At 74.5% G+C, this 53,405-nt stretch carries 41 protein-coding genes and 1 pseudogene; 33 read left to right on the plus strand and 9 right to left on the minus strand.

All coding sequences use genetic code 11. The features are described 5' to 3' along the window. Positions 1-254 precede the first annotated feature (254 nt). The 9 genes from ACZ407_RS11605 (at position 255) to ACZ407_RS11645 (ending at position 10,900) form a co-directional block, all read left to right on the plus strand. Positions 255-1,199, plus strand: coding sequence for a TIGR03619 family F420-dependent LLM class oxidoreductase (locus ACZ407_RS11605; RefSeq protein ID WP_468127610.1), 945 nt, complete (start codon positions 255-257; stop codon positions 1,197-1,199). A 28-nt stretch (positions 1,200-1,227) separates the two neighbouring features. Then, on the plus strand, positions 1,228-2,025 hold the full coding sequence (locus ACZ407_RS11610) for an SDR family NAD(P)-dependent oxidoreductase (RefSeq protein ID WP_468127611.1): 798 nt from the start codon (positions 1,228-1,230) through the stop codon (positions 2,023-2,025). A gap of 148 nt (positions 2,026-2,173) precedes the next feature. Then, positions 2,174-3,301 (plus strand): LLM class flavin-dependent oxidoreductase, encoded by a 1,128-nt coding sequence (locus ACZ407_RS11615; protein WP_468128026.1) that lies wholly within the window; start codon positions 2,174-2,176, stop codon positions 3,299-3,301. A gap of 255 nt (positions 3,302-3,556) precedes the next feature. Beyond that, positions 3,557-5,296, plus strand: coding sequence for an N-acyl-D-amino-acid deacylase family protein (locus ACZ407_RS11620; RefSeq protein WP_468127612.1), 1,740 nt, complete (start codon positions 3,557-3,559; stop codon positions 5,294-5,296). Further along, complete coding sequence (locus ACZ407_RS11625) at positions 5,293-6,768, plus strand: aldehyde dehydrogenase family protein (RefSeq protein WP_468127613.1); 1,476 nt, start codon at positions 5,293-5,295, stop codon at positions 6,766-6,768. Before ACZ407_RS11620 ends, ACZ407_RS11625 begins: the two co-directional genes overlap by 4 nt. Positions 6,769-7,004: 236 nt before the next feature. Further along, positions 7,005-8,567: an APC family permease gene (locus tag ACZ407_RS11630; RefSeq protein WP_468127615.1), complete on the plus strand. Its 1,563-nt coding sequence runs from the start codon at positions 7,005-7,007 to the stop codon at positions 8,565-8,567. A gap of 151 nt (positions 8,568-8,718) precedes the next feature. Then, a complete protein-coding gene (locus tag ACZ407_RS11635; RefSeq protein WP_468127617.1) occupies positions 8,719-9,009 on the plus strand; it encodes a hypothetical protein in 291 nt (96 codons plus the stop codon). A 36-nt stretch (positions 9,010-9,045) separates the two neighbouring features. Next, complete coding sequence (locus ACZ407_RS11640) at positions 9,046-9,849, plus strand: bestrophin-like domain (protein WP_468127619.1); 804 nt, start codon at positions 9,046-9,048, stop codon at positions 9,847-9,849. A gap of 127 nt (positions 9,850-9,976) precedes the next feature. Then, the gene (locus ACZ407_RS11645; protein ID WP_468127621.1) at positions 9,977-10,900 is read left to right on the plus strand and encodes an FG-GAP repeat domain-containing protein; all 924 of its coding nucleotides are present in this window, start codon (positions 9,977-9,979) and stop codon (positions 10,898-10,900) included. 271 nt (positions 10,901-11,171) lie between these two features. On the opposite strand, the gene ACZ407_RS11650 is transcribed toward ACZ407_RS11645, so the two are convergent. Beyond that, a complete protein-coding gene (locus ACZ407_RS11650) occupies positions 11,172-11,438 on the minus strand; it encodes a hypothetical protein (RefSeq protein WP_468127623.1) in 267 nt (88 codons plus the stop codon). A 223-nt stretch (positions 11,439-11,661) separates the two neighbouring features. On the opposite strand from ACZ407_RS11650, the gene ACZ407_RS11655 reads away from it, so the two are divergent. Next, positions 11,662-12,117 carry a hypothetical protein gene (locus ACZ407_RS11655; protein ID WP_468127624.1) on the plus strand — a complete coding sequence of 152 codons (456 nt, stop codon included), beginning with the start codon at positions 11,662-11,664 and terminating at the stop codon, positions 12,115-12,117. A 28-nt stretch (positions 12,118-12,145) separates the two neighbouring features. Here ACZ407_RS11655 and ACZ407_RS11660 read toward each other — a convergent pair whose 3' ends face one another. Next, positions 12,146-12,451, minus strand: a complete 306-nt coding sequence (locus ACZ407_RS11660; RefSeq protein WP_468127626.1) for a DUF397 domain-containing protein — start codon at positions 12,449-12,451, stop codon at positions 12,146-12,148. Next, on the minus strand, positions 12,448-13,284 hold the full coding sequence (locus ACZ407_RS11665) for a helix-turn-helix domain-containing protein (RefSeq protein WP_468127628.1): 837 nt from the start codon (positions 13,282-13,284) through the stop codon (positions 12,448-12,450). The genes ACZ407_RS11660 and ACZ407_RS11665 overlap by 4 nt, the downstream gene beginning before the upstream one ends. A gap of 130 nt (positions 13,285-13,414) precedes the next feature. Between ACZ407_RS11665 and ACZ407_RS11670 the strand changes: the two genes are divergently transcribed. Further along, positions 13,415-13,855 carry an ATP-binding protein gene (locus ACZ407_RS11670; protein ID WP_468127630.1) on the plus strand — a complete coding sequence of 147 codons (441 nt, stop codon included), beginning with the start codon at positions 13,415-13,417 and terminating at the stop codon, positions 13,853-13,855. Here the strand turns inward: ACZ407_RS11670 and ACZ407_RS11675 are convergent. Then, on the minus strand, positions 13,836-15,143 hold the full coding sequence (locus tag ACZ407_RS11675; RefSeq protein ID WP_468127632.1) for a COG1470 family protein: 1,308 nt from the start codon (positions 15,141-15,143) through the stop codon (positions 13,836-13,838). The two genes, ACZ407_RS11670 and ACZ407_RS11675, sit on opposite strands and share 20 nt — an antisense overlap. 173 nt (positions 15,144-15,316) lie before the next feature. On the opposite strand from ACZ407_RS11675, the gene ACZ407_RS11680 reads away from it, so the two are divergent. From ACZ407_RS11680 to ACZ407_RS11775, 20 genes and pseudogenes are all read left to right on the plus strand, one after another. After that, positions 15,317-15,976 carry a response regulator transcription factor gene (locus ACZ407_RS11680; protein WP_468127634.1) on the plus strand — a complete coding sequence of 220 codons (660 nt, stop codon included), beginning with the start codon at positions 15,317-15,319 and terminating at the stop codon, positions 15,974-15,976. Positions 15,977-16,374: 398 nt separating this feature from the next. Further along, on the plus strand, positions 16,375-20,559 hold the full coding sequence (locus ACZ407_RS11685) for a CARDB domain-containing protein (protein WP_468127636.1): 4,185 nt from the start codon (positions 16,375-16,377) through the stop codon (positions 20,557-20,559). Positions 20,560-20,569: 10 nt separating this feature from the next. Continuing rightward, positions 20,570-21,334 carry a Pvc16 family protein gene (locus ACZ407_RS11690; RefSeq protein ID WP_468127638.1) on the plus strand — a complete coding sequence of 255 codons (765 nt, stop codon included), beginning with the start codon at positions 20,570-20,572 and terminating at the stop codon, positions 21,332-21,334. Continuing rightward, complete coding sequence (locus tag ACZ407_RS11695) at positions 21,334-23,490, plus strand: ATP-binding protein (RefSeq protein ID WP_468127639.1); 2,157 nt, start codon at positions 21,334-21,336, stop codon at positions 23,488-23,490. The genes ACZ407_RS11690 and ACZ407_RS11695 overlap by 1 nt, the downstream gene beginning before the upstream one ends. A gap of 259 nt (positions 23,491-23,749) precedes the next feature. Further along, positions 23,750-24,490, plus strand: coding sequence for an eCIS core domain-containing protein (locus tag ACZ407_RS11700; protein WP_468127640.1), 741 nt, complete (start codon positions 23,750-23,752; stop codon positions 24,488-24,490). 31 nt (positions 24,491-24,521) lie between these two features. Further along, on the plus strand, positions 24,522-28,211 hold the full coding sequence (locus tag ACZ407_RS11705; RefSeq protein WP_468127642.1) for a phage tail protein: 3,690 nt from the start codon (positions 24,522-24,524) through the stop codon (positions 28,209-28,211). A gap of 251 nt (positions 28,212-28,462) precedes the next feature. Continuing rightward, positions 28,463-29,356 carry a squalene/phytoene synthase family protein gene (locus ACZ407_RS11710; protein WP_468127643.1) on the plus strand — a complete coding sequence of 298 codons (894 nt, stop codon included), beginning with the start codon at positions 28,463-28,465 and terminating at the stop codon, positions 29,354-29,356. A gap of 97 nt (positions 29,357-29,453) precedes the next feature. After that, a pseudogene (locus ACZ407_RS11715) lies at positions 29,454-29,648 on the plus strand (VapC toxin family PIN domain ribonuclease); the annotation flags it as partial. 137 nt (positions 29,649-29,785) lie between these two features. Next, positions 29,786-31,399: a phage tail sheath family protein gene (locus ACZ407_RS11720; protein ID WP_468127645.1), complete on the plus strand. Its 1,614-nt coding sequence runs from the start codon at positions 29,786-29,788 to the stop codon at positions 31,397-31,399. Positions 31,400-31,472: 73 nt separating this feature from the next. Continuing rightward, positions 31,473-31,916 (plus strand): phage tail protein, encoded by a 444-nt coding sequence (locus ACZ407_RS11725; protein WP_468127646.1) that lies wholly within the window; start codon positions 31,473-31,475, stop codon positions 31,914-31,916. Positions 31,917-32,061: 145 nt separating this feature from the next. Next, complete coding sequence (locus ACZ407_RS11730) at positions 32,062-32,439, plus strand: hypothetical protein (protein ID WP_468128028.1); 378 nt, start codon at positions 32,062-32,064, stop codon at positions 32,437-32,439. Further along, on the plus strand, positions 32,436-32,618 hold the full coding sequence (locus ACZ407_RS11735) for a DUF6760 family protein (RefSeq protein WP_468127648.1): 183 nt from the start codon (positions 32,436-32,438) through the stop codon (positions 32,616-32,618). The genes ACZ407_RS11730 and ACZ407_RS11735 overlap by 4 nt, the downstream gene beginning before the upstream one ends. 1,812 nt (positions 32,619-34,430) lie before the next feature. Then, positions 34,431-35,825, plus strand: coding sequence for a hypothetical protein (locus tag ACZ407_RS11740; protein WP_468127650.1), 1,395 nt, complete (start codon positions 34,431-34,433; stop codon positions 35,823-35,825). Between the two features lie 134 nt (positions 35,826-35,959). After that, complete coding sequence (locus tag ACZ407_RS11745; RefSeq protein ID WP_468127651.1) at positions 35,960-36,400, plus strand: phage tail protein; 441 nt, start codon at positions 35,960-35,962, stop codon at positions 36,398-36,400. Positions 36,401-36,406: 6 nt separating this feature from the next. Next, a complete protein-coding gene (locus ACZ407_RS11750; protein ID WP_468127653.1) occupies positions 36,407-37,219 on the plus strand; it encodes a CIS tube protein in 813 nt (270 codons plus the stop codon). After that, positions 37,209-39,080 (plus strand): VgrG-related protein, encoded by a 1,872-nt coding sequence (locus ACZ407_RS11755; RefSeq protein ID WP_468127655.1) that lies wholly within the window; start codon positions 37,209-37,211, stop codon positions 39,078-39,080. The genes ACZ407_RS11750 and ACZ407_RS11755 overlap by 11 nt, the downstream gene beginning before the upstream one ends. Positions 39,081-39,106: 26 nt before the next feature. Next, positions 39,107-39,388 (plus strand): PAAR domain-containing protein, encoded by a 282-nt coding sequence (locus ACZ407_RS11760; RefSeq protein WP_468127657.1) that lies wholly within the window; start codon positions 39,107-39,109, stop codon positions 39,386-39,388. Positions 39,389-39,393: 5 nt separating this feature from the next. Then, the gene (locus ACZ407_RS11765; protein WP_468127659.1) at positions 39,394-39,840 is read left to right on the plus strand and encodes a GPW/gp25 family protein; all 447 of its coding nucleotides are present in this window, start codon (positions 39,394-39,396) and stop codon (positions 39,838-39,840) included. Continuing rightward, positions 39,840-41,885, plus strand: a complete 2,046-nt coding sequence (locus ACZ407_RS11770) for a putative baseplate assembly protein (protein WP_468127661.1) — start codon at positions 39,840-39,842, stop codon at positions 41,883-41,885. Before ACZ407_RS11765 ends, ACZ407_RS11770 begins: the two co-directional genes overlap by 1 nt. Next, positions 41,882-42,409, plus strand: a complete 528-nt coding sequence (locus tag ACZ407_RS11775) for a phage tail protein (protein ID WP_468127663.1) — start codon at positions 41,882-41,884, stop codon at positions 42,407-42,409. Before ACZ407_RS11770 ends, ACZ407_RS11775 begins: the two co-directional genes overlap by 4 nt. Before the next feature lie 116 nt (positions 42,410-42,525). Here the strand turns inward: ACZ407_RS11775 and ACZ407_RS11780 are convergent, their stop codons facing one another. After that, positions 42,526-43,386, minus strand: coding sequence for a TIGR03619 family F420-dependent LLM class oxidoreductase (locus ACZ407_RS11780; protein WP_468127665.1), 861 nt, complete (start codon positions 43,384-43,386; stop codon positions 42,526-42,528). 211 nt (positions 43,387-43,597) lie between these two features. On the opposite strand from ACZ407_RS11780, the gene ACZ407_RS11785 reads away from it, so the two are divergent. After that, complete coding sequence (locus ACZ407_RS11785) at positions 43,598-45,277, plus strand: AfsR/SARP family transcriptional regulator (protein ID WP_468127667.1); 1,680 nt, start codon at positions 43,598-43,600, stop codon at positions 45,275-45,277. A gap of 108 nt (positions 45,278-45,385) precedes the next feature. Here the strand turns inward: ACZ407_RS11785 and ACZ407_RS11790 are convergent, their stop codons facing one another. Beyond that, a complete protein-coding gene (locus ACZ407_RS11790; RefSeq protein WP_468127669.1) occupies positions 45,386-46,138 on the minus strand; it encodes an NADase-type glycan-binding domain-containing protein in 753 nt (250 codons plus the stop codon). An 860-nt stretch (positions 46,139-46,998) separates the two neighbouring features. After that, positions 46,999-48,111: an ADP-ribosylglycohydrolase family protein gene (locus ACZ407_RS11795; RefSeq protein WP_468128029.1), complete on the minus strand. Its 1,113-nt coding sequence runs from the start codon at positions 48,109-48,111 to the stop codon at positions 46,999-47,001. A 370-nt stretch (positions 48,112-48,481) separates the two neighbouring features. Here ACZ407_RS11795 and ACZ407_RS11800 point away from each other — a divergent pair, with 370 nt between their 5' ends. Continuing rightward, positions 48,482-49,012, plus strand: a complete 531-nt coding sequence (locus ACZ407_RS11800) for a lamin tail domain-containing protein (protein ID WP_468127670.1) — start codon at positions 48,482-48,484, stop codon at positions 49,010-49,012. Between the two features lie 80 nt (positions 49,013-49,092). Here the strand turns inward: ACZ407_RS11800 and ACZ407_RS11805 are convergent, their stop codons facing one another. Further along, on the minus strand, positions 49,093-51,678 hold the full coding sequence (locus tag ACZ407_RS11805; protein ID WP_468127672.1) for a bifunctional FO biosynthesis protein CofGH: 2,586 nt from the start codon (positions 51,676-51,678) through the stop codon (positions 49,093-49,095). Between the two features lie 171 nt (positions 51,679-51,849). Further along, positions 51,850-52,632 (minus strand): SDR family oxidoreductase, encoded by a 783-nt coding sequence (locus ACZ407_RS11810; protein WP_468127674.1) that lies wholly within the window; start codon positions 52,630-52,632, stop codon positions 51,850-51,852. Positions 52,633-53,405: the final 773 nt, after the last annotated feature.

Consider the following 53,405-nt stretch of genomic DNA (forward strand, 5'->3'; position numbering starts at 1 on the left):
CCCCCCCCCCCCCCCCCGGCAACCCGGCTGGCGCCGGGCACCGGGCTCCGCCCGGACCCGCTCCTCAATCGCCGGAGGGGCTGGACTTTGCCGGGCCGCATCCAGCCGCCCAGGCAGCCCAGCGGGGCGAACCCAGCCTCGCCGGCGTTTGAGGCGCCCCCGCCCCGGGGGGCGGAGGGGTTGTCTGGTGGGGAGTCAGGTTCGAGGATGGGGGTCCGGACATGACTGGTCGTCAGATTACGGTGGTGGGTGGTATGCGCACGTTCCCCGAGGGGCACCTCGTCTACGGGATGCAACTCCCGGTCCAATCGCAGAGTTCGATCTACGCCGAGCCGTGGGAGGCCACCGCCACCCCCGCCGACCTCGTCGAGATAGCCAAGGCCGCCGACGAGGCCCGCTTCGCCTACCTCGCCTCCTGCGACCACGTCGCCATCCCCCGCCGCCTCGCGGCAGCGATGAGCACGACCTGGTACGACCCCGTCGCCACCCTCGCCTACCTCGCCGCCGCAACCACCCGCATCCGCCTCCTCAGCCACGTCGCCATCGTCGCGCTCCGCCACCCCCTCGTCAGCGCCAAGCAGTACGCCACCCTCGACCACCTCAGCGGCGGCCGCCTGATCCTCGGCGTGGGCGCCGGGCACGTACAGGAGGAGTTCGAGGTGCTCGGCGTGGACTTCGAGCGCCGCGGGGCGCTCCTCGACGAGTGCCTCGACGCCCTCCGCGCGGCCCTCGGCCCGGAGGAGTTCCCGGAGTTCGACGGCCCCCGGTTCCCCTTCCGGGACCTCGGCCAGCTGCCCCGCCCCGCCCAGCGCCGGGTCCCCGTGTGGGTGGGCGGGTCCTCGCCCGCCGCCGTGCGCCGGGCGGCCGTGCGCGGGGACGGCTGGCTCCCGCAGGGGGACCCGCGGGACAAGCTGCCCGCGCAGATCGACCGGATCCGCCGGCTGCGCGCCGAGGCGGGCATCGAGGAGCCGTTCGAGGTCGGGGCCATCACGGAGGCCCTGTACGTCGGGGAGCCCGGCTGGGACACCGGCCGCCGCACCCTCACCGGCAAGCCGGAACGCCTCGCGGACTCCCTGCGCGGCTACGCCGCCCTCGGCGTGGACCAGGTCCAGGTCCGCTTCCGCAGCCGCGACCGGGCCGAACTGGTCGACCAGATCACCGCGTTCGGGGCCGAGGTGGCCCCTCTCCTCAACGACTGAGAAGGACGACGACCGAGAAGGAGGCGACATGGGCAAGCTGGACGGCCGTGTCTTCGTGATCACCGGTGCCGCCCGCGGCCAGGGCGAGCAGGAGGCCCGGCTCTTCGCCGCCGAGGGCGCACAGGTGCTGCTCGGGGACGTGCTCGACGAACAGGGCGCGCAGGTGGCCGAGGCCATCGCCAAGGACCACGGCGCCGACCGGGCCCGGTACGTGCACCTCGACGTGGGCAGCGAGGCGGACTGGGCGGCCGCCGTGGCCGCCGCGAAGGAGTCCTTCGGCCGGATCGACGGCCTGGTCAACAACGCCGGCATCCTCCGCTTCAACGAGCTGGTGTCCACCCCGCTCGCCGAGTTCGAGCAGGTCGTCCGGGTCAACCAGGTCGGCGCCTTCCTCGGCATCAAGACGGTGGCCCCGGAGATCGAGGCGGCGGGCGGCGGCACCATCGTCAACACCTCCTCCTACACCGGCCTGACCGGCATGGCCTTCGTGGGCGCGTACGCGGCGACCAAGGCGGCCGTCGTCGGCCTGACCCGGGTGGCCGCGCTGGAGCTCGCCGCGAAGGGGATCCGGGTGAACGCCATGTGCCCGGGCGCGGTGGACACCCCGATGGCGAACCCGGCGCTGCTCGACCCCGACGGCCCCTCCCCGGAGGCCGCCGAGGCGATGGCGGAGCTGTACCGGCGGGTGGTGCCGCTGGGGCGGGCCGGGGAGCCGGCCGAGGTGGCCCGCCTGGCGCTGTTCCTGAGCAGCGCGGACTCCTCGTACATCACGGGGCAGCCGTTCGTCATCGACGGCGGCTGGATGGCGGGCGTCAGCGTCCTCTGAGCCCCGACCGGCCCCGCGCCCCGCGCCCCGCCCCGCCCCGCCCGAGCATTTCTGATGGAGCGTCAGCTATTGACGACTTCCGCGCCCGGTGGAACAGTCGGGCACATCGATCTGACGAACAGTCAGAAACTTAAGGACGGTGAACCCCTTGGAATTCGGGCTCTTCGTGCAGGGATACGTGCCTGAGGCGCGGTCCAAGGTCGACCCCCAGGCGGAGCACAAGGCGCTGGTCGAGGAGACCGAGTACGTCATCCAGGCCGACAAGTCCGGCTTCAAGTACGCCTGGGCCTCCGAGCACCACTTCCTGGAGGAGTACTCGCACCTGTCGGCGAACGAGGTCTTCCTCGCCTACCTCGCCCACGCCACGGAGCGCATCCACCTCGGCTCGGGCATCTTCAACCCGCTCGCCCCGGTCAACCACCCCGTCAAGGTGGCCGAGAAGGTCACCATGCTCGACCACCTCTCCAAGGGCCGCTTCGAGTTCGGCACCGGCCGCGGCGCGGGCAGCCACGAGATCCTCGGCTTCCTCCCCGGCATCACCGACATGAACCACACCAAGGAGATCTGGGAGGAGACCATCGCGGAGTTCCCCAAGATGTTCCTCCAGGAGGAGTACGAGGGGTTCCAGGGCAAGCACTGGTCGCTGCCGCCGCGGAAGGTCTTCCCCAAGCCGTACGGGAAGGCCCACCCGGCCATGTGGTACGCGGCCGGGTCCCCGTCCTCGTACGCCATGGCGGCCCGGAAGGGGCTCGGGGTGCTGGGCTTCAGCGTCCAGAAGGTCTCCGACATGGAGTGGGTGCTGGAGCAGTACAAGACGGCCATCCAGGAGGCGAAGGCCATCGGGGCCTTCGTGAACGACAACGTCATGGTCACCTCGACCGCGATCTGCGCCGAGACCCACGACAAGGCGGTCGAGATCGCGGTCAACGCGAACATGAACCGCTTCCAGTCGCTGGTGTTCCGCTACCACGACACGTTCCCGCGGCCCGAGGCGATTCCGCAGTGGCCGGAGATCCTGCCGGAGTACAACGCGGAGATCATCGAACTGCTGATCGCGGAGGAGCTGCTGATCTGCGGGGACCCGTCGGAGGTCCTGGCGCAGTGCAGGCGGTGGGAGCGGGCGGGGGCGGACCAGCTGTCCTTCGGCCTGCCGACCGGGGTGTCGTACGAGGACACGATGACGACGATCAAGCTGATCGGGGAGCACGTGATTCCGGAGATCGACACGGATCCGGTACACCGCACGACCCGCTTCCGCGAAGCCGCAGGCGCGTAGCGCCACTTCCGCACCGGGGCGGCGCCCCACCTGGGCCGACTGCCCACCGGGCGGGGCGAAATCCAGCCCCTCCGGCGATTGAGGAGCGGGGTTCGGGGCGGAGCCCCGAGGCATCCCGGCCGGCGCCGGGCACCGGGCTCCGCCCGGACCCGCGCTCCCAGCCCCCTGGGGCTGGGGAGTTCGAGAGCGGGGTTCGGGGCGGAGCCCCGAGAGCGTCCCGGGGTGGAGCCCCGGCTTCGAGGAGGAAGGGAAGCGATGCTTGACCATGTGATCCGGGGGGCCACGCTCGTGGACGGCACCGGCACCCCCGCCCGCGTCGCAGACATCGGCCTGCGCGCCGGCCGCATAGCCGTGATCGCCGATCCGGGAGGGATCACGGAGGACGCCCGGTCCTCCGAGGACGCCACCGGCCTGGTCCTCTGCCCCGGCTTCGTGGACCCCCACACCCACTACGACGCCCAGCTCTTCTGGGACCCGTACGCCACCCCGTCCATGAACCACGGCGTCACCACCGTCGCCGGCGGCAACTGCGGCTTCACCCTGGCCCCCCTCAACCCCGCCCGCCCCGAGGACGCCGACTACACCCGCCGCATGATGAGCAAGGTCGAGGGCATGTCCCTCAAGGCGCTGGAAGAAGGCGTCGACTGGAGCTGGCACACCTTCGGCGAGTACCTGGACGCCCTGGAAGGGCGGATCGCCGTCAACGCCGGGTTCATGGTCGGCCACTGCGCCCTGCGCCGGCACGTCATGGGCGAGGACGCGATCGGCGGCCGCCCCACCCCCGAGCAGCTCCGGCAGATGCTCGACCTGCTCCACGAGGCCATGGACGCCGGCGCCTGGGGCCTGTCCACCACCCAGTCCGCCACCCACACCGACGGCGACGGGCAGCCGGTCGCCTCCCGGCACGCCGCCCCGGACGAGCTCCTCGCCCTCTCCCGCGCGGTCGGCGAGCACGAGGGAACCCAGCTGGAGGCGATCGTGGCGGGCTGCCTCGACCGGTTCTCGGACGAGGAGATCGACCTCTTCGTCGAGATGTCCGCGGTCGCCGGCCGCCCGCTCAACTGGAACGTGCTCACCATCGACTCCGCCGTCCCCGAGCGCGTGCCCCGCCAGCTCGTCCCCAGCGAGCGCGCCCGCAAGGCCGGCGGCCGGATCGTCGCGCTCACCATGCCGATCCTCACCCCCATGAACATGTCCCTCGGCACCTTCTGCGCCCTGAACCTCATCCCCGGCTGGGGCGAGGTCCTCGGCCTGCCCGTGCCCGAGCGCATCGACCGGCTGCGCGACCCCGCCGTACGGCAGGAGCTGCTGCGCCGCGCCGACAGCAAGGAGGCCGGGGTCTTCCGGCGCCTCGCGCACTTCGGCCGGTACGTCATCGGCGACACGTACAGCAAGGAGAACGAGGGCCTCACCGGACGCGTGGTCGAGGAGATCGCGGCCGAGCGCGGCCAGGACCCGTTCCAGTGCCTCGTCGAGATCTGCGCCAACGACGAGCTGCGCACCGTGCTCTGGCCCATGCCCACCGACAACGACCCCGGCAGCTGGGCCCTGCGCGCGCAGACCTGGCAGCACGAGGACGTGCTCCTCGGCGGCTCCGACGCGGGCGCCCATCTGGACCGCATGTGCGGGGCCCCGTACACGACCCGCTTCCTCGGGGACTGCCTGCGCGGCCGCCGGCTGGTCCCGCTGGAGCGGGCCGTGCAGATGCTGACCGACGACCCGGCCCGGCTGTTCGGGCTGCGCGAGCGCGGCCGGATCGCCGAGGGCTGGCACGCGGACCTGGTGCTCTTCGACCCCGAGCGGATCGAGGCGGGCCCGGCCACCCTCGTCCACGACCTGCCCGGGGACAGCCCCCGGCTGGACGCCCGGGCCATCGGCATCGTGTCCGTACGCGTCAACGGGGTCGAGACCATCCGCAACGACGAGACGACCGGCGCCGTGCCCGGACGGGTGCTGCGCTCGGGACGGGACACCAGGACGGTGAGCACCCGATGAGCCGTGGGCAGCAGGAACCGCAGGACCTGTACATCGGCGGGGCCTGGACGGCCCCGGCGCACGGCCACTACGAGGTGGTGGACCCGGCCGACGAGTCCGTGGTCGGGCTGGCCCCCGAGGCCTCCCGGGAGCAGGTGCACGCGGCGGCCGCGGCGGCCCGCGAGGCCTTCGAGGCCTGGTCGCGGACCCGCCCCGAGGAGCGGGCGGAGATCCTGGACCGGGCCGCCGACCTCATCCAGCGCTCGTACGAGCCGTGGGCGGAGCTGGCCCGCGCGGAGACCGGCGCCCCCACCGGCATCGCGCGCGGCATGCAGGTCGGGGTGGGCGTGAGCCGCTTCCGGCGGTACGCGAAGGGGGCCCTGGAGCCGGTCGAGCGGGGGCTGCCCCCGCAGGTGACCGAGGCCGGCCCGATGGGGAGGGCGAGCGTGCTGGGCGCGCTGGAGGTGCGCCAGCCGGTGGGCGTGGTCACCTGCATCACCTCGTACAACAACCCGTGGGCGAACCCGGCGGGCAAGGTGGCCCCGGCCCTGGCCATGGGGAACACGGTGGTGGTCAAGCCGGCCCCGCAGGACCCGCTGTCGGTGTTCAGGATGGCGCAGGCGCTGCACGAGGCCGGGGCCCCGCCCGGGGTGGTCAACGTGGTCTCCGGCCGGGACGTGGCGGTCGGCGAGGCCGCGGTGGACTCCCCGGACGTGGACATGGTCAGCTTCACCGGCTCCACTGCCGTCGGGCAGGCGATCGCGGAGGTCTGCGGCCGCTCGATGAAGCGGCAGCTGATGGAGCTCGGCGGCAAGGGGGCGGCGGTGGTCTTCGAGGACGCCGACCTCGACGCCGCGACGGCGGGCATCGGCACCACGTTCTCCTTCTACAGCGGCCAGATCTGCACGGCCCCCACCCGCGTGCTCGCCCAGCGCGGGATCTACGAGCAGCTGCTCGCCAAGCTGACCGGCTACCTCGGCTTCATGAAGGTGGGGGACCCGCGGGAGCAGGGCACGGTGGTCGGCCCGGTGATCTCGGCCGCCCACCGGGACCGCGTCGAGTCGTACGTGGAACTGGGCCGGAAGGAGGGCGCCCGGGTGGTCGCGGGCGGGGAGCGCCCGGTGGTGGGCGGCGGCCGCGGGTTCTACGTGGCCCCGACCCTGCTCGCGGACTGCACCAACGACATGCGGGTGGTCCGGGAGGAGATCTTCGGCCCGGTGGTGGCGGTGGTCCCCTTCGACGACGAGGAGGAGGCGGTCCGGCTCGCGAACGACAGCGACTACGGGCTGATCAGCTACGTCTGGTCCGGGGACGTGGCCCGCGCCTTCCGGGTCGCGCGGCGGCTGCGCTCGGGCGGGGTGGGCGTGAACACGATCGGGCGGAACATGGAGGCCCCGTTCGGCGGCTTCAAGCGGAGCGGGGTGGGCCGGGACGTGGGCTCGTACGCCCTGCACGCGTACAGCGAGATGCAGTCGATCGTCTGGCCCGGCTGAACCTTCGAAAACTCGCCCGGGAAAGTTTTGAAACGGGCAAAACGGGCACGCGTACGGTTTCCGCAATCCGGAAGCCGGGCTCCGGGCTCGCCGAAACGATGATCGGCGAGCCCGTGCGCCTTTCATTACGAGTTCGTGAACGCTGGATGCCTCTTCAATCGAAGGGGTTTCGGCTGTCCGTTATCCGGACTTCGGTCCTCCGGATGCTGATTGCGCAGCATTTAGCGTCCTGTCCCATGACTCAGCTGGACGTTCGGCCCCGGGCCGGAGACACGGTAAGCGGCGTCGCCGAGGGCGGCGACCTCCGCGGCAAGGGCCTCGGCAAGGGCTCCGTAGGCCTCCTCGGCAGTGCCGTCATCGGCATCTCCACCGTCGCCCCCGTGTACTGCCTGACCTCCACCCTCGGCTCCACCGCCGGCGAGGTCGGCCTCCAGATGCCCGCCGTCTTCCTGGCCGGCTTCCTCCCGATGCTCCTGGTGGCCTTCGCCTACCGCGAGCTCAACAAGGCCGTGCCGGACTGCGGCACCGCCTTCACCTGGACGGTCAAGGCCTTCGGCCCCCGCGTCGGCTGGATGTGCGGCTGGGGCCTGGTGATCGCGACGATCATCGTGCTGTCGAACCTGGCGGGAGTCGCCACCTCGTACTTCTGGCTCTTCCTCGGGCGGATCACGAGGGACCCGTCGATCGCCGCCCTGGACGGCAACAAGGCCGTCCACATCCTCACCTGCCTGACGCTGATCGCCCTCGCGACCTTCGTCAGCTACCGCGGCATGACCGCCACCAAGGGCCTCCAGTACGCCCTGGTCGCACTCCAGCTCCTCGTCCTGGCCGCGTTCGTGGCCATGGCCCTCCAGGGGGGCGACTCCGGCGCCCTCGACTCCGGCGCCGACTTCTCCTGGTCCTGGCTGAACCCCTTCGAGGTCGACTCCTTCGCGGGCTTCACCGCCGGCCTCTCGCTCTCGATCTTCATGTACTGGGGCTGGGACGCCTGCCTCGCCACCAACGAGGAGACCACCGGCTCCACCAAGACCCCCGGCCGCGCCTCGCTCATCGCGATGGTCGTCCTCGTCGGCTCGTACCTGGCCACGGGCATCGCCGCCCAGATGGCCGTCGGCTCCGGAGACAAGGGCCTCGGTCTCGCGAACCCGGAGAACTCCGACAACGTCTTCCGCGTGCTGGCCGGACCGGTCATGGGCCCGGTCCTCGACGTCCTGCTCTTCGTCGCCGTCCTGGCCTCCGCCGCCGCCTCGCTCCAGACCACCTTCATCCCGGTCGCCCGCACGGTGCTCGCCATGTCCACGTACGAGGCGCTGCCGCCCTCGTACGCCAAGGTGCACCCGCGGTTCAAGACCCCCGGCCGGGCCACCGTCACGGCGGGCGTGGCCACCGGCGCGTTCTACACGGTCATGACCCTGGTCAGCGAGAACGTCCTCACGGACACGATCTTCGCCCTCGGCCTGATGATCTGCTTCTACTACTCGCTGACGGCCTTCGCCTGCGCCTGGTACTTCCGCAGGGAGCTCGCCCGCTCGGGCCGCGACCTGCTGTTCAAGGGGGTCTTCCCGGTGCTCGGCGGCCTGCTCCTCACCGCCGTCTTCGGCAAGACCCTCTACGACGCCTGGGACCCGGCCTACGGCTCCGGCTCGGACGTCTTCGGGATCGGCAGCGTCTTCGTCATCGGGGTCGGCCTGCTGCTCCTCGGCCTGGTGATCATGGTCGTCACCGAGCGCCGCAGCCCGGCGTTCTTCCGCGGCGAGGTGCTGACCAAGGAGACCCCCGCCCTGGTGGTGGAGGACTGACCCGAGCCGCCTGAGCCCCCTTCCCGCTGAGCTGCACGATGCCCGGTGCCGTCCGTTCCTCCGGACGGCACCGGGCATCCGTGCGTGTGGGGCTCGTCCTGTCCCGGTTGACCGGGGGTGACCTGCGCGGATCCGGGTCGTTGAGTCCGGCATGAAGTCGATGAACCCCATGAAGCGCACCCTTGCCGCCCTCGGCCTCGCCGGGGCCGCCCTGGCCCTCGCCCCCGCCGCCCACGCCACCGGCCCCGCTGAGGAATCGATTCCCGGCGCCGACGCCGTCAGCCAGATCATGGAGCTGACCGAGAACCCGGGGGAGACCCTGGAGCAGGCCCAGGTGGCCACCGAGGCCGCCGACGAGAGCCTCGGCACCGCCGCCGAGGCCGCCTCCCCCGCCCTCCAGGGCCCGCTGGAGGCCGTCGCCGACTCGCTGAACCTGGCCTGACCGGCCTGCGGACGGAAGGGGCACAGGGGGACGCGGGTGTCGCTCTGGCTGCTGAACCACCTCGGCACGTTCGCGCTGTCCGTGCTGCTCGTCGGCGCGATCGTGGTGACGGCGGTGGCGGGCAGCCTCGCGGCGCGCAAGGCGCACCCGCGGCTGGCCGAGGGCGAGCACAACGAGATGGTCGGGGTCGTGCTCGGCATGTTCGGCGCGATCTACGGCATCATCCTCGCCTTCGTGGTCGTCACCCTGTGGACCCAGCTGGACCACACCCAGGCGGTGGTCTCCAAGGAGGCCACCGACCTGGCCCTCGTCGTCCGCAGCTCCGAGGTCTTCCCGCCCGCCGACCGGGACCGGGTGCAGAAGGCGGTCGGCGACTACGTCCACGCCGTGGTCGAGGTCCAGTGGCCCAGGATGCGCGAGGGCGCTCCCAGCCACGAGGCCACGGCCCGGCAGACCGCGGACATGTACCGGGCCCTCCAGGCGTACGAGCCCACCGGCGCGCGCAGCCGGACCTTCTACGAGGAAGCGGTCGCCAGCCTCAACGACGCGGCGGGTCAGCGCCGCGAGCGGATCGACCTGGCGACCACCGAACTGCCCACCCTGCTCCAGGTGCTGGTCTTCGGCGGGGCGCTGGTGATCATCCCGCTCACCTTCCTCTACGGGCTGCGGAGCCTGCGGATGCAGTTGCTGTTCACCGCCTCGGTGGCCGCGCTGATCGGCTTCAGCCTGCTCCTGGTCCTGGTCCTGGACCGGCCCTTCGCGGGGGAGCTGAGCGTGGACCCGTCCCCCTACCGGCAGGGGGCCCTGGTGAAGTTCTGGATCCCGGGCGCGGTGGGCTAGCCGCGCCCGGCGGAGCACGCGTGCACAGGGCCCCCGCGGGGCTGTCGCACCCCTGTGCGAGGATTCCGGCACGTATCGGTGCGGTCGGACCAACCGCACCTTTTCATGTGCAACAGGGGGATTTTCCATGACCTTCACCATGCGCGGCCGCGCCGCGAAGCGGGCGCTCGCCGCCACCGCCCTCGCCGTCACCATGGCCGCCACCGCCGGTACGGCCGTCGCGGCCGGGAACCCGGCGGGCGCCGCCGGTTCCGCCGCCGGGGCCGCGGACCGCGCCTCCGCCCCGCGGACCTCCTTCGCCGCCCCGCAGCCGGGCGAGGTGGCCACGCCGCTGTTCCCGATGTGGACCACCGACGCCCTCGGGTACCTGTCCTTCTACGACCCGAACGGCACCGGCGGCTTCCGTCCCCGCCGGGACTCCTGGATCGACTACGGCTGGGCCGTCTCCGTGGCCCAGGCCGACCACGACAAGGACGGCGTGCGGGACGGCACCTGGAACCTGGCCAAGGACGGCCGGATGATCTACGCGGGCGCCGGTTCCGACGCCAAGGACATCGGCAAGGGCTGGCAGATCTACCGCAAGGTGATCTCGCCCGGCGACCTGGGCGGCGGCAAGGCCGCGGACCTGATCGCGCTCGACAAGGCGGGCGTGCTGTGGATCTACACCGCGTACGCCGACGGCAAGGTCACCTCGCGCGTCAAGGTCGGCGCCGGCTGGGGCGGCTACACCGAGCTCGCGGGCCAGGGCGACCTGACCGGCGACGGCCGCGCGGACATCGTGGCCCGCGACAAGGCCGGCGCCCTGTGGCTCTACCCGGGCACCGGCAACTACAAGGCCCCGTTCGGCGCCCGCAAGAAGGTCGGCGCGGGCTGGAACACGTACAACCGGATCCTGAGCGTCGGCGACCTCGACGGCGACGGCGTCTCGGACCTGCTGGCCCGCACCAAGGGCGGGGACCTGTACCGCTACTCGGGCACCGGCAGCGCCGCGGCCCCCTTCAAGAAGCCCGCCAAGATCGGCTTCGGCTTCGGCGGCCTGAACCTGCTCTGAGCCTTGCGGCAGCAGGGGTGGGCAGGCGCGCGCCGGGCGGTTCGGGGGTCCGCCCGGCGGCGTGTGCCGTCCACGCACCGGCCGGCGCGCCCTGCCACCCCGGGCCCCGAGGTGGGGTTCCCGGGGCTGGGTCGGCAGTGCCTGAAGCGCGCCCGGCCGGGCGTGGTTCCGCGGCCCCGTCCCCCGCGGTCCGGGGCCGTGCACCCATCCTGGGCGGCCCCGCTGCCGTCCGGCTGACGTTTCGCTCACGCGGGCGGGCGCGCGGGCGCCTCTAGTAGTAGGCGCTCAGGACCCAGGTGGGGATCATCAGCGGGTAGCCGAAGAAGGTGCAGCTGTACTTCTCGGCCCCCGAGGCCTTTCCGGCGGCATCGCACTCCGCGGCGGTCGCGTGCCAGCTGGTGTGCCAGGACGGGGTCGTGGCCGCGGCCGAGGTCCTGGCCGAGTCGGCCGGTCCGGCCGCGTGGGCCGCTGCGGTGGTGCCTCCCAGGACGAGCGCGCTTCCCAGGGCCAGGGCCGTCACTGCACGGCGCATGCGCATGGTGTTCCCCTCTCGGTCGTGGTGCTCCTGCTTGCTTCAGGTCGTGCCCAGAGCCTGTCGGGGAGCGCTTGAGGATCGACGGGGAACGGGTGGAGTTCTGGTGGAGTGCCCGGGCTTGATCCTTTTGCTCCCGCGCGGGTCCATGGGGTACGTATGGGGAGTTCTTTACGTTCTCTTTAGCGGTGGGTGTGGCGTCGTGCGTGCGGTTTCTTTCGGTCGCGGAGTGGCCGGTCTGATGGGTGCGGGGCTGCTCCTCGCCTCGGTGACGGCCTGCGGCACGCAGGAGGACGTCAAGGCCATGAAGGAGGAGACGAAGCAGCTGGAGGAGCAGACCCAGAAGCTGGAGAAGGAGACGGACCGCATGGTCAACGGCACCTTCGAGGTGGTCTACAAGGTCACCGGCTCCGGCAGGGTCTCCGAGATCGGCTGGTTCGAGGGCGCGAGCGGCCAGACCTCGTCCAAGACCCTCAAGGACCAGACGGTCCCGTGGGAGAAGAAGGTCACGATGAAGGGCGTCACGTCGATCCCGTCCCTCACCGTGATCCTCGGCGAGAAGGGCGGCACGGCCGACTGCGTCATCCTCGTCAACGGCAAGGAGGCCAAGCGGGCCACCGCCAAGGGCGAGTTCGGCATGGCCAGCTGCATCGCCGACCCGGGCGCGGGCCCGGAAGCGGGCTGACGCCCGGGCCGGCGGGCGCGTTCGTCGGCTACGCGACCGCGTAGCCGACGAAGGCGGTCCAGGCGGTGGGGGTGAGGGCGAGCTGTGGGCCGTCCTTGACCTTCGAGTCCCGGACGTGAACGGTGTCGCAGGCGCAGGTGGCAACCTCGACGCAGGAGTCGCCTTGGCTGCCGCTGTGGGTGGACTTGTGCCAGGGGAGGGCGACCTCTACGCAATCGTCACCCTGGCTGCCGCTGTACGTGGACTTGTGCCAGGAGAGCGCTACCTCGACGCAATCATCCCCGTCGCCGCTGCTGTAGCTGCTCTTGAACCAGTGCAACTCGGAGCTGCTCATAGGTTTCCTCGCATTCGCTTCAACAGGCCCACGGATGCCGCGGAATTGAGAGCCTGTGAGCGCAGTTTGGCATACCGCTGCTGCAGGACGCTGATGACTTTGGCGTCCGAGATCAGCTGCCCAGTTTTCTGGCCTTCGCTGTACGCCAGCCACTTGTGGTCCTCGGTTTCGAGGAGCCGGATGGGGCCTGCGGTGCCTGCATGTTCCGGCTGGACCAAGGGCATGATCTGCACCTCGATGTTGGTCCGCGTCAAGATCTCCAGCAGGTGGTCGACCAGTTCACGGGTGACTTCCGCGCCGCCAGTCTGCCGCTCGATCACCGACTGCTCGATGATGAAGCTGAAGTCGATGAGGGGCGTGCGGGTCAGCAGCTTCTGGCGTTCCAGGCGTGCCGTCACGCGAGCCTTTACCTCGTCGGGAGTCGGGGGCGGCAGGACGTTGCGAACCAGGGCGCGAGCGTAGGCCTCCGTTTGTAGCAGCCCCGGGACGAGTCGGCATTCGTACGTGTTCAGGGTGACAGCGGTCTCCTCCAGGGCGGCCCAGGGGCGGAACCAAGACGCTATGCCCCGCTGCCGGGTCAGCTGTCGCGCGGCCATGTGCAGGATCCCGAATGCATCGAATACCTCCTCGGCCCGGTCCACGAAGCGGTCCGACGGGTACCGCCGCCCCTGCTCGATCGAGCCGATGTACTGCACGGAGTAGCGCAGCCGGTGAGCCGCCTGCTCCTGCGTCATGCCCGCGCGCTTGCGAAAGGCCTTGGCCATCTCGCCGAAGTTCAGCAGGCTGCTGTTGGGCTGGACTTCGGATTCACCGTCACCGTCGACGTTGGTCATGCCCGTCACCTCCCCGAGCGGAATCATCACGGGGTGTAACCACGCCTGTCCAGAGCGGGAACTCGTACAACTCCAGTTGTACGAGTTCCGTTGCTGCCCAAACCCATGCCACCTGCGGGAACTTGGGGCCATGAACGCACTCGCCCCCGCCCTCGCCGCGCCCGTACGCATGTTCACACAGCGTTTCAGTCCGACCCGGCGCGGGGCCCGGCTGGCCCGGCATCTCGCCGTGCTCCAGTTGCACGACTGGGGGGTTCCGCTCGACGGGCAGGACTCGTACGCGGCCTCCGTCGTCATCGCCGAGCTGGCCGCGAACGCCGTCACGCACGGGCGGGTCCCCGGGCGGGACTTCGAGCTGCGGATGCAGCTGCGGCCCGCCGCCCGCACGCTCCGCGTCGAGGTGTCCGACGCGCGCGGGGAGCGCATGCCGCAGTCCCGCGGGTACGGCCTGACGCTGGTTCAGGCGTACGCGCGGTACTGGGGCGTTGCGGACCGCCGGGTCGGGAAGACCGTGTGGGCCGAGCTGGGCGTGCCGCCCGGCGCCGGCGCCGTTACTCCAGCGTGCCGCTGAACAGCGCGGCCGTGGCGCACTTGGTCGGGGCCGGGCCCGACGGCGGGCGGCCGACCGTGCGGCAGGTGACCGTCACCGTGATCTCCTGCTTGGAGCCGACCAGGATGGCCGAGGCCCAGTGGAAGTCCTGCTCGCGGAAGTTCTCCAGCGCGGGGGCGAGCAGCGGCTTCCCGGCCACGGACAGGACCACCGTGCCGGTGTCCCCCTGGGGGTTCTCCAGCACCAGGTCCGTCAGGCGCAGCACCTTGTCCTCGGGCACCTTGTACGTCGTCGCCTCGGTGCCCCCGGCCGGGGCGCTCGCGGTCAGGCGGTACGAGAACAGGGCCGCCTGCGGCTGCGGCTGCGGGCCCTCGCCCGGCTTGCCGGAGGTGCTGGGGGACGGGCTCGGGCCCGGCTTGTCGCCGTTCTTGCCGTCGGAGCCGCCCGAAGCGGCCTTCTTCGCCTCCTCGGCGGCCTTCTTCGCCTCGTCCGCCTTCTGCTGCGCCGCCTGCACGGGCTCCTTGACCGCCTCCTTGGCGGCGCTGCGCACCACCGGGCGCAGGATCCCGAACCACAGGCCCGCCAGCAGGGCGAGCAGGACCAGCAGCCAGACCAGGGCCTTGACCAGGCCCGGGGTGATCAGCGGGCGCTGGAGCAGCGAGCCGTCGAGGGGGGCCGGGGGCACCTCGGGGGCGCCGTCGGGGCCGGGGGCGGGGGCGGCTGTGACCTGGAAGACGTGCGGGACCGGCACCCCGCGCCAGAGCAGCCGCTTCGGCTTGACGGGCAGCTTCACGAAGGCGGCCCGGCCCGGTTCGACCACGGTGGCGGCGGCGGGCAGCTTGAAGGTGAGGAGCTCGCCCGCGTCCTTGCCCGAAAGGGCAACCGTGAGGGGGTAATTGCCGCGGTTGTCGAGCGCGACCTGATAGGTGGCGCCGGTGCGGCCCTGGCCCATGCGCGGGGTCAGCTCGGCGCTGAAGTCGGCGTACGGGCGGATGTGGATGCTGCCCTCGGGCACGGTCGCGTGCTGCGGCTCCTCCTGCGGGAGCACGCGTACCCCGTACGTCAGTTCACCAGGCGGGACGGTCGTGTCGCGCGGGGGTGTGACCACCAGCTCGACCTGCCCCGAGGTGTCGGGATAGAGGGAGATCGTGGCGGGTTCGACCACCGTCCAGCGCGCGGCCGGGCCCAGCACCTCGAAGGTGTAGTGCTCGACGACGTTCCCGCTGTTGCGCAGGTCGAGCGGGATCCGGGCCTCTTCGCCGGGAAGCACCGACGCGGGCGAGGCGTCCAGATGAGCGGAAGTGGTCATGGAGCGAAGGTAGGGAGACCGGCCGAAGGCCCGCCGCTCCCGTAGGGACACACCCGGGGGCATGCCGTGTTGCCCGTTGAGTCCGCGTGGAGTGCCTGCTGACTGCCCGGGTGTTCACTGTCCGCCGTACGAGCGGAGAGGTGGGGATTCTCCGGAGAGCAGGGGGTGTCGCGATGCGTTACCACGGTGAAAGCGGAGCGGAACGGATCCCGGTGCGGCTGACCGCCCAGGACCCGATTTCCCAGGCCGGACTGGCCGGGCAGCTGAGGAACTGCCCCGAGGTGCAGCTCCTGGGGGACGAGGAGGACTACGAGGGCAAGGGGCGGCCGCTGGTCGCGGTGGTGTCGGCGGACCGGGTGGGGGAGGCGGAGCTCCAGACACTGCGCCGCTTCCAGCGGACCGGGGAGAGCCGGATCGTGCTGGTGGCCACGGAGCTCGACGACGCGGGGCTGGTGGCGGCGGTCGAATGCGGGGTGGTGGGGGTCGTACGGCGGGCCGAGGCCTCCGCGCAGCGGCTGGTGCAGGTGATCTCGGCGGCGGCGCGGGGGGAGGGGAGCGTGCCGGCGGACCTGCTGGGGCGGCTGCTGGACCAGGTGGGGCGGTTGCAGCGGCAGGTGCTGGATCCGCGGGGGCTGGCCTTCACGGGGCTGGCGCCGCGGGAGGTCGATGTGCTGCGGCTCGTCGCGGAGGGGAGCGACACGGCGGAGATCGCGCGGACGCTGGCCTTTTCGGAGCGGACGGTGAAGAACATCCTGCACGACGTGACGACGCGGCTGCAGTTGCGGAACCGGTCGCACGCGGTGGCGTACGCGATGCGCCAGGGCTTCATCTAGCCGGGCACCGGAGGCTCCGCCCCGGGCCCCCGCGCCTCGATCTCCCCCGACCCCAGGGGGCTGGGGGTACCTCCTGGCGGGGCTGGAGTTCGGCCCGTCCGCGGTTCGCATCCGGGCGGGGAAATTGCAGCCCGTCCGGCGTTTGAGGACCGGGGTCCGGGGCGGAGCCCCGATGCCCGTTCGGGCAGTGGGGGTACCCGAAGCGTTGCCCCTCGCCCGGGTGCCACCGCGGGTGCAGACCCGCAAGGGTTTGCGTGAGGAGGGCTGTCCGGATGCCGTCGGCGCCACCGGGACGCGCCCCGGGCGCCCGGGAGCACGTCCGGCGGGGGCGCGTGCGAGATGTGCTTCGGGTGCGGTGGGCCGAACGGGTGCGCGGGGCCGCGCGTCGGACCCGAGGGGTGCGGCGCACCCCCGGGGCAACGACCGGGATCCGGGCCCGGACCGGCCCGGATCCCGCCGTCCGGCGGGGGCTCGGCCTGGTGCTGGCGCTCGGCCTCGTGGCCGCCGTCCCGGCCGTCGCCCCCGGCCGCGGCGCGCAGACCGCGGTGGCCGCGGCCGCCGCGCCCGGGGATCCCGCCCCGCCCGACCCGGGCCGGATCGCGTACATCGGGGACGGCGAGCACCGCAGTCTCGTGACCGTCGGCGACGGCGGGGCGGTGAGCCCCCTGCTGCCCGTCGGGACGGCCGGGAACGACTGCCAGGCCCGCGCCCGCGGGGACGAACTGGTCTGGGTCAGCGACCGGGACGGGACCGGGGACGGGCTGTACCGGCGCACCGGCGACGGCCCCGCCGTGAAGGTGTACGCGCAGGAGGGCCGCCGGATCGTCAACCCCGTGCTGTCGCCCGACCGCCGGTGGATCGCGTTCGTGGGCTGGGACGGGGACGGCAAGGACCTGGATCCGAGGTCCGGCAACCGCTGCGACGACGAGGGGATCGGTTCGGGTACGGACGCCAAGCCGGGCGTGTTCGTGATCCGCCCGGACGGCAGCGGACTCCACGAGGCCGTCGCGGACGCCGACTGGGTGGACTGGTCCCCGGACGGCCGGGAGTTCGTGTTCACGCGCGGGGGGCGGGCCTTCCGCCGGACCGTCGCCGACGGCGGCGCGGAGCGGCCCGTCACCCCGGCCGGCTCCCCGGCGGAGAAGCCCGTGTGGGAGCCCGCGGTCCCCGGTTCCAAGGACCGCATCGCGTACGTGACCGAGGTCGGCCGCGACACCGGCGACGGCACCGTCACCGCGCAGGTGCTGGCGACCGTGCCCGCCGGCGGCGGCGGGACCGCCACCCCCGTGCAGCTGGCCACCGGCACCGACTACTCCTGGGCCCGGAGCGGGGTGGCCTGGTCCCCCGACGGCACGCAGCTGCTGTTCCTCTCGTACGAGCCGTACCTCGTGCCCCCCGAGCCGCGGCCCTGCGGGGTGTGCCGGGGCGAGCCGGTCTTCGACGACGAGGACGACCTGCCGGTCTACCCCGAGCAGGTCGGCTGGTACACCCGCGCGGGCGCCGGAACGGCACAGGTCCTGCTCTCCGCGCAGGACCCGGAGCCCGTCGACATCGAGCGGTCCCGCCCGTCCGTGCCCCTCGACCGGCTCCGGCTGCGCGCCGCCCAGGGACAGGAGAGCGACCTCTCCAACCCCGCGTACGCGCCGGACGGCCGCCGGATGGCCTTCGTCGCCACCACCGGGCCCAACGACCGGCCCACCACCGAGCGGATCCTCGTCGGCGACCAGGACCGGCTCGCCGAGGCCGTCCCGCTCGGCTACACGGGCATGGACCCCAACGAGCACCACGGCCGGCCCGCCTGGTCCCCCGACGGCACCAAACTCGCCTTCTCCCGCTGGGCGGCCCCCACCCCCGGCACCCCGCAGCCGTACGCGCAGATCGCGGTGGTGGACATCGGTGCCGGGCCCGACCGGGGGACCCTGCTGTACACCCTGCCCGGGGTGCCCCCGCGCGGGTCCCAGGTCTGCCACACCGACGACCGCGACCCGGCCTGGTCCCCGGACGGCGGTCAACTGGCCTTCTCCCGCTGGTTCACGTGTGACCTCGGGCCGATCGACCCGGGCTCGCTGGATGCGGCTCCGCGCGGCTCCGCGCCGCGTGACTCCGGGGGCGCGACCGCATCAGGCTCCCGCGCGGCCGACGCTGCCGCCCGCGCGGCCGATCCCGCCCCCCACCCCGCGGTCACGCCCGCCGCCGCGGACCTCGCACCCGTGTCCGCGGCGGCGGCCCCCGCCCGGGCGGCGGCCCCCGCGGCCCCCGCGGCCGTCCCCGCTCCCGCCGCCACCCCCGCCCCCGACCCCGAGGACGAGCGGGACCGGCACATCTGGACCGCGCCGGCCGCTCCCACCGGGACGCAGACCGACCTCACGCAGAAGCAGTGCGCCCCCAACGACCCCTGCCGGGTCCTGGACCTGCGGCCCGCGTACCGGCCCGGCGACACCCCGGAGATCGCCTTCGTCCGGCAGACCACCACCTACGAACCGCCCCGGATCCGCCTCGCCCGGCTCTCCTCCGGCTACGACGGCGACCGCATGGTGCTCGCCATGGCCCCCGACGGCAGCAACTGCCGCACCGTGCTCCCCGCGGGCACCGCGGGCTGCCCGATGCGGGTGGGCACCTGGCCCGGCGACCTCGACTACGAGCGGCCCGACAACCCCGCCTGGTCGCCCACCGGCGGCCGACTCGCCGTGAACGTACGGCAGTACTACGGGGAAGGCGGGCGCGCCACCCGGCTGATGACCGTGGACGCCGCCGGGGTGAACCGCACCGTCCTGGTCGGCCGCACCGGCGTGCACCAGTCGCAGCCCACCTGGGAGCCCAGCGCCGACCTCCGGCTGACCGTGTCCACCGGGGACTCCCCGCTCCTCCTCGGCGCCACCGCCACGGTGGTGCTGGACCTGTGGAACCAGGGCATCGCCGACTCCCCGGGCACGAGCATCCGCGTACAGCTGCCGCCCGGGCTCACCCCGGCGGGCCCGCTGCCCGCCGGCTGCGCCCCCGATCCCGCGCCCGGGGCCGGCGGGGTGCTCGTCTGCGCCGTGGGCACGGTGAAGACCGGGACCAAGGCGACCGTGGAACTGCCGCTGAAGGGGACGGCGCTGGGCGAGCAGCCCGTGAGCGCCACCGCGACCAGCGGGCTGCCCGACCACGCGCCCGCCGACAACGAGGGCCGGACGGTCGTGATCGTCGTCGCCGCCGACCTGGTGGTCACGGCCACCGCGACCCCGCCCGTCGTGCACATCAACCGGCCCTCGCAGGTGGTCTTCACCATCCGCAACGCCGGGACCGCGGAGGCCGCCGCAGCCGTGCTCAAGACGACCGTGCCGCCCGGTCTCACCGTGGTCGGCGGTACGCCCTGCCCGCCCGCCGGCTGCCCCCTCGGCAGCCTGGAACCGGGCGGGTCCGCCACCGTGACCCTCGGGCTGACCTCGGCGAACGCCTTCACCGGAAGCATCCGGGGCACAGCGTCCACCACCACCGTGGACCCCGACTCGGAGAACGACACGGCCGAGGTGGACCTGACCGTGGTCGACCCGCGGATGCCCGACCCGGCGGTCACCGTGACCGCCACCCCCGACCACATCCGCACGGGGGAGCGGTCCACCCTCGTGTGGACGGTCCGCAACCTCGGTGACGCCCCCGCCAGGAACGTGGTCCTCACCCCGCTCCTGCCCGACCGGGTGACCGTGGTCTCCGCCGATCCGGCCTGCCCGCCGGGGCCCGACGCCGGCTGCCCCCTCGGCGATCTCGCCCCCGGCGCCTCCGCCAAGGTCACCCGGGTGGTCACGGCGGCCGCCCCGCTGAGCGGCGCGGTGGTCGGCACGGTCACCGCGGCCGCCGACTCCAACCCGCGCAACAACGTCGCGGCCGCGGTGCTCACCGTGGACCGGCAGCCGCCGCCGCCCGCCGCCCGGGTGGCCGACCCCGCCGTGGCGGTGACCGCAGGTCCCCGTACCGCGTACACCGGCGGCCGGGTGACGGCCGAGGTGGCCGTGCGCAACGGCGGTCCGGCCAAGGCCACCGGCATGCGGCTCAAGGTGTCCGCCCCGGCCGGGATGCGGGTGCTGTCCTCGACCCGGCCGGACTGCCTGACGGCCGCCGGCTGCCCGGTGGCCGACCTGGGTCCGGGCGCCCGGCGGACGGCCGTACGGCTGGTCCTCGCGGCGGACGCGGCCCTGACGGGGGTGGTCGCCGGGACCGTCGCCACCACCGGCTCGGACGCCAACCCGCGGAACAACACGGCGAGCGCGGCCGTGACCGTACGGGCCCCGAAGCTCGTGCTCAACCCCGAGCTGGGGCCGCCCGGTTCGGTGACCCAGGCGCTGGGCAGCTCCTTCCCGCCGGGCGCGACCGTACGGCTGAAGTGGAGCAAGGGGGTCACCGTGGCCTCCGCCCCCGTGGTGGTCCGGGCCGACGGGACCTTCTCGGCCCCGGTGCTCGTGCTCGTCCAGGACGCCCTGGGAGAACGGGAGCTGGCCGCCTCGCACGGCGGGGGCCGGGTCCCGTACTTCCGGCCGGTCCGGGCGCCGTACCTGGTGGTGCCCGGGGTGCTCCAGCCGTCCGACTTCCAGTGGCGCCACTGAGAGGGTTGCCGTGATTCACGAGGTGGACGAGGCGCTGCGGGAGCTCGTACGGGCCGAGGCGGTGGGGGAGGGCGCGGAGATCGAGGTGGTCTTCGACGCGCCGACCCGGGAGTGGGCGGCCCGCCGCAACACGCCGACGGTCAACCTGTACCTGTACGACATCCGGGAGGACATGCGGCGCCGCTCGCGCGGGCGGCAGAACATCTACGACGAGGCCGGGCGGGTCACCCACCGGACCCTGCCGCCGCGCTACTTCAAACTGTCGTACCTGATCAGCGCGTGGACCCAGCGGCCGGAGGACGAACACCGGCTGCTGTCGGCGCTGTTGGCCTGCTTCCTGCGGCACGACGCGCTGCCGAAGGACCGGCTCGGGCCCGAACTCCGGTCCGTGGGGCTGCCGGTGCCGGTGTCGATCGCGCTGCCGCCGCCGGAGGACCGGGCGTTCGCGGACGTGTGGTCGGCGCTGGGCGGGGAGCTGAAGCCCTCGCTGGACGTGGTCGTGAGCGCGCCGGTGGCCACGGCCCCGGTGTGGAAGGCGGGCAAGCCGGTGGAGGACGGGCTGCTGGCCAAGGTGTCGGACATCGCCGCTCCGCGGCCGGAACGGGGCGGGGAGGGCGGCGCTGCCGGGGCCGGGGCCGCGGCGGAGCCGGATTCCGCGGCGGACGAGGGGGCGGGCGCGGACGGGGGCGCCGGGGGCGGGGAAGGGGCCCGCGGGCCCGGCGGTCCGGTGCCGCGCCCGCGGCGGGCACGGGGGCGGCGGAGGACGGACGGCTGATGGAGTACCTGCTGGGGCGGCTGGCGCGGGTCGAGGCCCGGGTGCGGCGGGCGGTGGCGGAGCGGCGGGCGGTGGACCCGGACGCGGACGACCCGTTCCGGGGGCTGTACCTGTCGGACGAGGCGGTGCAGCGGATCCTGGACGAGCCGGGCGGGGACCGGGTGCCGTGGCCGGATGCGGTGGGGGCCGCGGAACCGGCGGACCTGGGGGACCCGGCGGACCCGGGGGGTGCGGGGGGCTCGGCGGGGGCGGACCTCGGCGCGGCCGGGCCGGACTTCGTGGAGCCGGGCGGCCCGGGCGGGGCCGGCGCGGCGGCCGGGGGTCCGCGGCCGTACGGCGGCCCGCGGCCGTACGGGGGCTCGCGGCTGTACGGGGTGCAGGAGCGCTTCGGGCTGCTGGAGCTGGACACCGAGCTGCTGCTGATCGCCCTCGCGCCCGACCTGGACCGGCGGTTCGAGCAGCTCTACGGCTACCTGAACGACGACGTGACCCGGCGCCGGCCGACCATCGGGCTGGCCCTCGGCCTGTGCGGGGTGCCGGCCGTCTCGGCGGCCGCCCGGGCCCGGCTCGCCCCCGAGGGACCGCTCGTACGGCGCGGACTGCTCCTCGTGGAGGAAACCGAACGGCCCTTCCTGGGCCGGTCCCTGCGGGTGCCGGACCGGGTGGCCGGGCACCTGCTCGGCGACGACGCCATGGACCCCGCCCTGTGCGACGTACTGCGCCCGGCCCCGGACGGGCCGCTGCCCGCGGAGGTCGCCGGGGACCTGCCCGGGCGGCTCGGCCACGCCCTCACCCGGTCCGCCTCCCCCGTCTACCTGCGCGAGCCCGCCGGGGGCACCGCCCGGGAGGTGGCGGCCGACGCCCTCGCCGCGGCCGGGCTCGGGGCCCTGGTGCTGGACCTGGGCCGGGTGGCCGGGCGTACGGACGCGGCGGAGCTCGTCGCGGCGGCCGGGCGGGAGGCGGCGCTCGGCCGGGCCGGGCTGGTCGCGGGCCCGGTGGAGGCGCTGCGCGAACACGTCGGGGTGCTGCGCGGGCTGGCCGGGCTGCCGGTGCCGGTGCTGCTCACCGGGCAGGCCGGCTGGGACCCGCAGTGGTCGGACCGCACCCCGCTGCTAGTGGAGACCGGGCGGATCGGGGCGGCGGGGCGGGCCGCGCTGTGGCGGGCGGTGCTCGGGGGCGGGGCCGGGAGCCGGGTCGCCGCGTTCGTGCTCACCCCCGAGCAGATGCGGCGGGCCGCCGAGGCCGCCGGGCAGCAGGCGCTGCTGGCCGGCGGGCCGGTGGGGGACCGGGAACTGCTGCGCGGGGCGCGGGCCCAGAACACGTCCGGGCTGGAACGCCTCGCCCGGCGGATCCGTCCCGCGGTCGGCTGGGAGGACCTGGTGCTGCCGCCCGCGGTGCTCGGACAGCTGCGGGAACTGGCGGCCCGGGCCCGGCACCGGGACACCGTGCTCGGCGACTGGGGCATGCGGCCGGGCGGCGGGCGCGGGCGCGGGGTGATGGCCCTGTTCGCGGGGGACTCGGGCACCGGCAAGACCATGTCGGCCGAGGTCATCGCGGGGGCCCTCGGCCTGGACCTGTACACGGTGGACCTGGCGACGGTCGTGGACAAGTACGTGGGCGAGACCGAGAAGAACCTCGAACGGATCTTCACGGAGGCGGCCGGGGTCAACGGGGTGCTGCTCTTCGACGAGGCGGACGCGGTGTTCGGGAAGCGGTCCGAGGTGAAGGACGCGCACGACCGGTACGCGAACGTGGAGAGCGCGTACCTGCTCCAGCGGATGGAGACCTTCGACGGGCTGGCGGTCCTCGCCACCAACCTGCGGGCCAACCTGGACGAGGCCTTCACCCGGCGGCTCGACCTGGTGGTGGACTTCCCGCTGCCGGACGCGGACCAGCGGCTCGCCCTGTGGGACCGCTGCCTGGGCCCCGCCCTGCCCCGCGGGGACGACCTCGACCTCGGCTTCTGCGCCCGGTCCTTCGAGCTGGCGGGCGGGGACATCCGCTCGGCGGCGGTGACGGCCGCGTACCTGGCGGCGGAGGCGGAGCGGGCGGTGTCGATGACGGACCTGGTGGTGGCGGTGGCCCGGGAGTACCGGAAGCTGGGGCGGCTGTGCCTGGAGAGCGAGTTCGGGGCGTGGGTGGGGGTGGTGCGGTAGCGCTGCGCTGTGCCGGGCGGTCGTGCGCGGTTTGCCCGGGGCGGGGCGGGGCGGGGCGGGGCGGTCGGTGCGCGGCTGCGGGCCGTGCGTGGCTGGTCGCGCAGTTCCCCGCGCCCCTGGGGGTGCGCCCCTGGTGGGGCTTGCCTGATGGGGCAGGGAGGGGTGCCCCTGAGGGGCACTCGGAGGGGCTGCGCTGCGGGGGTGGGGGCGGGATCGTGGTGGGGAGGGCTACCCGCTGGGCTCACAGGGGGACACGGACATGCACGGACACGGACACGAGCACGAGCACGGCCTGGAGACGGAGTCCGGGACCGGACCCCGGGCCAAGGCCGGGCCGGAGGGTGCCCCCGACGCGCTGCTGATGCGGGCCGCGGCGGACGGGCGGGCGGACGTGCTCGGACCCGGCGGGATGCTCCGGCTCCAGCGGGCCCTGGGCAACGCGGGGGCGGCGGCCGCGGTCCAGCGCTCCTCGGTGCACGACGTGGTCGGCTCCGGCGGCGAGGCGCTCGACCCGGAGGTCCGCGGGGACATGGAGGCGCGCCTCGGGCACGACTTCGGTGACGTACGGGTGCACCGGGACGGGGCCGCGCACGACTCGGCCAAGTCGGTCAACGCCCACGCCTACACGGTCGGTTCGCACATCGTCTTCCAGCGGGACGCGTACGACCCGGGCTCGCACCAGGGCCGCACGACGCTGGCGCACGAATTGACCCACGTGGTGCAGCAGCGGTCCGGGCCGGTGGACGGCACCGAGGCCGAAGGCGGCATCAAGGTCAGCGATCCCGGCGACCGCTTCGAGCGGGAGGCGGTGGCCACTGCGGAACGGGCGATGGCCGAGCCGGTGGCGGCCGCACCGGCGGCTCCTGTCCAGCGGGAGGCCGAGGGCCCGGCCGTGCCGGCCGCTGCCGCGGTGCAGCGGGAGGCCGAGGAGGGCGGGGCGGCCGACGCGCCGGTGCAGCGGGCCGAGGAGGGCGAGGAGGAAGAGGCTCCGGCGGAGTAGGCGGCGCGGGCGCGGGGCGGCGGAGGCCGGGATGAAGGCCGGGGCGGAACGCAAGTCTGCGGCGGCGGCGGGCGGATCGGGTGCGGCGGGCCCGCGCCGCGAGGGTGCTGCTGCGCCGGTGCGGCAGCGTGCGCTGGACGCGGCCGCCGTGCAGCGGCTCCAGGGCCGCGCCGGCAACGCGGCCCTCGCCGCCTTGCTGTCCCCCCGCCCCCGGGGCGGAGCCCCGGTGCAGAGGCTGGAGCTTCCCGTCGCGCCGCAAGGGCTCACGCCCGCCACCGACCCCAGGTTCAAGAAGGTCGCGCAGGATCTGCGGAACAAGAAGCGCACCCTCGCCGCACACCCCAGCGCCACGTCACAGGCGAAGGCCGCGCAGGACGCGGCCCAGGCGCCGGGGGACGACAAGGAGGCCCAGGCCAAGGCCGCCCAGGCGCAGGAGATGGGCACCGCGAAGCCGGCCGGCTTCGACAAGGCGGCCTTCATCGCCGCCGTCTCGGCGGCGATGGCCGCCAAGGCCCCCAAGACCCTCGACGAGGCGGACACGTTCGCCCGGTCGGGAAAGGCCGACGAGGTCAAGGGTGAGGTGGCCGGCCAGGTCAAGGCCGGCAAGGAGGGCTCCGCCAAGGACGTCGCGGAGAAGACCGCCAAGGCCCCGGACGAGTCGAAGGCCATGGAGAAGCCGGTCACCCCCCTCCCGGGGCAGCCGGCCCCGCCGGCCCCCGCCCCGCCCGACCCGAAGGCCGCGTCGGTGGCGAAGGCCCCGCCCGAGCAGACGGATCTGAGTACGGGCCCCAAGGAGACCGACGCCATGCTCGCGGAGGCGAAGGTCACCCCGGACCAGCTGGCGCGGTCGAACGAGGAGCAGTTCGCCGAGACGCTGAAGGCGAAGAAGGAGGCCGACACCCACGCCGCGACCGCCCCCGCGCAGTTCCGGGCCGCCGAGGAGGCCCGGGTGGCCGCCGAGCAGGGCGGGGCGGCGGCCGCGGGCCCGGCCGGGATGCAGGCGATGACGGCGGCCAAGGCGGGCGCGGGCCGGCAGGTCGCGGCCGGTCAGGGCGCGGCCAAGGCGCAGGAGGAGCGGGAGCGGGCCCGGGTCGCCGGCGAGATCAAGGGGATCTTCGACGCGACGAAGAAGGACGTCGAGGCGATCCTGGGCGGCTTGGACGACGAGGTGGACAAGGCCTTCGACGCCGGCCAGAAGGCGGCCAAGGCGGCGTTCGAGCACGACCACCAGACCAAGATGAAGGCCTGGAAGGACGAGCGGTACTCCGGGGTGGCGGGTGCGGCCCGCTGGTTGGCGGACGCCGTGCTGGACCCGCCGCCGCGCGCCCAGCAGATCTTCGCCGAGGCCCGGGTGGTCTACGAGCGCGAGATGCAGGCCTGCATCTCGAACATCGCCGACCTCATCGGCAGGCGACTGGGCGACGCCACCGCCCGTATCGCCGACGGCAAGGCGAAGATCGCGGCGAAGGTGGCCGAACAGCCCGCCTCCCTGCGGAAGTTCGCCCAGCAGGCGGCGGACGGGATCGGCGGGGAGTTCCAGGCCCTGGAGTCCGCGGTCTCGGAGAAGTCCCAGGGCCTGGTGGACGGCCTCGCCGAGAAGTACGTGGCGGCGCGCGGGGAGCTCGACGAGGAGATCAGGAAGCTCCAGGAGGAGAACAAGGGCCTGCTGAGCAAGGCCAAGGACGCGGTGGCCGGCACGATCGAGACGGTCCTGAAGCTGAAGGACATGTTGCTCGGGGTGCTGGCCCGGGCGGCCGGGGCCATCGACAAGATCATCAAGGATCCGATCGGCTTCCTCGGCAACCTCGTCAACGCCGTCAAGGGCGGGGTCATGGGCTTCGCCGCACGCATCGGCGAGCACCTGAAAAACGGTCTCAAGCAGTGGCTGTTCGGGCAGTTGTCGGCGGGCGGCATCGAGATCCCGGAGACCTTCGACGCCAAGGGCATCGTCAAGCTGATCCTGTCGATCCTCGGTCTGACCTGGGCGAACATCCGGGCCCGGGTGGTGGCCCGGATCGGCGAGCGGGCGATGGGGGCGCTGGAGACCGGGTTCGAGATGGTGCAGGTGCTGGTGCGCGAGGGCATCGGCGGGCTGTGGAAGTGGGTCGTCGAGAAGCTGTCCGACCTCAAGGACACGGTGATCGGCGCGATCAAGGACTTCGTGATCGAGAAGATCGTCACGGCGGGCATCACCTGGATCGTCTCCCTGCTGAACCCGGCCTCCGCCTTCGTGCGCGCCTGCAAGGCGATCTACGACCTTGTGATGTTCTTCGTGAACCGCGCCGCGCAGATCAAGAGCTTCGTGGACTCCGTACTCGACTCGATCGAGTCCATCGCGGGCGGGGGCGGCGGCGCGGTCACCGGCCTGATCGAGCAGAGCCTCGCCAAGGCGGTCCCGGTGGTGCTGGACTTCCTCGCGAGCCTGCTGGGCCTCGGCGGCATCTCCGCCAAGATCAAGTCCATTCTGGAGAAGGTCCAGGCCCCGGTCATGAAGGTCGTGGACTGGGTCATCGGCAAGATCGTGGGGGCCGGGCAGAAGGTCCTGTCCAAGCTGAAGGCCAAGGTCCGCGGCGGGGACGACTCCCCGGAGGGCAAGCAGGCACGCCTCGACAAGGGCGTGGCGGCGGCCCTGCGCGCGGTCAACGCCCTGCCCGGGCGCGGGGTGGCCAAGGCCGCCATCACCCCGCTGCTGGGTGCCATCCGGGTGCGGTACGGGATGACGAAGCTGGAGGCCGTGCCGGACGGGGACGTGTGGGCCATCGACGGGCAGGTGAACCCGGGCGTCCGGCGCAAGAGCAGCAAGGGCACCAAGAGCAACGCGGCCACCGTCGAGGCCGCGGCGAAGGACGTGCGCGCCCAGGGCTCCGCCGCGACCTCGGTCGGGGACCTGAAGGCGCGGATGCCCGCGCTGAAGCAGACGCACGGGCTCGACGCCGTCGTCGTACAGCGGGAGGGAGAGAGGCGGTGGGTGGAGCTGCGGCTCGGCACCAGCGTGAAGAACCTCGACTTCCGGTGCATCGTGAGCACGGCCGGGCCGGGCAAGGCGGCGGCCGACGCGCCGGGGCTGAAGAGGACGAAGGACGCGGGCGACCGGAAGGCCATGGTGAACGCCCGGGCGCGGATCACCTTCGACAAGGACTTCGTCCACACGCGGGACTCCCACGAGAACGCGACGATCGGCCTCGACGCACCGCAGCACCAGGGCGAGTCCTTCCGGGTGGGCCGCGGGGACGCGCAGGGCGGTTCGGTGGCGCGCGGCGAAGTGGGCCGGGGCGTGGGCGGGTTCGACAGGAACGAGGTCATGGTCCGGTCGTGGAACATCGGCAAGGGCGACAACGCGAACGACCACGCCACGCACGCCGAGCGGCAGATCACCGACTGGCTGGCGAACGTCACCGGCGGCACCGGCGGCGCGGTGATGACCGCCATCCACCTGAAGGTCACCGGCACCTTCGAGCCCTGCAAGGGCTGCTCCGGCTCGATGAAGGGCATGCTGATGGCCGCGCGGGCGAACGGCCGGCAGGTCCGCGCGGTCCTCGACTTCAGCGAGGTCAGGCGGCTGTACCGGGAGGAGGAGGTGGGCCACATGCTCGGCTGGAAGGACGGGGAGCGGGGCCGCTCGGACCGGGCCGACGCGCACGGCGCGTGGGACGAGGTGATCACCGCCGCCCCGGCCGGGATGAAGGACAGCACCCCGGTCAGCATCCGCTTCACGAACTGAGTGCGGCGCCCGCCGGGGCCCGCCGGTACTGACTCTGTGCAGTGACCCGGGAACCCAACGTTCCCCGAAACCGCCCCGAACTGACAGCGACTGACGCCGAACGGGCAAGTGTACGCGCGGAAGGCGCCGCCGATCGGGAAAACGGCAGGACGGAGGGCGCCGACCGGGGATCCGGTAGGTACGGTGGGCATGTCCCGGTCACCCCGGCGGGGGCATGCCCACCGCTGTCCACCGCCAAGGAGACGCCGACCGTGCCCAGCTGGCGCGCCACCCTCACCGCCGCCGAGATCACCGAATCCGACGTCCGGGAGGACTACACGGCGGCCGCCCGGCGGGTGCTGCGCCGCGAGCAGGCCCCGTACCTGGCCCTGCGGCTCCTGGCGGCCCCGCCGCTGGTGCCGTACCTGACGGCCGGTCTGGCCTTCATGAACCTCGTGGACGACACCGCCGAGGGCGAGGAGCCGCTCGCCGGGCTCAAGCTGCTCACCGAACGCGTCGGCGACGCCCTGGAGTCCGGGGACAGCGAGGACCCGGTGCTGCGGGCGTACGCGCACGCCGTCGCGGCCCGCGGGCTGCCCGAGCACTGGGTGTACGACTTCCTGGCCGGGGCGGCGAGCGCGGAGGCGGAGTTCACCGGCTTCGGCACCGAGGCCGACTTCCAGGAGTACCTGGACGCCTACGCCTGGCCCGGCATCGTCGTCTTCACCGGCGTGCAGTACCGCGGCGGGCCCGACGAGGAACAGGCGGCCGGCTGGCGGCGGTTCGTGGACGCCGCCCAGCGGGTGGACTTCCTCGCCGACCTGGCCGGGGACCTGGCCGGCGGCCGGCTCTGCCTCCCGCAGGAACGTCTCTCCACCCTGGGCGTGACCCGCGAGGACCTGGAACAGGGCCGCGACACCGAGCCCGTACGCGCCCTCATCGCGGACGAGTGCACCCGCGCCCGGGCGGCCCTCGCCGCCGCGGAAGACGTCATCGGCCTGGCCGATCCGGGCCTGCGCGCGGTGGGCCGCACGATGATGGACCTCATGTCCCACCAGCTCACCCAGGTGGAAGAGGCCGGCCCCCGAGCCCTCCGCAAGGACGTCGGCTACGGCCTCCTGGCCCCCCTCCGCATCCTCACCCGGGCCCGCCGCACGCCGGCCTGACCGGCCCGGCTCGCGGACCGGCGGAGCTGGTACAGGACCTGTACTCGCCGCACGGGTGCGGGAATCCCGCCTGGTGCTCGCGCCCCTCACGCCCGAGGTGCTGGACGCGGCCCTCTCGGTGCGCATGCGGTACGCCGCGCTGGACCTCGACCTCGCCGACGCCGTGAATGGGGCGGTGGCCGCCGAATACGCCACCGACGCCGTGCTGACGCGGGACGTCCGGGACTTCCGGGTGCTCCGGCCCCTCGGCGGGGTGTACGCGCACTTCCGGATCCTGCCCGAGGACCTGTAGGCGGGGACGGGGGCTCAGCGCGGGGTTTGCCCGAAGGGGCACGGCGGGATTCCCCCGGGGCCGTACGGGAGGTCATGACCTTCGGGGGGCCAGGCCGGAGGCTGGGGGCGACCGTCACGTCCCAGGGGAGGGCCAGGATGCCTCAGTACCTGTCGCCAGGCGTCTACGTCGAAGAGGTGGAGGCCGGCTCGCGCCCCATCGAGGGGGTCGGGACCGCCGTGGCCGCCTTCGTCGGGCTGGCGGCGCAGGGCCCCCGCGACGAGCCCACCCTGGTGACGAACTGGAGCCAGTTCACCTTCACCTTCGGCGGCTTCGCGGCCGGCTCCTACCTGGCCCACGCCGTCTACGCGTACTTCCTCAACGGCGGCGGCACCTGCTACGTCGTACGGGTCGGCGGCGACCCCGACCCCGACCCCCAACCCGCGGTCGGCACCGGCGCCGCGGCCGCCGGGGAGGAGCCGCGCGCCGCCTCCGGGAAGCGCGGCGGCCGGTCCGCCCTGCCGGCCGGGCCGCGCAGCGCCCTGGGCGGGTTCCAGGTCGCGGCCCAGGAGGGCACCGGCGAGGGCCTGACCGTGGAGGTCTCGGACGCGGCAGGGGAGTCGCCCGCCGAGGACGCCTTCACCCTGACCGTCAAGCGCGGCGACCGCACCGAGGAGACCTGGGAGGTCTCCGCCAAGCGCAGCCAGCGCAACTACGCCGTGACCGTGGTCCGCGACAAGTCCCGGCTGATCGTCCTGGAGGACGCGGGCCCCGCCCAGGCCGTGCCCCGCCCCGAGAACCAGTCGGTGGCCCTCGCCCCGGCCCCCGCCCCCGTACCGGCCCCCGCCGCCCCGGCCCGGATCGGCACCCAGGACTACGTGGGCAGCCCCGAGGACCGGACCGGGTTCGCGGGCCTGGAGACGGTGGACGAGGTCACCATGCTGGCCGTCCCCGACCTGATGAGCGCGTACGAGCAGGGCGCGCTCGACGAGGACGGCGTGAAGGCCGTACAGCTCGCGATGATCGCGCACTGCGAGCTGATGGGGAACCGGGTGGCGATCATCGACCCGCTGCCCGCCCTGCCCCCGCAGCGGGTCCGCGAGTGGCGGATGACCGGCGCCGGATACGACTCCAAGTACGCGGCCCTGTACTACCCCTGGATCAAGGTGGCCGACCCCACGGCGCCCCACCACATGCGCCTCGTCCCGCCCAGCGGCGCGATGGCCGGGGTCTGGGCCCGCAACGACCAGACCCGCGGGGTCCACAAGGCACCCGCCAACGAGGTCGTGCGGGGGGCCGTGGACCTGGCCGTGCACCTCACCAAGGGCGAGCAGACCCTCCTCAACCCCATCGGCGTCAACTGCATCCGCACCTTCCCGGGCCGCGGCATCCGCGTCTGGGGCGCGCGCACCCTCTCCTCGGACCCGGCCTGGCGCTACCTGAACGTGCGCAGGCTCTTCAACTACATCGAGGACTCGATCCTCCTCGGCACCCAGTGGGTGGTCTTCGAGCCGAACGACGACGCGCTGTGGGCCCGCATCCGGCGCACCATCTCGGCGTTCCTCGTCAACGAGTGGCGCAAGGGCGCCCTGTTCGGCCTGACGCCGGACGAGGCGTTCTACGTGAAGTGCGACCGCGAGACCAATCCGGCGGAGGGCATCGACGCCGGGCAGGTGGTCTGCGAGATCGGGATCGCGCCGGTGAAGCCGGCCGAGTTCGTGATCTTCCGGCTGTCCCAGTTCTCGGGCGGCACCAGCCTCGTGAACGAGTGAGTCATTTCGAGCGGTTCAAGCGGTTCAAACGGTTCGAGCAGTTCGAGCAGTTCGAGCGAACGGAGTTTGTGCGGTGGCACTTCCCGAGATGGACACCTCGGTCGGCCATTCCTTCGGGCTGGAGATCGACGGTGTCGTGATCAAGCAGATCAACGAGGTGACGGGCCTGAAGATGGAGCAGGACGTCATCGAGCTGAAGCAGAACACGGCCGACGGCAAGTACGTCATCAAGAAGCTGCCCGGCCGGCAGAAGGCGGGCGAGGTCACGCTGACCCGCGGTCTGACCGCCGACCAGAGCTTCGAGAAGTGGATCAAGGACGCCCGGTTCGGGAAGATGGCCTCCGCGCGCAAGGGCGGCGCGATCATCGTCTTCGACTACGAGGGCGTGGCCATCAAGCGGTACACCCTCGTGAACGCCTGGCCCAAGAGCCTGGAGATCAGCTCGCTCAAGGCGGGCGACACGAGCGTCCTGACCGAGAAACTCGTCATCACGTACGAGCAGATGGACGTGGCGTGATCGCCTGATGCGCCGGACGCATGCGGCCCGGGAGGCCGCGCAGCAGCAGCACGCGGCGGGGGCGGCGGGGGCGGGCGAACGGGAGGGGGCGCGGGAGCCCTCCTCCCGCGACGGCGCGCCGGTGTCGGCGTCGGCCCCGGGGTCGATGTCGATGCGGACCGAGTTCGCCTTCGAGCTGCCCCGCGGGTACGTGGACGGGGCCGGGCAGGTGCACCGGACGGGCGTGATGCGGCTGGCCACGGCCCGCGACGAGCTCGTGCCCCTGCGGGACGACCGGGTGCGGGAGAACCCTGCGTACCTGTCGGTGGTGCTCCTCGGCCGGGTCGTGGAGCGGATCGGGACGGTCACGGACGTGCACGCGGGCGTGATCGAGGACCTGTTCGCCTCGGACCTCGCCTTCCTCCAGGACTTCTACCGCCGGATCAACGCCGAGGGGCACACCCGCGCCCAGGTGACCTGCCCCTCGTGCGCCACACCGTTCGCGGTGGACCTGGCGGGCGGTGGCCGCCTGGGGGAATCGTGACGTACGCGACGGACGACCTGTACGGCGAAGTCGCGTACGTGGCCTACCACTTCCACTGGGCGATGGACGCGATCCTGGACCTGGAGCACGGGGAGCGCCGCCGGTACGTGGACCAGATCGCCCGCCTGAACCGGGCGGCGGGGGCCGCGGGTGCGGGCGTGGGCGCCGGGGGGCGGTGAGGGCGGGTGTTCGAGGGTCTGCGGGGGTGGCTGCGGGGGCCGGTGCCTCCGGCGGAGGTGCGGGGTGAGGCTGAGCCGGCTGCGGCTCGGCCGACGGGGGAGTGGCGGCACCTGCCGGTGCAGCGGCTGACGTTCGCGGCACCGGAACTCCTCACGGATGCGGCTGCGTTCGGGGCGGGTCTCGCCTCCTGGCAGAGCCCGCTGCTGTCGCGGCCGCTGGGCCACGAGGTGAGCGAGTCCGCTCCGGGCGGCATCCTCCACGGCATCCTCGCCCCGGCCGAGTCCCCCCAGGGGCTCCGCCCCCGGACCCCCGACGCCGTCCAGCGGGACGTGCTCGGCGGTGGAGCCGGGGCGATTCCGGCCTCGGCAGGGGGTCCCCCCGGACGGAGTCCGGGGGAGCTTGAGGCGCGGGGTGTGGGGCGGAGTCCCGAAAGCCTGGGTCTGCCCGCCCTGTCGGAACTCGGCTCCACAGCAACGCCGCTGCCTGTGGCCCCGCTGCAACTCCCGGGCGGGTACGAGCCGTTCGGCGCACCCCCCGCAGGCGAGACACCGACCACGGGCGTCCCAGGGCGGGCCGACGCTGTCCAGCGGGACGTGCTCGGCGGTGGAGCCGGGGCGATTCCGGCCTCGCCTGGGGGTCCCCCCGGACGGAGTCCGGGGGAGCTTGAGGCGCGGGGTGCGGGGCGGAGTCCCGAAAGCCTGGGTCTGCCCGCCCTGTCGGAACTCGGCTCCACCGGAACGCCGCTGCCTGTGGCCCGGCTGCAACTCCCGGGCGCGTACGAGCCGTTCGGCGCACCTCTGGCAGGCGAGACGGCGACCACGGGCGTCCCAGGGCAGGCCGACGCCGTCCAGCGGGACGTGCTCGGCGGTGGAGCCGGGGCGATTCAGGCCTCGGCAGGAGGTCCCAGCGGACGGAGTCCGGGGGAGCTTGAGGCGCGGGGTGCAGGGCGGAGCCCCGAAGTCCCCGCGCCGCGGTCGGCGGCCGGCACCCCGGGCCCCGGCCCGGGCCCGGAATTCCCGCCGCCCACCGACGCGTCAACCCTCGGTCCCCCGCACCCGGCCACCGGCCAACCGGCCCCGCCGGAGCCCCCGGCCGCCGCCGAGATGCCCGTCGTCCCCGTCCAGCGGCGGCCGGCGCCCCCCGGCCTGCCCGTGGTGCAGCCGGACCACGGCCCCCGGCCCATGCCGACCTTCCAGCCGCCGCTGACCGTGGCCCGCGCCGTGGAACTCCCGCTCCTGCGCACGCTCCCCGCCACCGCGTACCGGTCCGCCGCCCCGGACCCCGGGCACCCCGTGCAGCGGCTCGCGGACGGCAGTGCGAACGCAACGGCGCACACCGGTCGGTCGTCCGGTGCGGGCGACAGCGACACACAGGGCACGGGCCGGCCGCCCGGTTCCGGCCCCGCGACCCGGCGGCCGCCGTTCGAGCCCGAGGCGGCCGGCAGCGGCCCAGGGTCCGCAACAGCCTCGGACGGCGGCCTCGCCGTCCAGCGATCCGCCCCGCCCACCCCCGCGGAGCGTCCGCTGCTCGGGGAAGCGCCTGTACGTCCCGTCGGGGAGGGCGAGGTCCGCAGGCCGGGCTTGGGCGCGCCGTTGGCCCAGCTGCCGGAGGGTTCGGGGGGTTCGGGGGTGGGGCCGGGGCCGTCGGTGCAGCGGTCCGACGCGGGTGCCGTGTTGCCCACTCCTGCGGAGCGTCCGCTGCTCGGGGAAGCGCCCGTACGTCCCGTCGGGGAGGGCGAGGTCCGCAGGCCGGGTCTGGGCGCGCCGTTGGCCCAGCTGCCGGAGGGTTCGGGGGCGGGGCGGGGGCCGTCCGTGCAGCGGGAGGTGCGGCCCGTTTACGTGCAGCGCGAGGCCGGTGGCCGCCGCCTCGGGCTGGGGGCACCGCTGCGCGCCGTACCGGAGTCCGCATCCGGCCCGCCGCCGGACACCACCTCCGCCCCCGGCTCCGGCTCCGGCGCGGACCCCGGCTTCGACTCCGTCCCCGGACCAGGCACCGGCTCCGGGACCGGCCCCGGGTTCGGCAACGGGATCCCGGCCGAGGCCGCACTCGACCCGGCGGCCGGGCCGGGCCCCGGCTCGGGGATGGGCGCGGACACCGGCGCGGGCACGGGCTGGGAGTCCGGTCCGGAGCCCGGTGCAGAGGCCCCGCGCCCTGCCCCCGGACCCGGCCTGGATCCCGTACGGCCGGATACCGGGGCCGACTTGGAGTCCGTACGCCTCGATCCCGCACCCGAACCCGCGCTCGGCCCGATGCCGGTCGTACCGCTCTCCGCGCCCGTGCAGCGGGCCCTGACCGGGCCGGGGACCGGGCTGGTGGGGGAACGGGCGCTGAGGTCGGGCGTGGGTGGCGGGCAGGGCGGTCCCGGGTGGGCGGCGGTGGCCCCCGCCGCCCCGGCCGCCGTGCCCGTGACGTGGGCCCCGGCCGCCACGCCCCCCGCCGCCGTACAGCGGACCGTCGCGCCACCGACCCAACAGTCCGGCCGGCCCTCACCCTCCGCGACCGGACCCGGCCCCGAGCTTGGACCGGGACGCGCCCTCGGACCGGGGCTCGGTTCCGCCTTCGGCTCCGGCCTCGGGCCGGACTTCGGCTCCGGCCCTGGGCCCGGCTTCGCTTCGCACTCCGGCCCGGGCTCCGCCCTGGGCCTGGGTCCCGGCCCTGCCGTCGGCACGGGGTCGGGACCGGGCTCGTCCCACGGGTTCGGTCCCGGCGCCGGCGCGGGGTCGGGCCCAGGGCTCGGCCCGGGGTCCGGCCCGGGCCTGGGGTTCAGCCCCGGGTCAGGGTCGGGGTTCAGCGCCGGATCCGCGCTCGGCCTCGGGGCTGGAGCGGGGGCCGGACCGGGATTCGGGTCCGGGCTCGGGTCCGGGCTCGGGTCGGGGTTCGGGGCCGCCCCCGCCGCCTCCCCCGCCACCTCCGTGCAGCGCGAGGCCGAGCCCGAGGTCTCCGCCCCCGTCCCCGTCCCCATGGTGTGGACCCCCGCCGTCCAGCGGGAGCCGGACCCGCCGGGGGCCGGTGCGCCGGAGCCGGCACCCGCCCCGGCTGCGGCCGCGCCCGCGGCCCCCGCACCCCCGCCCCCGGCGGGGCCCGCCCCCGCCGAGTCCACCGACGCCCTCGTCCGCCGCCTCGCCGGACCGCTGAGCCGGATGCTCCGCGCCGAACTGCGCCTGGACCGCGAACGCGCCGGAGTCCGCCTCGACCCCCGCCACTGAAGCCCTACCGGGCCGCGGCCACCGCAGCCCCGACCCGCCCGTCCACCGACCACCGCACCCCCGCCCGCCCCCGACCCCGACCCCCTGACCCCGCCACCCACCCCACCCCGTCGCAGAACAGGACACCCACACCGATGGCCCAGCAGCAGCAGCCGGACCCCGCCGTGAGCGTGTGCTTCATGGTCGAGATCGACGACATCAACCTCGGGGCGTTCAACAGCTGCGAGGGGCTCGGGTGCGAGGTGGTGATGGAGCAGCGGGAGGAGGGCGGGAACAACGGGTACGTCTGGCAGCTGCCCTCGCGCATCAAGTACTCCAACATCAAGCTCGCCCGCCCCGTCACCAAGGACACCGAGAAGGTCACCGCCTGGCTCTCCGGGATGATCAACGGCCTGCCCCGCAAGACGGCCCACATCAGCGCCATGACCGTGGACGGCACCGTCGTCGCCCGCTGGAGCCTCATGGACGTGGTCCCGGTCCGCTGGACCGGGCCCTCCCTCAGCCCCGAGACCGTCAAGGTGGCCACCGAGACGCTGGAGATCGCCCACCACGGGTTCCTCCAGGGCGGGAGCTGACCGCCCGTGGCACCCCCGCCCCCACCCCCGCCCGGCAACCAGCCCGTCGCCTTCATCGCCGCCGCCGCGCCCGCCGCGCCCCCGAGCCAGGGGAGCGGCAAGGCCGGCGGCTCCCGGCCCAAGCTGGAGCGCGCCTACCTGGAGCTGCGCCAGCCGCCCGCCGACGGCGGTACGACCACCCCCGGCCCGCGCATGGGCCAGATCGACTTCCAGTTCAACCCGAAGGAGCTGACCCTCGCCAAGACCGCCAAGTGGGAGCGGAAGACGGCGAAGGGCGCCAAGCAGGCCGGGCCCGCCGAGTTCAAGGGCGCCGGCCCCTCCAAACTGACCCTGGAGATGTTCTTCGACGCCAGCGCCAAGCACGACGACTCCGTCGTGCAGGCGGTGGAGTCGCTGCTCGCCTGCTGCGTGCCGACGGACCAGACCCACCAGCGCCGGCAGGGCGTGCCCCCGTGGGTGATCTTCCACTGGGGCGGACTGACCGGCTTCGTCGGCTACGTCAGCCAAGTGCAGGCGAAATACACGCTGTTCACCCCCGGCGGCATGCCCATCCGGGCCGCCTGCCAGGTCACGCTGGAGGAGATCAGCGGCCCGATGCCGGGCCAGAACCCGACCTCCGGCGCCCTGGCCGCCCGCCGTGTGCACCGGGTGGTCACCGGGGACACCCTCGCGCTGCTGGCCTGGCGGGAGTACGGGGACCCGGCCGCCTGGCGGGAGATCGCCGAGGCGAACGGCATCGACGATCCGATGCGGCTGCTCCCCGGCACGGAGCTGCTGCTGCCCGCCGCCGAGGAACTGGGAGCCGTACATGGCCGGTGAGAGCTTCGCCAACAGCCTGGCCGTCGAGGTGAACGGGCAGCCGCTGCCCGCGCCGCTGGCCGGGCTGCTGGTCTCCGCGTACGTGGACGACAGCACCCAGCTGCCGGACCTGTTCGTGCTGCGCTTCCGCGACCCGCACCACCAGGTGCTCCAGAAGGCCGGGATCACCATCGGCACCCCCGTGAAACTGTTCGCGAGGGCCGGGGACAGCCAGCAGCGGGAGCTGCTGGTGTCCGCCGAGGTGACCGCCGTGGAGATTGACCTCGACACCACCGGCACCTTCACCGTGGTCCGCGGCCTCGACCACGCCCACCGGTTCTTCCGCGGCCGCCGGGTGGCCGGCTACCGGCAGATGACCGCCTCCGACGTGGCGGTGAAGGTGGCCGAGCGGGCCGGGCTGCCCGTGGGTGCGGTGGACGCCACCACCACCGTCTACGAGCACCTGGCCCAGCCCGGCATCACCGACTGGGAGTTCCTGCACCGGCTCGCCGACCTGGCGGGCGCCGAAGTGGCCGTGCTCGACGGCAAGTTCGTCTTCCGCAAGCCGGCCGTGGCCGCGGCCGCCCCGGCGACCTCCACCCGGCCGCAGGCCAGCCCGTACGTCCTGGAGTTCGGCCGGAACCTGCTGCGCTGCCAGGCCTCGGTGACGGCCGCCGACCAGGTGCAGCAGGTGGAGGTGCGCGGCTGGGACGTGCAGGCGAAGGCGGCCGTGGTGGGGCGGGCCCCGGCCGGGCGCAGCGACCGGCTCCAGCTCGGCATCACCCCGGGCCAGGCCGCCGACCCCTTCGGCCAGGCGGTGTTCCTGGCGACGGACACCCCGTACGGGACCCAGGCGGAGGCCGATCAGGCGGCGAAGGCGCTGGCGGCGGACCTGGCGGCGGCCTTCGCGGAGCTGGACGCGGTGGCGATGGGCATCCCGCAGCTGCGGGCCGGCACGGCGGTCACCCTCGCCAACGTGGGGCAGCCCTTCGAGGGCAAGTACACGATCTCCGCGAGCCGGCACGTCTTCGACCCGGACACCGGCTACCAGACCTGGCTGACCGTCGGCGGCCGCTCCAACCGCTCGCTGTACGGGCTGGCCTCGGGCGGCGGCAGCGGGGCCGGGGGCGGCGGGGCCGGGCCCGGGGACCGGATCGGCGGGCTGGTCAACGCGACGGTCACCGACACCCGGGACCCGGAGGACCGGGGGCGGGTCAAGCTGGCGTTCCCCTGGCTGGACGCGGACTACGTGAGCGACTGGGCGCGGACCGTGGAGGCGGGCGGCAAGGGCGGCGGCGGGATCTTCGGACCCGAGGTCGGGGACGAGGTGCTCGTCGGCTTCGAGCAGGGCCGGGTGGACCACCCGTACGTGCTGGGCGGGCTCTACAACGGGCAGGACAAGCCCTCCGCGCACGAGGGCCCGCTCGTGGACGGCACCAGCGGGGCCACCAACCGGCGTTCCCTGGTGACCCGTTCGGGCAACCGGCTGGAGCTGCTGGACGCGCGCGGCGGCCCGCAGGGGGTCCGGCTCGCCACCGGGGACGGGAAGCTCACCCTGCACCTGGACCGGAAGGCGACCAGCATCACGGTGCACAGCGACGGCAAGGTCGAGATCACGGCCAAGGAGAAGGTCACGGTGAAGGCCGACAGCGGGATCAGCATGGACGCCGGGACCGGGAAGCTGGAGTTGACCGGGCAGTCCGTGCAGGTCAAGGCGCAGGCCGGGGTGGAGGTGGACGGCGGCGCGGGGGCGGTCGGCCTCCAGACGAACGGGCAGGTGAGCGTGAAGGGCACCACGGTCGCCGTCAACGGGCAGGCGAGCACCGAGATCAAGGGCGGGGCGAGCTGCTCGATCAGCGCGGCCCTCGTCCGCATCAACTAGCCGCAACGCAGGGAGAGGGAAGTCGGATGCCGCCTGCCGCACGCGTCACGGACCAGACCGGGCACCCGGGGGTGATCGGTCCGCCGGGGGTGCCCACGGTGCTCATCGCGGGCCTGCCCGCGGCCGTGGTCACCACCCCGCACATCTGCTCCTTCCCGCCCCCGGCCGTGCACCCGCCCTCGGTGATCGCCCCGCCCGGCTGCCCCACCGTGCTGATCGGCGGGATGCCGGCGGCCCGGATGGGCGACCTGGCGGCCTGCGGGGCGCCGATCGTCACCGGCGCGCCGACCGTGCTGATCGGCGGGTGAGGGCGGTGGCCGAGCAGTTCATCGGGTCGGGCTGGGCCTTCCCCGTGCGGACGGACGCCACCGGGGGCATGGCCCTGGTCGGCGGGGACCGCGAGATCGAGGAGAGCATGCGGCTGATCCTGGGCACCGCGCCCGGGGAGCGGCCCATGCGACCGCAGTTCGGCTGCGCGATCCACGACCACGTCTTCGCCCCGGCGGACGCGGCGACGGCGGCGCAGATCGCGTACGAGGTGCGCTGGTCGCTGGAGCGGTGGGAGCCGCGGATCGAGCTGGTGGACGTGCTCGTCACCTTCGACGGGACCGAGGAGGGCACCCTCTACATCGACATCCGCTACGCGCTGCGCGGCACCAACGACCCGCGCAACCTGGTCTTCCCGTTCTACGTCATCCCCGCGCACGAGGGCGGCGCGGCGGCCGGGGACGGACTGCCCGGTCAGGGGGCGGGGGAGTAGTGGCCCTGCCCGAACCGAACCTGGACGACCGCCGCTTCCAGGACCTCGTGGACGAGGCCAAGCGGATGGTCCAGCAGCGCTGCCCGGAGTGGAGCGACCACAACGTCTCCGACCCCGGCATCACGCTCATCGAGGCCTTCGCGCACATGACGGACCAGCTCATCTACCGGCTGAACCGGGTGCCGGAGAAGAACCACGTGGCCTTCCTCGGCCTGATCGGGCTCGACCTGAACCCGCCGACGGCCGCGCGCACCGACGTGACCTTCTGGCTGTCGGCCCCGCAGCAGCAGACGGTGCAGGTGCGCGAGGGCACCGAGGTGGCCACCCACCGCACCGAGACCGAGGAGGCGGTGGTCTTCTCCACCCTCGGCGAACTCGCCATCGTTGCAGTGGAGTTGACGGCAGTGCTCGTGCAGCCCGCGGCGGCCGGACTCGCCGCACCCGCCGCACCCGGGGCGGGCCCGGCCGGAGCCGGCGGCTCCCCGGGCGCCGACCCGCGGGCCGCGGGCCCCGCCGCCGCCGTCCCCGCCCCCGGCGCCGACCGGCTGGCCGAGCTCGCCGACGGCCGCCCCGTGCCCTGCTTCTCCGCCGTCCCCCGGCCCGGCGACGCCCTCCTCTTCGGGCTCTCGCAGGCCGCCCCCCGCTGCGTGGTCGCGCTGCGCCTGGACTTCCCCGTGGCGGGCCACGGAATCGACCCCGAGCACCCGCCGCTCGCCTGGGAGGCGTGGACCGCCGAGGGCTGGACCCGCTGCGAGGTGGACCGGGACGGCACCGGCGGCTTCAACCGGCCCGGCGACGTGCTCGTACAGCTGCCGGCCGGACACCTGGCCTCGGTCGAGTCCCGGCAGCGGGCCGGCTGGCTGCGCTGCGTGGTCACCGAACCCGTCCGCGGGCAGCGCCCCTACTCCGCCACCCCCGCACTGACCGCCGCGGAGGCCTTCACCGTCGGCGGCACCGCCCCCGCCGTGCACGCCGAGCGGGCCGGCGGGGAGCTGCTCGGCCTCTCCGAGGGGGTGCCCGCGCAGACCTTCGCCCTGGACCGGGCGCCCGTGGTCGCCGGCAGCCCCTTCACGGTCGAGACGGCACTGCCCGGCGGGGACTGGCTGGAATGGCAGGAGGTGGCGCACTTCGCCGAGTCCGGCCCGCTGGACCGGCACGTCCACCTCGACCGCAGCACCGGGGAGGTCTCCTTCGGCCCGGCGGTGCGGGAGGCCGACGGCAGCCTGCGCCAGTACGGGGCGGTGCCCGCCAAGGGGGTGCCCGTACGGGTCCGCAGCTACCTCGCGGGCGGCGGGCGGCGCGGGAACGTGGCCCGCCGGGCCCTGGCCGTGCTGCGCAGCTCCATCCCGTACATCGCCCGCGTCGAGAATCGGCGGGCCGCGGGCGGCGGGGTGGACGGCGAGGACGTGGCCAACGCCCGGCTGCGCGGCGCCCTCGCGCTGCGCACCCGGGAGCGGGCCGTCACCGCGGAGGACTACGAGTACCTGACCCGGCAGGCGGCCCCCGAGGTGGCCCGGGTGCGGTGCGTGGACGCCGGGGCGGGCGGGGTGCGGGTGCTGCTCGTACCGGCCGCCGCCGACGACGGCGAAGGGCGGCTGGAGTTCGGGCAGCTGGCCTGCCCCCGGGAGCTCCTGGCGGGGGTGGCCGCGCACCTGGACGCCCGGCGCATGCTGGGGGTCCGGCTCGTCGTGGAACCCCCGTACTACCAGGGCGTGACGGTGGTCGCCGACCTCCAGCCGGCGGCGGGCATCCCCCGCGCCCGGGTGGAACGCGCCGCGCTGGCCGCCCTGTACGGGTACCTCAACCCGCTCACGGGCGGGGCGGACGGCACCGGCTGGCCCTTCGGGCGGGCCGTCCACAGCGGGGAGGTCTTCGCCCTGCTGCAACGGGTCCCGTCCGTGGAGTCCGTGCTCCAGGTGCGGCTGTTCCCGGCGAACCCGGCCACCGGCCGCCGCCAGGACCTCACCGACCGCATCACCCTGGCCCCCGGCTCCCTGGTGTTCTCCTTCGACCACCAGATCCGCTTCCCCGGGGCCCGCGGGTGAACCGCCGCCTGGTCCCCGGCCTGCCCAGCCGGCACCCGCTGGGCGGGCAGCTGCCCGCCGTCTACGCCGACGACGACAACGCGCAGCGGATCACCGAGGGCCTGGACGAGGTGCTGGCCCCGGTGCCGGGGGTGCTCGACAGCCTGCCCGCGTACTTCGACCCGCGGCTGGCCCCCGCCGACTTCGCCGAACTGCTCGCCGCGTGGGTCGGCGCCGATTCCCCCGCCTCGGCGGCGGGCGCCGTCCGCGCGCACGCGGCGCGCGGCACCGCGGCCGGGCTGGCGGACGCCGTGACGCGGGCCTTCGGGGTGCCGGCGGAGGTCGAGGAGAGCGGGGGCACCGCCTGGTCCGAGACCGCCGGGACCCCGCTGCCGGGGGCGCTCGAACCCTTCGTCACCGTACGGCTGCGGGCGCCGGACCGGGAGGCCCTGGCGGCCCTGGACCTGGCGGCGGTCCGGTCCTTCGTCTCCCGCCACCGCCCGGCCCACCTGCCGTGCACGGTGGAGGCGGAGGCGGACGGCTAGCAGGCGTGCAGCACGTCCCGGGAAACTGCAGGTCCCGGGAAACAGCGCGTCCCGGGGAACAGCACACCCCGAGGAACAGCGTGTCCCGAGGAGCACCGGTCCAGAGGGGCGCAGGTCTAGAGGAACTCGGCCAGCGCGTCCAGGGCCCGCAGCACCTCCGCCTCCCCCGCCGACGGAAGCTGGGCCACGACCTCCTCCACGCCCAGGTCCGCGTAGTGCGCCAGCTTCCCCGCGGTCGGGCGGATCGCGTACGGGACCACTCGGAGGTCCTTCGGGTCCCGGCCCGCCTCCTCCCAGACCGAGCGCAGCACCGGCAGGGACTCGGTCAGCCCGCGCCCGCCGATCGGCATCCAGCCGTCGGTGTAGCGGGCGATCTGCGCGAACAGCTTCGGCCCGGCGGCCCCGCCCAGCAGGGTCCGGGGCCCGTACAGCGGGCTCCCGTCGCCGAGGGTGCGCGGCGCCTGCACCGGCTTCGGGTACGCCGTGCTCGCCCGCACCGACCCGAACCGGCCCTCGTACGCCGTGGGTTCGGGCGCCCACAGGGCCCGCATGAGGGCCGCGCGGTCCTCGACGAGCTCCCGCCGGGTGCGCCAGTCCACGCCGTGGTCGGCGGCCTCCTCGACGTTCCAGCCGTAGCCCAGACCGAGGGTGAACCGGCCGCCGCTGACGTGGTCGAGGGTGGCGATCTGCTTGGCGAGGGCGATCGCGTCGTGCTGCCCGAGCAGGGTGATGCCGGTGCCGAGGGCCAGCCGCTCGGTGACGGCCGCGGCCTGCCCGAGGGCCACGAACGGGTCGAGGGTGCGCCCGTACTGCTCGGGCAGCTCCCCGCCCATCGGGGCGGCGGTGTCCCGGGCGGCCGGGATGTGCGTGTGCTCGGGGAGGTAGACCCCGTGGAAACCGCGTACCTCCAGCTCGCGGGCGAGCCGGACGGGCGTGAGGGTGAGGTCCGTCAGGAAGATGGTGGTGGCGATCCGCATGTACTGGCACCTCCGTCGCGTGGGTGGGGCCCAAAGTACGGCCCAAAGTACGGGGTGCGCGCGTGAATGCCGAGTGCGCCGCCGCTCGTTGAGGGGAGCGCGCGGTGCCGGAGGTGCGCTGCCACGTCTGTGTTCGTTCTCTGGATTCGGCCCGTCCGCCCTAGTACCTTCGTGCGCGTGCAGCTCCGCTACGACTACCGTGTGTATCCGGATGGAGAGTGAGCACCGTTCCTCGCTCCGCCCGGAGGCGGGTGAGGAGGCCTCGACTCCCGCAGCGGCCCGCCCTCCCAGCGTGCGCGAGCGCCTGGTGCCGGGTCTGGCCGCAGGTACGGCCCCGCTGACCCTCCTGATCGCGCCCGCCGGCTACGGCAAGACCACCCTGCTCGTGCAGACGGCGACGGCGTTCTCCGACCCGGCGCGGGACCCGGTGTCCGGCGGGCGGCTGCTGCTGCACTGGCACCCCTGCCGGGACACCCGGGGCGCGCCGGCCCTCCTCGGCCTGCTGGCCCGCCGGCTGGGGCTGCCCGAGCCCGCCACCGTCGAATCCCTGCTGCTCGCGGTGGAACGCAGCCCGGAGCGGCGGGTGCTGCTGCTCGTGGACGACGTCCACCTCGTGCACGGCAGCCCTGCCGAAGCCGTGCTGGAGGAACTGGCCCTGCTCGCCCCGCCGCAGCTGCGGCTGGTGCTCGCCGGGCGCCGGATGCCCGCCCTGAACCTCAACCGGGCCGAGCTGGCCCAGACCCGGCTGCTCACCGCGCGCGAACTGCGCCTGGACGGGGCGGAGATCGCGGCCGTGTGCCCCGGCGCCCCGCCCGAGCTGGCGGAACTCACCGGCGGCTGGCCGGGGTTGCTGCGGCTCGCCGGGCCCGCGGTGCTGGGCGGACGGGAGCCGCTGGACGTGGCCGGGTTACGGACCTACCTGGACCGGGAGGTCCTGGGTGCGCTGCCGCCCCGCCTGCTCCACCTCCTGGAGCGCCCGGGCCCGCCCTCCCCCGAACTCGCCGACGAAGCGGCCGAGTTCGGTCTCGTACCCGAGGTGCCGCTGCTGCGGGACCATCTGCGCCGCCGGTCGGGGGCCGGCCTTCCCGCCCCCCGACCGGCGGCGGCCGGGACGGGCACCACGGCCGTCCACCCCCCGCGCCCCTCCCGCCCCGCCGCCCCCCTCTCCCTGCGCTGCTTCCGCCGCTACGAGGCCACCCTCGACGGCCGGCCGCTGGACTGGAGCCGGACCCGGCCGCGGGTACGGGCCCTGGCCCGGCTGCTGTCCGTACACGCCGGGCGGCCCGTGCACCGGGAGGAGCTCATGGCCGCGCTGTGGCCGGAGAGCCCGGCGCACTCGGCGGGGCGCGGCCTCCAGGTCGCGGTCTCCGCCCTGCGGACCTTCCTCGAACCCGGGCTGGACCGGGGGCGCGCCCAGGTCCTGGTCCGCTCCGGGGAGGCGTACATGCTGGTCCTGGAACCGGGCGGCAGCTGCGACGTCCAGCGCTTCGAGGCGGCGGTCGAGGAGGGCCTGCGGGCGGCCGGCAGCGGGGACGCGGCCCGCGCGGTGGCCGCGCTGGAACGGGGCCTGCGGCTGTACACGGGCGAGCTGCTGCCGGAGGACGGGCCGGCGGAGTGGGTGGTCCCGATCCGGGAGCGGTACCGCACGCAGGCGGTGCAGGCGGCGCACACGCTGGCCGCCGTCGAACTCGGCCGCGGCCAGGCGGAGGCGGCCGTCACGGCCGCCGGCCACGCGCTTTCCCTGGACCCCTTCCAGGACGCCGTCTGGCGCCTCCTGATCGCCGCCCACCGCCGTGCCGGCGACCCGGTCGCCGCCCGCCAGGCAGAACGCCGCCACGCCCGCATGCTCGACAGCCTGGACATCTTCCGAGGCTCCACCCCCGACCCCTGACCGGGACTCCGCAGGGGCCTGGACACGGCGGGTGGATCAAGCCCCGCCAGGGGGTACCTCCCAGCCCCTTGGGGCCGGGGGGTCGGGCGGAGCCCCGGGAGGGGGGCGCTAGCGGCGTTTGAAGAACTCCGCCTCGGACAGCGCGAGGTGCCGGTTCGGGCCCGCCCCGAAGACGGCGGTCACCGTCAGCCTGATCCGTACGACATCGCTCACCGCCAAGTGAAACGTCTGCTTGCCCGGCGCATCCGCCAGCCGGACCTCCTTGACCGTCGAGCCCCCGTCCGCCCCCGTCAGCGTCACCCGCAGCGCCGCCGGACGCGCCTGCGTGAGGTACTTCTCCGCCACCGGCGAGGCACCGCCATGGACGACGAGGTCCGTGAGCCGGACCGGCCCGGCGAGGGTGGCTTCGAGGAACTCCCCCTCGCCCGAACCCGAACCGGCCGGTGACCAGTACTTGTCCGTGGTCCCGTCCACCGCCAGCCCGGCCGGATGCCCGGCCCGCGCACTGGAGGCCGTCACCTTCACCGCGTGCAGCTGCTCGGTCTTGCCGGTCCGGTCCCGTACGGTCTCCACGGCCCGTCCGGCCTGCCCGCGCAGCGCGTACCCGGCGACGGCGAGCCCGATCAACAGCAGCAGCGGCAGCACGAACCGGGGCCGCCGCCACTGCCGTCGCGCCGGGCGCTCGCCGGCACGCGCCTGCTCCCTGGGGCGCCGGGTGAACAGCCTGCGCCACCAAGGGGGTTGCGGGACCGGTTCGGCGTACTCCAGCGAGGCCCCGCAGCGGCGGCAGAACCGCCGCGCGGGCTGGTTCCCGGTCCCGCACTCCCCGCACGCGAGCTGGCCCGGCAGAGGGCGCTCCACGGGCGGTGCGGCGGGCGGGGGGTGCGGGGGCGGCGGCACGGGCTGCTGCAGGGGGCCGGTCTGCGGCTGCACGACGTCCGGGGGCGGCTCGCTCGGGCGGGGCGGGATCCGCGGGCCTGCCGGCGCGGCGGACTGCTGCCCGGGCCCTGGCACCCGACCGGGCTGCGGTCCGGCGCCTCCGGTGCCTGTGCCGGGGGCGGGCGGGCCCGGCGGTCCGGGCGGACCGACTGGCCCCGTGGGCGCGGTCGGCACGGCGGGGTCCGCGGCCCCGGCCCTTGCCCCCGCCCCGGAACCGGCCCCCGCCCCGGAACCGGCCCCCGCCCCGGAACCGGGGCCGGTTCCCGTCGCGGATCCGGCGTCCGCGGGCGGCCGGGTGCCCGGGCCGGGGGTGCCGGTTTCCTCCTCCAGGAAGGCGCCGCAGGAGCCGCAGAACTGTTCGCCGGGCCCACCCCGGTTGCCGCACATGCCGCAGGTGACCATGCGCCCCATGCTGCGCCGGGCCCGGCGCCTGATCCATGCCCTCCAGGGCACCGCCCGGGCCCCCACCTGCCCGTTGGGGCACGCCTCCCACCCCCAGGGGCTGGGAGGTACCCCCTGGCGAGGCTTGATTGACCCGCCGCATCAGACCTTGAGCTGGATTTGCCCCTGCCGGCAAGCCGTACGTTCAGGCCGGGCGGCACCACATCCCAGCCCGTCCGGCGTTTGAGGACCGGGGTCCGGGGCGGAGCCCCGAAACCACGCGGCGGGCCGCAGCTTCGCGGCCGACCGGGCCGAAATCCAGCCCCGCCGGCGTGCGGCGCGGGGGGCGGGGGCGGCGCCCCGGACCTGTTACGCGTGCGGGGGCGGAGCCCCCGGCCCCGTTACGCGCGGGGGTAGCGCGCGAGCCAGCCCGGGGAGGACACGGCAGGGCCGTGCAGGGTCGGGCCCTGGGTCATTTCCATGGCGAAGTCGTCCGCGAGTTCCAGCATCGTCGCCCGCCCCTCCAACTCGGCCAGCCACGCCGCCGGCAGCGCAGTCTCCCCGTGCAGGGCACCGAGCAGCGCCCCGCACAGCGCCCCCGTCGCCGTCGAGTCCCCGCCGTGGTTGACGGACAGCCGCAACCCGTGCCGTACGTCCTCCGCCACCAGCGCGCAGTACACGGCCACCGCCAGCGCGTCCTCCGCGTCCCGCCCGTCCCCGGGGGACAGCGATTCGACCAGCTTGGGAGAGGGCGGCCCCTGCCGGACGGCCCCCAGCGCCCGCTGCAGCGCATCGGTGACCGGCTGCTGCCCCGGCCGGGAGCCGAGCAGCCCCAGCGCCCGCTGGACGGCCGCGTCGAGGGAGTCCCCGCGGGTCAGCCCGTGCACGATGACCGCGAAGGCGCCGGCGGACAGGTAGGCCGTCGGATGCCCGTGGCTCTGGGCCGCGCATTCCACCGCCAGCTGGAGCACGAGCGTGGGCTCCCAGCCGACGAGCAGTCCGAACGGCGCCGAGCGCACGGTCGCGCCCGCGTCCCGCGCGGTCGGGTTCTTCGGCTTGTCGAGGGTGCCGAGGATCTCGTCCCCGAAGCCGGTCATGCAGGCCCGGTCGGGCCCGCGCCGGGCGTACAGCCATTCCTCCTGGGCCAGCCAGCCGTTGTCCTTGCGCCGCTCGTCGGGCCCCCAGTCGTGCTGGGTGGCGGCCCACCGCAGGTAGGCGCGGTGCACATCGGTCGGCGGGTGCCAGGCGCCGGTGTCGCGGCGTACGTGGGCCCGTATCAGGCCGTCCACCGTGAACAGGGTGAGCTGGGTGGAGGCGGTGACCGCGCCGCGCCGCCCGTAGGCGGGCGCGGGCTCCGTCAGCCCTTCGGGGCCGTGCTCCTCGCGGATGCCTTCGAGGGAGAGCCCGGCCACGGGCGCGCCGAGCGCGTCTCCGATGGCGCTGCCGAGCAGGGCCCCGCGGACCCGGCTCCGGAAGTCCTGCTGCTCGGTCCGTCCCCAGGCCCCGGTGGACAGCCCTGCCGTCACCGTGGCCGCCGTACCCACTGCACTCGCCGAGCTCACTCGGAACCCCCCATTCCCCTGGCGCCGCACTCTAATGGACATCTTCGGTCGGATCCGGACGGAGTCCGCCACCCGGACCGGGAGTGAGCGCAGAACGGCTGGAATGCGTCCGGCACATGGCCCACGCGCCACGCGCACACGCGGACACACGCCACGCGGACACACGGACACGCCCCCGGGCCTGGTCCAGCCGCTTCCCGGCCCTCCCGCCGAGCGCAACCCCCGCTGCATTGCGCCCGGTTGGGCTCAGCGATCATGAAAACCAGCCATCCGGCACGTCTGCTCCGCCGGGTGCAGCCCACCGAAGGGGATCCCACCGCCCATGCGCATCAACCGACCCGCCGCCCTCGCCCTCGCGACGGCGGCACTGCTGGGGGCCCTCGGCAACGCCCCGGCCGCCTCGGCCGCTCCGACCGTCCCGGCCGCCGCCGGCGACCACGTGCGCAGCGTGCACTTCGGCGCCTTCTCCTACAACAGCCCCGGCCGCGACACCAAGTCGGCGAAGTCCCGCAACGGCGAGTGGATCGAACTCCACAACCACACCGGCCGGGCCGTCAACCTGAAGGGCTGGGAGGTCCACAACAGCAACGGCAACCACTACACCTTCCCCGCCTACGTCCTGCGCGCGGGCAAGACCGTCCGCCTGCACACCGGCCCGGGCCGCAACACCGGCTCGAACGGCACCCGCCTCGGCCACGTGTACTGGAACGCCCCGGACCACCGCTGGCACAACGGGATCGCCAACGCCTTCCTCTACAAGGCGCGCGAGCACACCTACTCCAAGTGGTGCCGCGGCGGCAGCATGTGGATGGACCGCAGCCCCGGCAGCTGCCACGAGATCCGCGTCGCCTGACCGGTGGGCGCGGGCAGTCGGGGGTGCCTCGCACAGCACCCCCGCCCGCCCCGCGCCCCCCGCCCGGCCCGCCCCCGGCCTCAGTCCAGCACCGGCAGCAGCTCCGGCAGGTGCCCGTCCGACGCGGCCGCGGCCCGCTGCCGCTCCTCCGGCACCTCTCCGTACAGCGTCGTGCGCGGCCTCGCCGGCCGGCCCGCCGACTCCGCGATGGCGACGAGGTCCCGTACCGCCTTGTACGAGCCGTAACTCGACCCGGCCATACGGGAGATGGTCTCCTCCATGAGGGTGCCGCCCAGGTCGTTCGCTCCGGACCGCAGCATCTCGGCCGCACCCTCCGCGCCCAGCTTCACCCAGCTGGTCTGGATGTTGGTGATGTGCGGGTGGAGCAGGAGCCGGGCCATCGCCGTCACCGCCCGGTTGTCGCGCACGGTCGGTCCCGGCCGGGAGATGCCCGCCAGGTACACGGGCGCGTTGGTGTGGATGAAGGGCAGGGTGACGAACTCCGTGAACCCGCCCGTCCGCTTCTGGATGTCCACCAGCGTCCGGAAGTGCCCCAGCCAGTGCCGCGGCTGGTCCACGTGCCCGTACATCATCGTGGACGAGGACCGGATGCCCAGCTCGTGGGCGGTGGAGACGACCTCGATCCAGTCGGCGGCCGGCAGCTTGCCCTTGGTGAGCACCCAGCGGACCTCGTCGTCGAGGATCTCCGCGGCCGTGCCCGGGATGGAGTCGAGCCCGGCCTCCTTGGCCGCCGTCAGCCAGTCCCGTACGGACATCCCCGTACGGGTGGCCCCGTTGACCACCTCCATCGGCGAGAAGGCGTGCACGTGCATGCCCGGCACCCGCTCCTTCACCGCCCGCGCGATGTCGAAGTACGCGGTGCCCGGCAGGTCCGGGTGGATCCCGCCCTGCATGCACACCTCGACCGCCCCGACCTCCCAGGCCTGCGCGGCCCGCTCGGCCACCTGCTCCAGGGACAGGGTGTACGCGTCCGCATCGGTGCGGCGCTGCGCGAAGGCGCAGAACCGGCAGCCGGTGTAGCAGACGTTCGTGAAGTTGATGTTCCGCGTGACGATGTACGTGACCTCGTCCCCGGACACCGACTTCCGCAGGTCGTCCGCGACCCGGCACAGCGCGTCCAGCGCCGGCCCGTCCGCGTGCAGCAGCGCCAGCGCCTGCGCGTCGGTCAGCCGCTCCGGGTCGTCGGCGGCCTGCGCCAGCGCCTCCCGTACGTCCGCGTCGATCCGCTCCGGGACCATGCCGGGCGCTGCCGCCTCGCGCAGCGCCTCCCAGTCCCCGTAGACCTCGTCGAAGTCGGCCCGCCGGTCGCCGGTGCGCCCCTCGGTGTCGATGGTGCGGTGCAGGTCGGTGCGCCCGGCCGGGCTCGCGGTGAACGCCTCGTCGGGCTCCTGCCACGGCCGCCCCTCGACCACCGCGTCCGGCCGCGCCAGCCCGGTGGCGGGATCGGCGAGGGCCCGTACGTGCGGCAGCAGCCGCGGGTCCAGCCAGGGTTCCCCGCGCTGCACGAACTCCGGGTACACGCACAGCCGCTCGCGCAGCTCGAAGCCGGCGGCCGCGGACTGCTCGGCCAGCACGTCGATCTGCGGCCAGGGACGCTCGGGGTTGACGTGGTCGGGGGTCAGCGGGGACACCCCGCCCCAGTCGTCGATGCCCGCCCCGAGCAGCCGTGCGTACTCCCCGTCGACGAGGTTCGGCGGGGCCTGGAGGTTGGCGGAGGGCCCCATGATGTGCCGGGCGACGGCCACGGTGGCGACCAGCTCGTCGATCTCGGCGTCCGGCATCCCGCGCATCGCCGTGTCCGGCTTGGCGCGGAAGTTCTGGATGATCAGCTCCTGGATCCCGTGGTACGCCCGGGCGGTGCGGCGCAGTGCGAACAGCGACTCGGCCCGCTCCTCGTGGGTCTCGCCGATGCCGATGAGCAGCCCGGAGGTGAACGGCACGGAGGACCGGCCGGCGTCCTCCAGCACCCGCAGCCGTACGGCGGGCTCCTTGTCGGGGGAGCCGTGGTGCGGGCCGCCGGGCTCGGACCACAGGCGGGTGGCCGTGGTCTCCAGCATCATCCCCATGCTGGGGGCGACGGGCTTGAGCCGCTGGAACTCGGACCAGGACATGACGCCCGGGTTGAGGTGGGGGAGGAGCCCGGTCTCCTCCAGGATGCGGATGGCCATGGCCCGTACGTAGGCCAGCGTGTCGTCGTAGCCGTGCGCGTCGAGCCACTCGCGGGCCTCGGGCCAGCGGTCCTCGGGCTTGTCCCCGAGGGTGATCAGGGCTTCCTTGCAGCCGAGCGCGGCCCCGCGGCGGGCCACGTCGAGCACCTCGTCCGGGCTCATGAACATGCCGTGCCCGGCGCGGCGCAGTCTGCCGGGGACGGTGGCGAAGGTGCAGTAGTGGCACTTGTCCCGGCAGAGCCGGGTGAGGGGTATGAAGACGCTCTTCGAGTACGTGATGACGCCCGGCCGGCCGGCGGCGGCGAGGCCGGCGTCCCGGATCCGGGCGGCGGACGCGGCGAGGACTTCCAGGTCCTCACCGCGCGCCCGGAGCAGGACGGCAGCCTCGGCCACGTCGAGCGCGACACCGTCGCGGGCCCTTTTCAGCGCCCGTCGCATGGCGTTGGCGGTGGGCGGCTGGGGAGGGGTCGTGGTCATCTCAGGAGCATACGATCCGGCCGAGCGGCGCCGTCCGGGGCCGGGCGGTGGCGCTGGTCACCGGGTCTGGGCGGGGGTGCGGGTGGTGGGGGCGCCGGGGTGCGCGTGCCCGGCCCGGTTCCCGGCCGCGTGCCCGGCCGCGTGCCCGGCCCGGTTCCCGGGCTGGGGGCGTCACCGCATCACCTCGCCCGCGTTGACGAGCAGCTGCTGGCCGGTGATGGCCCGGGCCCGGTCCGAGGCGAGGAAGGCGGCGGCATCGGCCACGTCCCCGTCGGTCGCCAGCTCCGGCAGTGCCATCCGCGAGGCCAGCCGGGCCAGCACCTCCTCCTCCGGCACCCCCTCGCCGTGCGCGGTGAAGGTGACGAAGGCCTGCACGGGCGGACCCCACATCCAGCCGGGCAGCACCGTGTTCACACGGATCCGGTGCGGGCCCAGCTCCCGGGCCATCGAGTACATGGCCGAGGTCAGCGCCCCCTTGGACGCGGCGTACGCGGCCTGCTGCACCTCGTTGGGCGCGGCGATCGCGGACTGGGTCCCGATGAACACCACCGCCCCGCCGCCCCGCTTGAGCGCGGGCAGGCAGGCGCGGGTCATGCGGAGGGTGCCGAGCAGGTTGACGTCGAGGATCTGCGCCCAGGTCCCGAAGTCGGCGTCCTCCAGCCCACCGAAGTACGAGTCCCAGGCGGCGACGTGCACGACCGCGTCGATCCCGCCGAACCGCTCCTCGGCGAGCGCGGCCAGCGCGGCGCACTGCTCCTCGTCCGCGATGTCGGTGGTCCGGTACGCGGTGTGCCGTCCGTCGGGGTCGATCTCGGCGGCGGACTTGGCGAGGTTCGCCTCGGTCCGCGCCCCGAGCACGGCGTTCCCGCCCTCGCGCACGACGGCCGCGGCCACCTGGTGTCCGAGCCCGGCCCCGACCCCGGACACGACGACGGTCTTCCCTTGCAGCATCATGCGCGATCGCCTCCCGGCGCCCGGTCCTCTCGCTGACGGTCCGTCAGATTAAGCGCCCCGCCGGCCAAGCGGAAGCCCCCGGGACCGCCCGCCTCCCACGCCCCCGGAGCCCGCCGGGGCTCCGCCCTCCGGGGGCCCCGCCCCGGGCCCGTGGGGCCCGCCCCCCCCGTGCTCCGCCCCGGACCTGTCGGGGTCCGACTTCCCGGGGCTCCGCCCCGGGCCCGTGGGGGTCCGTCCTCACGGGGCCCCGCCACGCCCCCGCCGGGCCTCCGCCCTCACGGGGCTTCGCCCCGGGCCCGGGGAGCTCGACTTCCCGGGGCTCCGCCCCGGACCTGTCGGGGTCCGACTTCCCGGGGCTCCGCCCCGGACCTGTCGGGGTCCGACTTCCCGGGGCTCCGCCCCGGACCTGTCGGGGTCCGACTTCCCGGGGCTCCGCCCCGGACCCCGGTCCTCAATCGCCGGACGGGCTGGAGTTTCCCGCCCGCCGCCTCTCCCGGTGCGGCTGTGCGCCTCGGCCTCCCCGACGCCCATTCCGGCTGCGCCGACCGCATCCCGGCTTCGCCGGGCACGTCCCGCCTTCGCGGGGCGCTTCCAACCCCGCCGGGCGCGCTCCGCGAATGCCGGCCGCCTCGCCAGGGGGCACCTCCCAGCTCCGCTGGGGCACACCTCCAGCCTCGCCGGCGTTTGAGGCGCGGGGTCTGGGGCGGAGCCCCAGTTCGGGAAGGGGCGGGTAGGGGAAAGCCCCGCAGGGATCCGAGCCGGGCCCTTCGGGG

It is taken from the genome of Streptomyces sp. NPDC030809, from assembly GCF_055572195.1.

Coding starts and splice junctions, on each gene's coding strand:
- ACZ407_RS11605 (WP_468127610.1), top strand. CDS start 255: ATGCGCACGTTCCCCGAGGGGCACCTCGTCTACGGGATGCAACTCCCG.
- ACZ407_RS11610 (WP_468127611.1), top strand. CDS start 1,228: ATGGGCAAGCTGGACGGCCGTGTCTTCGTGATCACCGGTGCCGCCCGC.
- ACZ407_RS11620 (WP_468127612.1), top strand. CDS start 3,557: ATGCTTGACCATGTGATCCGGGGGGCCACGCTCGTGGACGGCACCGGC.
- ACZ407_RS11625 (WP_468127613.1), top strand. CDS start 5,293: ATGAGCCGTGGGCAGCAGGAACCGCAGGACCTGTACATCGGCGGGGCC.
- ACZ407_RS11630 (WP_468127615.1), top strand. CDS start 7,005: ATGACTCAGCTGGACGTTCGGCCCCGGGCCGGAGACACGGTAAGCGGC.
- ACZ407_RS11635 (WP_468127617.1), top strand. CDS start 8,719: ATGAAGTCGATGAACCCCATGAAGCGCACCCTTGCCGCCCTCGGCCTC.
- ACZ407_RS11645 (WP_468127621.1), top strand. CDS start 9,977: ATGACCTTCACCATGCGCGGCCGCGCCGCGAAGCGGGCGCTCGCCGCC.
- ACZ407_RS11650 (WP_468127623.1), bottom strand. CDS start 11,438: ATGCGCATGCGCCGTGCAGTGACGGCCCTGGCCCTGGGAAGCGCGCTC.
- ACZ407_RS11660 (WP_468127626.1), bottom strand. CDS start 12,451: ATGAGCAGCTCCGAGTTGCACTGGTTCAAGAGCAGCTACAGCAGCGGC.
- ACZ407_RS11665 (WP_468127628.1), bottom strand. CDS start 13,284: ATGACCAACGTCGACGGTGACGGTGAATCCGAAGTCCAGCCCAACAGC.
- ACZ407_RS11670 (WP_468127630.1), top strand. CDS start 13,415: ATGAACGCACTCGCCCCCGCCCTCGCCGCGCCCGTACGCATGTTCACA.
- ACZ407_RS11675 (WP_468127632.1), bottom strand. CDS start 15,143: ATGACCACTTCCGCTCATCTGGACGCCTCGCCCGCGTCGGTGCTTCCC.
- ACZ407_RS11680 (WP_468127634.1), top strand. CDS start 15,317: ATGCGTTACCACGGTGAAAGCGGAGCGGAACGGATCCCGGTGCGGCTG.
- ACZ407_RS11695 (WP_468127639.1), top strand. CDS start 21,334: ATGGAGTACCTGCTGGGGCGGCTGGCGCGGGTCGAGGCCCGGGTGCGG.
- ACZ407_RS11700 (WP_468127640.1), top strand. CDS start 23,750: ATGCACGGACACGGACACGAGCACGAGCACGGCCTGGAGACGGAGTCC.
- ACZ407_RS11705 (WP_468127642.1), top strand. CDS start 24,522: ATGAAGGCCGGGGCGGAACGCAAGTCTGCGGCGGCGGCGGGCGGATCG.
- ACZ407_RS11720 (WP_468127645.1), top strand. CDS start 29,786: ATGCCTCAGTACCTGTCGCCAGGCGTCTACGTCGAAGAGGTGGAGGCC.
- ACZ407_RS11730 (WP_468128028.1), top strand. CDS start 32,062: ATGTCGATGCGGACCGAGTTCGCCTTCGAGCTGCCCCGCGGGTACGTG.
- ACZ407_RS11745 (WP_468127651.1), top strand. CDS start 35,960: ATGGCCCAGCAGCAGCAGCCGGACCCCGCCGTGAGCGTGTGCTTCATG.
- ACZ407_RS11755 (WP_468127655.1), top strand. CDS start 37,209: ATGGCCGGTGAGAGCTTCGCCAACAGCCTGGCCGTCGAGGTGAACGGG.
- ACZ407_RS11760 (WP_468127657.1), top strand. CDS start 39,107: ATGCCGCCTGCCGCACGCGTCACGGACCAGACCGGGCACCCGGGGGTG.
- ACZ407_RS11780 (WP_468127665.1), bottom strand. CDS start 43,386: ATGCGGATCGCCACCACCATCTTCCTGACGGACCTCACCCTCACGCCC.
- ACZ407_RS11785 (WP_468127667.1), top strand. CDS start 43,598: ATGGAGAGTGAGCACCGTTCCTCGCTCCGCCCGGAGGCGGGTGAGGAG.
- ACZ407_RS11800 (WP_468127670.1), top strand. CDS start 48,482: ATGCGCATCAACCGACCCGCCGCCCTCGCCCTCGCGACGGCGGCACTG.
- ACZ407_RS11805 (WP_468127672.1), bottom strand. CDS start 51,678: ATGACCACGACCCCTCCCCAGCCGCCCACCGCCAACGCCATGCGACGG.
- ACZ407_RS11810 (WP_468127674.1), bottom strand. CDS start 52,632: ATGATGCTGCAAGGGAAGACCGTCGTCGTGTCCGGGGTCGGGGCCGGG.